This is a genomic window from bacterium (assembly GCA_016703265.1).
GTDB lineage: Bacteria > Krumholzibacteriota > Krumholzibacteriia > LZORAL124-64-63 > LZORAL124-64-63 > CAINDZ01.
The window spans coordinates 748528-806198 of record JADJCK010000001.1 but is presented as its reverse complement, the minus strand read 5'-3'; the positions used below and the strand labels follow the sequence as shown (position 1 = coordinate 806198).

The 57671-nt window shown below is 66.3% G+C and carries 41 protein-coding genes and 3 pseudogenes (2 of these 44 only partly in view); 29 read left to right on the top strand and 15 right to left on the bottom strand.

Going from position 1 to position 57671, the window contains the following annotated elements; translation table 11 throughout:
* From IPG61_03640 to IPG61_03620, 5 genes are all read left to right on the top strand, one after another.
* On the top strand, nucleotides 1-982 hold the 3' portion of the coding sequence (locus IPG61_03640; protein ID MBK6733171.1) for a response regulator. The gene continues 791 nt to the left of window position 1, outside the view; the window shows 982 of its 1773 coding nt (coding positions 792-1773); its start codon lies off the left edge, out of view; its stop codon occupies nucleotides 980-982.
* A gap of 53 nt (nucleotides 983-1035) precedes the next feature.
* Entirely contained in the window at nucleotides 1036-1599 is a 564-nt protein-coding gene (locus IPG61_03635) for a hypothetical protein (protein MBK6733170.1), read from the top strand.
* Between the two features lie 108 nt (nucleotides 1600-1707).
* Complete coding sequence (locus IPG61_03630; GenBank protein MBK6733169.1) at nucleotides 1708-2166, top strand: Rrf2 family transcriptional regulator; 459 nt, start codon at nucleotides 1708-1710, stop codon at nucleotides 2164-2166.
* Nucleotides 2167-2175: 9 nt separating this feature from the next.
* Entirely contained in the window at nucleotides 2176-2460 is a 285-nt protein-coding gene (locus IPG61_03625) for an STAS domain-containing protein (protein MBK6733168.1), read from the top strand.
* 21 nt (nucleotides 2461-2481) lie between these two features.
* Nucleotides 2482-3528, top strand: coding sequence for a PrsW family intramembrane metalloprotease (locus tag IPG61_03620; GenBank protein ID MBK6733167.1), 1047 nt, complete (start codon nucleotides 2482-2484; stop codon nucleotides 3526-3528).
* On the opposite strand, the gene IPG61_03615 is transcribed toward IPG61_03620, so the two are convergent.
* From IPG61_03615 to IPG61_03605, 3 genes are read right to left on the bottom strand one after another with little or no spacing between them, the layout of a single operon-like run.
* Nucleotides 3525-8159 carry an AMP-binding protein gene (locus IPG61_03615; GenBank protein ID MBK6733166.1) on the bottom strand — a complete coding sequence of 1545 codons (4635 nt, stop codon included), beginning with the start codon at nucleotides 8157-8159 and terminating at the stop codon, nucleotides 3525-3527. The two genes, IPG61_03620 and IPG61_03615, sit on opposite strands and share 4 nt — an antisense overlap.
* The gene (locus IPG61_03610; protein ID MBK6733165.1) at nucleotides 8159-8875 is read right to left on the bottom strand and encodes a response regulator transcription factor; all 717 of its coding nucleotides are present in this window, start codon (nucleotides 8873-8875) and stop codon (nucleotides 8159-8161) included. Before IPG61_03610 ends, IPG61_03615 begins: the two co-directional genes overlap by 1 nt.
* 11 nt (nucleotides 8876-8886) lie before the next feature.
* Nucleotides 8887-9969: a HAMP domain-containing histidine kinase gene (locus IPG61_03605; GenBank protein ID MBK6733164.1), complete on the bottom strand. Its 1083-nt coding sequence runs from the start codon at nucleotides 9967-9969 to the stop codon at nucleotides 8887-8889.
* An 823-nt stretch (nucleotides 9970-10792) separates the two neighbouring features.
* On the opposite strand from IPG61_03605, the gene IPG61_03600 reads away from it, so the two are divergent.
* Both IPG61_03600 and IPG61_03595 read left to right on the top strand, forming a co-directional pair.
* Nucleotides 10793-11494, top strand: coding sequence for a hypothetical protein (locus tag IPG61_03600; protein ID MBK6733163.1), 702 nt, complete (start codon nucleotides 10793-10795; stop codon nucleotides 11492-11494).
* 179 nt (nucleotides 11495-11673) lie between these two features.
* On the top strand, nucleotides 11674-13941 hold the full coding sequence (locus IPG61_03595) for a hypothetical protein (GenBank protein ID MBK6733162.1): 2268 nt from the start codon (nucleotides 11674-11676) through the stop codon (nucleotides 13939-13941).
* Between the two features lie 54 nt (nucleotides 13942-13995).
* Here IPG61_03595 and IPG61_03590 read toward each other — a convergent pair whose 3' ends face one another.
* From IPG61_03590 to IPG61_03565, 6 genes are all read right to left on the bottom strand, one after another.
* Entirely contained in the window at nucleotides 13996-16314 is a 2319-nt protein-coding gene (locus IPG61_03590; GenBank protein ID MBK6733161.1) for a T9SS type A sorting domain-containing protein, read from the bottom strand.
* 24 nt (nucleotides 16315-16338) lie between these two features.
* The gene (locus tag IPG61_03585; GenBank protein MBK6733160.1) at nucleotides 16339-16704 is read right to left on the bottom strand and encodes a T9SS type A sorting domain-containing protein; all 366 of its coding nucleotides are present in this window, start codon (nucleotides 16702-16704) and stop codon (nucleotides 16339-16341) included.
* Nucleotides 16705-17233: 529 nt separating this feature from the next.
* On the bottom strand, nucleotides 17234-17644 hold the full coding sequence (locus tag IPG61_03580) for a hypothetical protein (protein ID MBK6733159.1): 411 nt from the start codon (nucleotides 17642-17644) through the stop codon (nucleotides 17234-17236).
* 610 nt (nucleotides 17645-18254) lie between these two features.
* Nucleotides 18255-20018 carry a tetratricopeptide repeat protein gene (locus tag IPG61_03575; GenBank protein MBK6733158.1) on the bottom strand — a complete coding sequence of 588 codons (1764 nt, stop codon included), beginning with the start codon at nucleotides 20016-20018 and terminating at the stop codon, nucleotides 18255-18257.
* A gap of 114 nt (nucleotides 20019-20132) precedes the next feature.
* Entirely contained in the window at nucleotides 20133-21056 is a 924-nt protein-coding gene (locus IPG61_03570; GenBank protein MBK6733157.1) for a protein kinase, read from the bottom strand.
* Nucleotides 21053-21646: a sigma-70 family RNA polymerase sigma factor gene (locus IPG61_03565; GenBank protein ID MBK6733156.1), complete on the bottom strand. Its 594-nt coding sequence runs from the start codon at nucleotides 21644-21646 to the stop codon at nucleotides 21053-21055. Before IPG61_03565 ends, IPG61_03570 begins: the two co-directional genes overlap by 4 nt.
* Nucleotides 21647-21828: 182 nt before the next feature.
* Here IPG61_03565 and IPG61_03560 point away from each other — a divergent pair, with 182 nt between their 5' ends.
* The 4 genes from IPG61_03560 to IPG61_03545 are packed head-to-tail and all read left to right on the top strand — an operon-like array spanning nucleotide 21829 to nucleotide 27357.
* Complete coding sequence (locus IPG61_03560; protein ID MBK6733155.1) at nucleotides 21829-22332, top strand: hypothetical protein; 504 nt, start codon at nucleotides 21829-21831, stop codon at nucleotides 22330-22332.
* On the top strand, nucleotides 22329-26792 hold the full coding sequence (locus IPG61_03555; protein ID MBK6733154.1) for a hypothetical protein: 4464 nt from the start codon (nucleotides 22329-22331) through the stop codon (nucleotides 26790-26792). The genes IPG61_03560 and IPG61_03555 overlap by 4 nt, the downstream gene beginning before the upstream one ends.
* 52 nt (nucleotides 26793-26844) lie before the next feature.
* Nucleotides 26845-26997 (top strand): hypothetical protein, encoded by a 153-nt coding sequence (locus IPG61_03550; GenBank protein MBK6733153.1) that lies wholly within the window; start codon nucleotides 26845-26847, stop codon nucleotides 26995-26997.
* Between the two features lie 18 nt (nucleotides 26998-27015).
* A complete protein-coding gene (locus IPG61_03545) occupies nucleotides 27016-27357 on the top strand; it encodes a transposase family protein (GenBank protein ID MBK6733152.1) in 342 nt (113 codons plus the stop codon).
* On the opposite strand, the gene IPG61_03540 is transcribed toward IPG61_03545, so the two are convergent.
* The 3 genes and pseudogenes from IPG61_03540 to ric all read right to left on the bottom strand — a co-directional run bounded on the left by IPG61_03540 (nucleotide 27262) and on the right by ric (nucleotide 30902).
* Complete coding sequence (locus tag IPG61_03540; GenBank protein ID MBK6733151.1) at nucleotides 27262-27780, bottom strand: DUF438 domain-containing protein; 519 nt, start codon at nucleotides 27778-27780, stop codon at nucleotides 27262-27264. The genes IPG61_03545 and IPG61_03540 overlap by 96 nt on opposite strands.
* An 82-nt stretch (nucleotides 27781-27862) precedes the next feature.
* A pseudogene (locus IPG61_03535) lies at nucleotides 27863-30138 on the bottom strand (nitric-oxide reductase large subunit).
* Complete coding sequence (gene ric, locus IPG61_03530) at nucleotides 30114-30902, bottom strand: iron-sulfur cluster repair di-iron protein (GenBank protein ID MBK6733150.1); 789 nt, start codon at nucleotides 30900-30902, stop codon at nucleotides 30114-30116. Before ric ends, IPG61_03535 begins: the two are co-directional and overlap by 25 nt.
* 141 nt (nucleotides 30903-31043) lie before the next feature.
* Between ric and IPG61_03525 the strand changes: the two genes are divergently transcribed.
* The 5 genes from IPG61_03525 to IPG61_03505 all read left to right on the top strand — a co-directional run bounded on the left by IPG61_03525 (nucleotide 31044) and on the right by IPG61_03505 (nucleotide 38824).
* Entirely contained in the window at nucleotides 31044-31466 is a 423-nt protein-coding gene (locus IPG61_03525; protein ID MBK6733149.1) for an Rrf2 family transcriptional regulator, read from the top strand.
* Nucleotides 31467-31998: 532 nt separating this feature from the next.
* Complete coding sequence (locus IPG61_03520; protein MBK6733148.1) at nucleotides 31999-32619, top strand: hypothetical protein; 621 nt, start codon at nucleotides 31999-32001, stop codon at nucleotides 32617-32619.
* A 62-nt stretch (nucleotides 32620-32681) separates the two neighbouring features.
* On the top strand, nucleotides 32682-33650 hold the full coding sequence (locus IPG61_03515; GenBank protein ID MBK6733147.1) for a hypothetical protein: 969 nt from the start codon (nucleotides 32682-32684) through the stop codon (nucleotides 33648-33650).
* 150 nt (nucleotides 33651-33800) lie between these two features.
* A complete protein-coding gene (locus IPG61_03510; protein MBK6733146.1) occupies nucleotides 33801-34280 on the top strand; it encodes a hypothetical protein in 480 nt (159 codons plus the stop codon).
* The gene (locus IPG61_03505; protein ID MBK6733145.1) at nucleotides 34277-38824 is read left to right on the top strand and encodes a hypothetical protein; all 4548 of its coding nucleotides are present in this window, start codon (nucleotides 34277-34279) and stop codon (nucleotides 38822-38824) included. The genes IPG61_03510 and IPG61_03505 overlap by 4 nt, the downstream gene beginning before the upstream one ends.
* Nucleotides 38825-39348: 524 nt before the next feature.
* On the opposite strand, the pseudogene IPG61_03500 reads toward IPG61_03505, so the two are convergent.
* A pseudogene (locus tag IPG61_03500) lies at nucleotides 39349-40168 on the bottom strand (nucleotidyl transferase AbiEii/AbiGii toxin family protein).
* Nucleotides 40165-40938 carry a type IV toxin-antitoxin system AbiEi family antitoxin gene (locus tag IPG61_03495; protein ID MBK6733144.1) on the bottom strand — a complete coding sequence of 258 codons (774 nt, stop codon included), beginning with the start codon at nucleotides 40936-40938 and terminating at the stop codon, nucleotides 40165-40167. The pseudogene IPG61_03500 and the gene IPG61_03495 overlap by 4 nt, the downstream one beginning before the upstream one ends.
* Nucleotides 40939-41193: 255 nt before the next feature.
* Here IPG61_03495 and IPG61_03490 point away from each other — a divergent pair, with 255 nt between their 5' ends.
* The 12 genes and pseudogenes from IPG61_03490 (at nucleotide 41194) to IPG61_03435 (ending at nucleotide 56363) form a co-directional block, all read left to right on the top strand.
* Entirely contained in the window at nucleotides 41194-41820 is a 627-nt protein-coding gene (locus IPG61_03490; protein ID MBK6733143.1) for a type IV toxin-antitoxin system AbiEi family antitoxin domain-containing protein, read from the top strand.
* Between the two features lie 371 nt (nucleotides 41821-42191).
* Nucleotides 42192-43037 (top strand): hypothetical protein, encoded by an 846-nt coding sequence (locus tag IPG61_03485; protein ID MBK6733142.1) that lies wholly within the window; start codon nucleotides 42192-42194, stop codon nucleotides 43035-43037.
* 283 nt (nucleotides 43038-43320) lie between these two features.
* Nucleotides 43321-44124 carry a transcriptional regulator gene (locus IPG61_03480; GenBank protein ID MBK6733141.1) on the top strand — a complete coding sequence of 268 codons (804 nt, stop codon included), beginning with the start codon at nucleotides 43321-43323 and terminating at the stop codon, nucleotides 44122-44124.
* Nucleotides 44125-44222: 98 nt separating this feature from the next.
* A complete protein-coding gene (locus IPG61_03475) occupies nucleotides 44223-44477 on the top strand; it encodes a helix-turn-helix domain-containing protein (protein ID MBK6733140.1) in 255 nt (84 codons plus the stop codon).
* A gap of 66 nt (nucleotides 44478-44543) precedes the next feature.
* Nucleotides 44544-46844: an SAM-dependent DNA methyltransferase gene (locus IPG61_03470; GenBank protein ID MBK6733139.1), complete on the top strand. Its 2301-nt coding sequence runs from the start codon at nucleotides 44544-44546 to the stop codon at nucleotides 46842-46844.
* On the top strand, nucleotides 46841-47641 hold the full coding sequence (locus IPG61_03465) for a hypothetical protein (protein ID MBK6733138.1): 801 nt from the start codon (nucleotides 46841-46843) through the stop codon (nucleotides 47639-47641). The genes IPG61_03470 and IPG61_03465 overlap by 4 nt, the downstream gene beginning before the upstream one ends.
* Nucleotides 47638-50826: a DEAD/DEAH box helicase gene (locus IPG61_03460; GenBank protein MBK6733137.1), complete on the top strand. Its 3189-nt coding sequence runs from the start codon at nucleotides 47638-47640 to the stop codon at nucleotides 50824-50826. The genes IPG61_03465 and IPG61_03460 overlap by 4 nt, the downstream gene beginning before the upstream one ends.
* Nucleotides 50823-51353 (top strand): hypothetical protein, encoded by a 531-nt coding sequence (locus IPG61_03455; protein MBK6733136.1) that lies wholly within the window; start codon nucleotides 50823-50825, stop codon nucleotides 51351-51353. The genes IPG61_03460 and IPG61_03455 overlap by 4 nt, the downstream gene beginning before the upstream one ends.
* Nucleotides 51341-52003 (top strand): hypothetical protein, encoded by a 663-nt coding sequence (locus tag IPG61_03450; protein ID MBK6733135.1) that lies wholly within the window; start codon nucleotides 51341-51343, stop codon nucleotides 52001-52003. Before IPG61_03455 ends, IPG61_03450 begins: the two co-directional genes overlap by 13 nt.
* Nucleotides 52003-52227, top strand: a complete 225-nt coding sequence (locus IPG61_03445) for a hypothetical protein (GenBank protein MBK6733134.1) — start codon at nucleotides 52003-52005, stop codon at nucleotides 52225-52227. The genes IPG61_03450 and IPG61_03445 overlap by 1 nt, the downstream gene beginning before the upstream one ends.
* Nucleotides 52224-55238 carry a type I restriction endonuclease subunit R gene (locus tag IPG61_03440; protein ID MBK6733133.1) on the top strand — a complete coding sequence of 1005 codons (3015 nt, stop codon included), beginning with the start codon at nucleotides 52224-52226 and terminating at the stop codon, nucleotides 55236-55238. The genes IPG61_03445 and IPG61_03440 overlap by 4 nt, the downstream gene beginning before the upstream one ends.
* A 166-nt stretch (nucleotides 55239-55404) precedes the next feature.
* Nucleotides 55405-56363: pseudogene (locus tag IPG61_03435) on the top strand (HNH endonuclease).
* Between the two features lie 39 nt (nucleotides 56364-56402).
* On the opposite strand, the gene IPG61_03430 reads toward IPG61_03435, so the two are convergent.
* Nucleotides 56403-57326, bottom strand: coding sequence for a hypothetical protein (locus IPG61_03430; protein MBK6733132.1), 924 nt, complete (start codon nucleotides 57324-57326; stop codon nucleotides 56403-56405).
* Between the two features lie 91 nt (nucleotides 57327-57417).
* Between IPG61_03430 and IPG61_03425 the strand changes: the two genes are divergently transcribed.
* Nucleotides 57418-57671, top strand: partial view of a GIY-YIG nuclease family protein gene (locus IPG61_03425; protein ID MBK6733131.1) — the 5' end (the start) only. Its footprint extends 589 nt past the window's final position; the window shows 254 of its 843 coding nt (coding positions 1-254); it begins with the start codon at nucleotides 57418-57420; the stop codon falls past the right edge of the window.

Here is a 57671-nt window from a genome sequence, read left to right as displayed (position 1 = left end):
CCTGGCGCTGGTGAACGACCTGCTCGACTTCTCGCGCATCGAGGCCGGCAAGCTCGAACTGGATCCGCAGGATACCGACGTGCGCAACCTGGTCGGGCGCGCGGTCGATGCGCTCGTGGTGGGGAACGCCGGCGTTCACGTGCCGGTCACCTGGAAGGTCGACGAGTCGGTGCCGGCCCATTGCCGGCTCGATCCGCATCGCCTGCGGCAGGTCTTCACCAACCTGATCGGCAACGCCATCAAGTTCACGCGCACGGGCAGCATCGACGTCCGCGTACGGGCGGAGGCGCGCGACGACGGCGGCTGCTGGCTGGTGGGCGAGGTCGAGGACACGGGGATCGGCATCGCGGCCGACAAGATTGAGGCCATCTTCGGCAAGTTCGCGCAGGCCGACAGCTCGTTCGCACGCGAATTCGGCGGCGCGGGACTCGGGCTGGCCATCACGCGCCAGCTGGTCGAGTTGATGGGCGGCAGCATCTCGGTGCGCAGCACGCCGGGCAGCGGCAGCACCTTCAGTTTCCGCGTGGCGGCAGGTGCGGCGCGCCGGCAGGCAGAGGACGCGCCGGAGGCGGCGGCAGCCGCAGCGGCCAACGGTTTCGACATTCTCGTCGTCGAGGACAACGTGGTCAACAGCCGCTTCGTCGAGAAGCTGCTCGAACGGCGCGGTCACCGCGTGCAGGTGGCGGCCAACGGCCGCTTGGGCGTCGAGGCGAGTGCGGCCGCGAACTTCGACCTGATCCTCATGGATGTCCAGATGCCCGAGATGGACGGCCTGGCGGCTACCCGCGCGATCCGCGAGAGGGAATGCCGGACCGGCGTCCACGCGCCCATTGTCGCGTTGACGGCGCATGCATCGAGCGAGGACCGCGAGCGTTGCATGGCCGCAGGCATGGACGACTACCTCACCAAGCCCCTGCGTGTGCCCCTGCTCGACGCGATCCTCGAGCAGCTGACCGAGCTGCGCGACGGTGTCGCCGTCTAGTTGGGCTTCCCGGCTGCCGGGAACCGTGTCGGCCCGCCGGCGTATCCATCTGAATGTCCCCCGACCGTGATCGCTTCCGTTGGCCCCTGTCCGCGCTGGTCGCCGGCGCGCTTCTGGCGTTGCTGTTGTCGGCCACCGAGCGGTGGCTGTGGCGTGGCCAGGGTCCGCCGCCGATCCAGCGGCGCAGCCCCGAGACGGGCTGGCTGACGGTGCTGCCGCCGCCGTGGGAGAGCGAACCCGACGATGCCCCGGTGCCGACCCGCCCGGAGAGGCCGCGCACCTCATCGGTGCCCGAGGCGCCCTGGTGGCAACTGGCGTGGCAGGAGCGTACCGAGGGCCTGGCGGCGGCGACGGTCACGGCGCCTGCGGGGCCGGATTCCACGGCCCTGCTCCTGGGGCGACTCGGACTGGCGCCCGACCTCGCGGCCCGGGCGCGCCCGGACAGCGTGCTGGCCGCCCGGCTGATCTGGCTTTCGCGGCGGGAAGGCTACCTGCCCCAGGAGGTCCGTCCATGGCTGCAGGCGCTCGGGCGCGCCGAGGCCTACCGTGCCCTGGTTTCCCGCGCGGCGGAAATGTACGACGAGTTCCTCGCCCAGGAGATCATCACCACCGACTGACCCGGCAGGCGCCGGTTGCGCATTGGCCCTCCTCCTGTTTTAATCTGACTGAGACAATGGCATTTTGGTCCCCGGTTCCCCGGACCCGGCAGCGAGAGGGCGACAGCGATGTTCCGCGTGACGAGGGCCGAAGAGCAGGCCGTCCGCCTGGTCATGCGCATGGCGCATATGGGAGGGCAGGTCACGCTCGGTGACCTGGCCGACGCCGAGAACCTGCCGGAGCCCACCGTCGCCAAGCTGCTCGGCATGCTGCGACGCGGCGGCGTGGTCGACGCCCTGCGCGGCCGCTACGGCGGTTACGTGCTGGCCGGCAAGCCCGAGTCCATCTCCGCCGCGCAGATCATCTACTCGGTCAGCGGTGACCCGGTGGCCGGGTTCCCCTGCGGCGAGAGCGCGGACTCGCCCGACTGCCCGCGCAACAACAACTGCGGCCTGCGCCCGGTGTGGCAGCATCTCGAGGGCCGCCTGACCGAAGTCCTGAACCAGACGACGGTGGCCGATCTCCTGAAGAAGGAAGACGTGGCCACGAAGGACCTCAATCGACTGTGGCCGCTGACCGGGGAGTGAGGCGGGGGGATGTTCGCCATCGGCTGGCACGACAACGGCTCGGTGCGCCTTGAAGGGCGTCTCGACGCGGCCAGCGCGCCGCAGGCCCGCGAGTTCCTCGCCGACGTCCAGGGGCGCTGCCGCCTGGACTTCACCCGGCTCGACTACATCGCCAGTGCGGGCCTGGGCATCCTGGTGGCCGTCCAGCGCCGGTTGCGCGACGGCGGCGGTGGCCTGGTGCTGGCCGGGCTCAGCCCGCACCTGCGGGAAGTGCTGGGGCTGGCCGGCTTCGAGGGCATCTTTGAATTCGAATAGGGCATTGGATTCGAGTGCAGCATGCCGCCGCTGACGATTGCCGCGCGCGCCGTTGTCGCCTGCCTTCCCGTCCTGCTCTTCCTGACGACACTCGTCCTGCTCGACACGTTCCGCCTGGTGCGCCGCCGCCGCGTGGCCGTCGCACTGGCCGCAGGCGGCGTCACGGCACTGGCCACGTACTTCGTGAACACCTGGCTCCTGGACCTGACCGACCTGCCGTCCTGGCGCTTCGCCGTGCTGGTGGCGCCGCTGGTCGAGGAGACGGCCAAGGGCGCCTATGTGGCCTGGCTCATCGCCACGCGCCGCGCCGGTTTCCTGGTCGACACGGCGATCCTGGGCTTCGCCGTCGGCGCCGGTTTCGCGATCGTCGAGAACGTGTACTACCTGAGTCAACTGCCCGACGCGCCACTGCTGGTCTGGGCCGTGCGCGGCCTCGGCACCGCGATCATGCACGGCGGCGTCACGGCGCTGCTGGGGCTGATGGTGCAGGCCTTCGGGGAACGGCGCGGGGCCGGCTCGGGCCGTCCCTGGCTGGGGGCACTGCTTGTCGCGGCGCTGCTCCACGCGATGTTCAACCGCTTCATGGTCCAGCCCCTCGTTGCCACGGCCCTGACGCTGGCGATCCTGCCGGTCGCGATGACCGCCGCCTGGCGCTTCGGCGAGCGGCGCCTGCGGCGCTGGCTCGGGCGCGGCTTCGATCTCGACAGCGAGTTGCTCGCGCTCATCCGCGACGGGCAGGTTTCCGGCACGCCGGTCGGCCTCTATCTGCAGTCGCTGCGTGACGGCTTCCGCGCGGACACCGTGGCGGACATGCTGTGTCTGCTGCGCCTGCAGTGCGAACTGAGCCTGCGGGCCAAGGGCACGCTGCTGCTGCGCGAGCAGGGTTTCGAGCCGGCGCACGATCCCGAACTGGCGGCCCGGCTGGCCGAACTGCGCTGGCTGGAGAAGTCGGTCGGACGCGCCGGCCTCCTGGCGCTGCGCCCGCTGGCCCGCTGGCGCGGCACCGATGCCTGGCAGCGCCACCTGCTCGAGGAGCAGGCCTCGCCGGCGCCCGCTCGCGCCAGCTAGAGGAACCGCACCAGCCCGCCCCGGCGCTCATCCAGCCGGAATCCGTGCTTCTCGAAGAACGTCCGCAGGAAGAAGTGCGTCTTGATGGTGCCGAAGCCCAGAGCCTTCACGCGGGTGCACAGGTCGGCCAGGATGGCGCCGTCTAGGCCGCGCTCGGCAAGGGCTGCACTGACGACGATGCCGTCAAGGAACAGCGATTGCGGGTCCGATTCGCGGTACACGGCGCCGCCGACGATCTGCTCCGTCTCGTCGGCGACGACAAGGTAGCGATCGGCGCTGCTGATGTTCTTGGGGTAGCCGGCCCTGAGGAACAGGCGGTAAAGCTGCCCCACCTCCGACGGCCCGGACGGCTCGCCGACCACGTAGGCGCGCCCGTAGCGGTCCTGGATCGCCGAACGCACGATCACGCGGTCCTGGCCGGGCTGGCCGACGGCACGCACCTCGACCGCGTCGGTGCGCGGACGGTGGGGGAATGCCATGCGGCCGAAGGCGGCCAGGTCTTCCGGGTCGACCAGGGTCGCCTGCAGGTCGGACAGCTCGACCATCTGCGTGGCGCGCAGCTGCGGCTGCCGGAACATCCGCTCGAGCAGCCGGTCGAACACCTGCAGCGTACGCGCCTCGGCCTCGGCGAAGTACGTGTGTCGGAACAACGTGAATCGCGACAGGTCCGGCAGCCGGTCCACGCGGTAGAGGCGCGAGAGCTCCTCGACGATCTCGAGCCTGGCCCTTGCCGGCGCCTGCCGGTTGACCACCTGCCAGTCCGCGAAGCGGCTGATCGCGCCCTTCAGGTCCAACGGCTGGTAGTAGTGCGCGCGCAACGACTCGACGAAGCTCTCGAGCGCCGTCCCGAACCCCAGGCCCAGCTGCTCGGCGTCGGTCGCCGTCATCTCGCCCTGCAATTCGGCGAACCAGGCCATCGCATCGTCGATGCCGAGCGCCTCGACGAACGCCTCGAAGATCCACTCGCGTTCGAGGTACTCGCTCGTCCACGGATAGTGGCTGATCGTGTGCTGGTAGATGTTGCGCCACAGCGGTCGCACCAGGCTGAGCGGCCCTTCGTACGGGCGCCATCCCGACAGGCTGTTCTGCAGCGCGCCCTGCCGGAAATCGGGCTCCGGCACCACGATATTGTAGGGCGAAACGAGCCCGGGGATGATGCGCCGCCCGCTGTTGCGCCAGCCGCCGACCACCACCGCCATCGCCCGCACGAGCAGCTGGTGCCAGCGCATGCGCGAAGGCGGCGTGGTGCCGGGTCCGCGCACGCTGCTGAACTCGCGGATCTTCTCCCAGACGGTCAGGTCGCTGACGTAGGCCATGGAGATCGCGCCCAGTTCCGGGCGGCAACAGCCGAGCGTCGGCAGCATGGCGAGCGCGAACGGGTAGCCGCGCAGGGCGATGTACCACTTCACGGTTTGCAGCTGCTCCGTCTGCTCGAAATCGTCGCGGATGATCAGCTGCAGGTCGAAGTGGCGTCCCCGGCTCGTGTTGATGCTGACGCGATAGCGGGAATCGCGGAATCGCGAAGTGATGCGCGAGACCCAGATGCCGCCGGCCGGAACGTCGGCCAGACGCAGGTCCTCGCCCTCGAAGGCGACCTTCAGCGAGTGGCGCAGGAACGTCGTGCCTACCAGCACCTGCCGCAGGCGCTCGGTCTCCTCGACGCTGAGGCCTTCCTGGAAGACCAGCCGGTCACGCCAGGCTTCGGGGTCGAGCGAATCGCAATCCAGCAGCAACTGCTCGTCGAACCACGCGGCCAGCCGGGTGAACTCGCGGTTGGCCACGTCGGCCAGCGCCGGGTCGGCGTCGTGCAGGCTCCAGGTCACGAGCTCCTCGCGGATGGGGCTGTAGAATTCGGGATGATGGATCCCGAAATCGGCCAGCAACCGCATCAGGTCCTCGAACACGCGCCTCGTGCGTGCCGGCGCCGGCCAAGAGAGCTGTGTCCGGTAGGCGTACAGGCGCTGCCGCAGTGCCTGCAGCCGCCGCGGCTCGATTCCCTTGCGGCTGATCTCGCGGATGCTCTCGTCGTCGAGGAACGGCCGCGCCGACTCGATGAACGCCGGCAGGTAGGTGTGGTAGTCGGGCACCGGCTGGTCGAGCACGAGGACCTGGTAGGCCCGGCACCGCACGCCGTGGTCCGGGTGGCGCGCCAGCGCCTCGAGGCGGCGCCGGATGACCATGCCGCGCCGTTGCCCGACCCGGCCCAGTTCGCCGTTCAGCTCCGCCACCGCGGCGAGGGCCTCGTGCCGCGCCCCGAACAGCGCCTGGCGGCTCAGCCGGTCCAGGTCGCGCAGCAGGGGGTCGACGCGCCCGGGATCCGACAGCGGCCCGAAGGGCGGACGGATGCCGGCCGGGAGCGTGATGTGCTCCGAGAACGGGCCAAGGTCGTGGTCGAAGCTGGGGCGACAGGGGCCGAACTCGATGAGCTGCGCGTTGGCGACCCACAGCAGCGGCTGGCTGACCAGCACGCCGAGGTCGATCTCGCGGCCGCTCAGGCTATACTCGAGGTCGCCGATCCGCACCCGGCCCTCCGGCGCGGGACGCACTGCGAGGCGCTGCCCGGTGTGCCGGTTGACCAGCGCATTCTCCTCGGCGTGGATCGCGTCGTCGAGAAGGCCCAGGTCGCGGAAGAACCAGCGCGGCAGGCGCACGGCACAATCGCCGACCTGCAGCGTGCGCGCGTTGACGCGGTACAGCCCCGCGATGACCGCGCTGAAGTTCCGCTCGATCACCTTCCGCCGCAGCGAACCCTTCGGGGTCAGTTCCTCGTTCTCGAGCGTGAAGTCGCGGTCAAGCAGTGCGAAGTCGACTACACGCTCCGGCGGCGCCAGCCCGCTGTTGGCGGTCGTCACGATGCGCTCGAAGTACTCTCGTCGCGCCTCCGGTTGCACCAGTGACCGCAGCACGTCGTCGGACTCGTCCGGCACGATCAGCAGGGTGTTGTAGGCACGGCCGTCGCCGACGAGGAACGTGCGGGCGATACCGGGCACCGCTTCGAAGAGCGACTCGACGCCGCGCGGTGCAATGGTCTGGCCGCGGTTGTTCTTGTAGATGTCCTTGATGCGGTCGACGATCTCCAGGTGGCCGCCCGTCGTGTGGCGGAACAGGTCGCCGGTCGCCAGCCAGTAGTCGTCCGATTCCGGCTCTTCCACGCGCAGGCAGCCGGCGGGGGCGTCCTCGGTCAGGTAGCGCGCGATGTACGGCCCGGCAATCTGCAGTTCGTCCTGCTCGCCGAAGCGGGTTCGTACTCCCGGCAGCGGCACGCCGACCGAGTTCTCCACGTAGTCGTCGGGCGGCGTCATCGTCAGGCCGCCGGTTCCCTCGGTCATGCCGAACCCGCTGCACAGCGAGATGCCGGCGCGCTGGAAGAAGCGGAACACCTGCGGTTCCAGGTAGCCCGCGGCCGACAGTCCCCAGCGCAGGCGGTCACCGACCACCTCGCGCACGAGTTCCGGCGGCGCCGCCTCGACCTGCGGGTCGTCGGCCAGTTCGCGCACGCGATCCCTGATCTGGACCCAGCGCAAGGGCACGCTGATCAGTCCGGTCGGGCGCACCTCGCGCATCCTGTTCAGGAGCGTGGCGGCCGATGGATTGCCGGCGAACACGTAGGTGCCGCCCCAGAACAGCATGCCCAGCATCTCGAGGAAACGACCGAAGGTATGGAAAAGGGGGAGGTAGCACAGGAGCACTTCGCCGTCGCCCACGCGCGGCAGCGCCGCTGCGCGGGCAAAGCGCTTGGTCACCAGCGCGTACTGGCTGAAAGCCACGCCCTTGGGGTTGCCGGTGCTGCCCGAGGTGAACATTACCGTGGCCACGTCGCGCGGCGCCCGTCGCGGGCGATCCGCGACCAGGCGCTCGACATGGTGCGGCTCGAGGCGCGCGCGCTCCTCGTCAAGGTCGACGACGTCCGGGGGCATCGCGTCCATCGACACGGACAACGTGCAGATCAGGAACGGCCGGCGTGTGCGGGCCCGCACCGCGAGCAGCGTCTCAAGCCGGTCGGGGTGGTCGCAGATCGCCACGGAAACAGCGAGCCGGTCGAACGCCCAGGCGATCTCGGCCGTGGACATCTGCACGCTCAGCGGCGTGACGAAGATGTCGTGTGTCAGGCAGGCCAGGTCGCAGCAGGCAGCCGCAACGCCGTTGGCGCAGAGCAGGGCCACCCGCGGCCCCGGGACCGCCGGTCCGGCGGCGGGATCAGGTTCGGCCGCCGGCGCCGCGGACAGCAGCCAGGCGGCCGTGGCGCGCACCTCACGAGCCACCTGGGCATAGGTCCAGCCGCCGCCGCCCGCTTCGGAGGTCTCCTGGAACAGCAGCCGGTCCGGGTGCTCGGCCACGCGCTGCGCCAGCAGGTCGCCCAGCGAGAATCCGGTCGCCCTGATAACCCTGAATGCGGTCTCGGCCCAGCGCGTGCGGGTGTCGGCGTCGGGCAGCGCCGTCAGGAATCGCGGGTGGCGCGTGGCGCCGAGCCATGACTCCCAGGCGGCGCGTCCGGGTTCCCCGGCTGCGGGCGACTCCAGCGCCGACTCCGCGGCCGCCAGCAGCGCCAGGGCCAGGGTCGCGGCATCCTCGTCAGCCGGAAGCGCGCGCCAGCCGTCCAGCGCCAGGCCGAGCTGTGCGCTGCCGCTCATCAGGCGCCCCGCGGCTCTGCCGAGGCGTCACAGACCAGCCGATATCCGACGCCGTGCACCGTCACGATGTGGCGGGGATGCGCCGGGTCCTCCTCGACGATCTTGCGCAGCGAGAGGATGAAGTTGTCGACCGTGCGCATGGTGGGGTAGGCGTCGAAGCCCCACACGCGGTCGAGGATCGTCTGGCGGTCGACCGGTTCGCCCTGCTGCTCGAACAGCAGGCGCAGGATCATCGCCTCCTTCTCCTTGAGCTCGACCGTGCCATCGGGAGTGGTGGCCTCGTAGGTCCGCAGGTTCACGGCAGCACGGCCGATGGTCAGGGTGGCAGGCGCCTCCTGCCCGCGCAGCCAGTCCTGCCGGCGGAAGATCGACTTGATGCGCGCCAGCAGTTCCTGGAGGTCGAACGGCTTGGTGATGTAGTCGTCGCCACCCTCGTCGAGCCCGCGGATGCGGTCCTGGCCGGCGCCGCGCGCCGTGAGGAACAGGATCGGCACGCGATCGCCTGCGTGCCGCACGTGCGCGCAGAAGGCAAAGCCGTCCATGCCCGGCAGCATCACGTCGAGCAGGATCAGGTCCACGCCGCCACGCTTCCAGGCAGCCAGGCCGTCCTCGGCGCTGGCCGCCAGCAGCGGCTCGTAGCCTTCCAGTTCGAGGTTGATGGCCAGGCCGTCGGCGAGGTGGGCATCGTCCTCGACTACCAGGATGCGCCGCTTCATGGGGATTCCTTTCAGGCTTCGTCCGGAGCGGCCGGCAGGGCGAGGGTGAACGTGCAGCCCTGGCCTTCTTCGCTCTGCAGCGTAACCTTGCCGCCGATACTCTCGATATTACGCCGCACAAGGTACAGGCCCAGCCCGGTGCAGCCCTGGCGCTTGTTGCCGGTCGTACTATAGAAGCACTCGAACACCTTGGTCTGCAATCGCCGGGGGATGCCGGGGCCGTTGTCGGCGACGACCACGCTGTGCTGCCGGCTGCCGCGCTCGATCCGTACCGTGACCGCGACGGGACCAGGGCTGTGCTTGACCGCGTTGACCAGCAGGTTGCGCAGGGCCAGCGCGAAATAGAGCCGCTGGCCCATCACGGCCGCGCCGGGGTCGCCGACCAGTTCGAACCTGGCGCCGTGGTCGGCACTCAGTGGACCCAGACCGTCCAGCACGGCCTGCGATTCCTGCCACAGGTCGAGGCGCACGCGCGGGCCCACGGCGAAGGTGTCGTCAGCGCTCATCGCGAGCATGTCGTCGACCAGGTTCTCCAGCCGTACCACGTCCTCGACCATGCGCTTCTGGATGCGTCCGCGCGCCTCGTCGGGCAGTCCTTCACGGGCCAGCGTCTCAGTGTAGAGGCGGAGGCTGGCCAGGGGTGTCTTGAATTCGTGCGTTGCCCCGGCCAGGAACAGTTCGCGCGCCTGCTTGAAGCGTTCGGCATGCCGCCAGGAAACAGCCAGGATGGTGGAGCCCGCGAACAGGAGCAGCAGGAAGAAGCCGCCCTCGTAGAGGAACATGTTGCGGCGGCGGCGGCCCTCCGCCTCGACCTCGGCCACGACCCGCGGGTCGATCTCGGTCTGGATTCCGTGCGGTGTGCGCCTGAACACGAGGTTGGGGAACGAGGGGCCCAGCCAGCGCTCGGGGTCGGCGCGCACGTCAGGGTCGGTGCGGATCAGGAAGGCGGCGTGCAGGCGGTCGTTGGCCATTTTCGCGAGGCTGTGCTCGACGTAGAGGCGGCCTTCGACCGTGAGGTAGTAGATCCACCACACGCCCAGCGCGCAGATCATGACGACCAGGAGCGCGTAGATGAAACCCATGCGGCTGCGCAACGCAGGACTCCTTCGCCCGTTCCGCGGCAGGAGCGTCAATTCCATCCGGCGGTCGGTGGTGCTCCCATCCGGCACGAAGATAAGCGAAAGGCCCGGCCGAAGCCGGGCCTTTTTATGTGGTAGCGGGGACCCACTGCGAAGTCCAACAGAGAAATCGCCCGCTCGAAATCGAGGTCATTCCGTTGGCCTTTACGGGCCAGGGGACGACTATGGTGCTCGCGGGGGTGGCCAGGGGGGCCGGTGCGTCCATCATCGATCCGGCCCTTTCTGCGGTTCCCCGGGCAGCTTCGGGATCAATTCGTCGTGAACCAGTTCCGCCGCGGCGGGGTCGTGGGGGACGTCGGCCCGAGCGATTGGCGGTATCCACGGGAAAGATGGCCTGAGCCCCCTGGAATGTCGATCTCCAACTCCGCAATGGGTCGGGTTCGCCAACGATCATCAATTTCGATCATCGCCGGTCGTGCCCCCCAATCATTCGATCCGACAAAGGATCGTACCGACCGGATAGACAGTCCGCCACCCGGCTTCTAGTTCTTGGCGCAGGGCGGGGTTTTCGAGGTCCGCCGCCTTGAGCCGATTGCGGTGGCGAGCACCGGGAAGGTGGTTTTGAACACCCGGCGCTGCCACGTGCGCCTCACGGTAACCGCAACGGGCACAAGGCGGACGGAGATTTTGAGGGCACAGGACAAAAAAGGCCGTCATTTCGATTGATATCGGCTGACCAAAAATCATATGATTGTCATGGGAGATGGAAACGATGAACGCGGCCGGTCCGGCCATCCCGGCGGACCGGACACGACTTTTCATGCGGGGGGAGACCACGATGCAACGCCGCTCATGCTCCGCCGTGACCGGACTCATGCTCAGCCTGACCTTGGCGACGTCCGGGCTGGCCCTGGCCAGCACGGTGACGTTCCAGGACGGCACCTTCACGAACGCCCAGTGGACGACCACCGTCGAAGTGCTCAATGGAGGCGGAAGCGTCAATGCCTTCCAGGTCGCCTCCGGCGGCAACCCGACGGAGTTCCGCCGCATCGAGAACACGCTCAACTCGGCGATCGGGACGGGCGTTTCCAACACGGTCTACGGTTTCCACCGCTTCGCCGGTGGCGTCTACGACCCGGCGACGGGCGGCCCGATCCTGGCGATCAATTACGGGGAGGACTCGCAACGCATCGCGGGCGGCGTGCAGGCCTGCGGCCCGGCGGTCCGCCAGGCCGGCGTCATCTACTACGGGCCGGCCTTCCTCACGCCAACGGCGTTCGGCACCTGGGCCACGACGACACAGACCGGACTGGTGGCCGGCCAGTTCGACGCGCTGGCGCCGGGCGTCCAGAACCCCGACTTCTCGGTGGCCGGGGCACCGCTCGAGTTCGGGTTCTTCCGCGCCAATTCCACCAGTGTTGGCGGGGGCGGCGGCACCACCCACGGAGGCATCGACAACTGGACCGTCGCGCTCACGGTCGACGGCGCCGTGGCCACCACGGCCTCGTCCTGGGGCGGGGTCAAGGCGCTGTTTCGGTGATAGGGCCTGTCCGAGACGACCCATCATGGGTGCTGTTCCGGGTCGGGCGGGCCGGGCCCGCCCATTCGCCACTCGGCGCCCAGAAGGACAATCCGTGACGCCGAAGCGTCCGGGCTGATCCGGAAAGTCCACGCGGCCGATTGGGCCCACGCGCGTTTGACGGCATGGAGGAACCGACCATGATACGATCGCGAGCGCTTCTGGCCTTTCGTTATGCGATGGCAACGGTTGTCGCCTTCGTGCTCTTCGGAGCGCTGAGTTGCAGCGAGAACACCTCGGCGCCCGAGCCGGAGCCGGCCAACGTGGCGGTCGAAACCGCCAATAGCGTGCAGAAGATCGTGGGCCCCGAGGGCGGCACGTTGACCACGACCTCCGGGGCCGGCATCGCGTACACGCTCGATATCCCTGCCGGCGCGCTTCTGGACGAATTCGAGATCGCCATGACGCCCGTCACTTCGATCAAGGGACTGCCGTATTCGGGCGGGATGGAGGGCGCGGTGCAACTCGAACCGTCCGGGTTGAACCTGCTGGTGCCCGCGACTCTCACCCTCGGCGCCACCGCGGCGTCGGGCGGGGAGCAGCGCCTGATCGGCTTCCTCTATGAGGGTGACGCCGCCTCGTTCGCCGTCTCGGTCGGCGGCCAGGCAGGCGGCGAGATACGCGTGATGGTGTCGCACTTCAGCGGGGCGGGTGCCGCTTTGGCGAATCCCGGCGACATCGGCGACTGCGAGGCGTTGGGCGCGGGCGAGCCGCTCTCGATCGTGATCACGATGTGTGTGGAGGCCGGCGACCGCACCGCGTTCCTCGATGTGATGCAGCGTTACTTCGACGACCTAATCGAACCCGCGGTCCAGGATGGGGGCGGCGATGCGCTCCAGGATGGGATCCGGGATTACCTGGCATGGCGGGGCATTGTCGAGGGCGGGCTCTCCGAAGTCTACAGCGCGGGCGATGCCGAGACGGTGTTCGCGGACCGCATTCTCTCTCTCGAGACCACCATCGACACGAAGATTCGCGACGGCATCACGGCGGCGAAGGCGGATTGCACGCCAGGCGAACTGCAGTGGCTGATCGAGGTGTTCGAGTACCGCGCGTTGGCCATCGCCGTCTTCGAGGGGCTCCCGTCCGGCCTCGACGACCTGATCTATGCCGACCTTTGCGCCTCCGCGATCGTCGAGTCGACCGACCTCGCCGACCCGTTGCCGCAGAACCAGGACCGGAGCCTCGACATCGACTTCGCGCTCGACATCAATGGAACCCCCACCGACGCCGTGTTCTCCGTCACGGTGGCCGACCCGGACAACCTCGTCAGGACCCCGAGCGGCCGCACGGACGCGCAGGGTCGCTACACCACGGTGGTGCGGCGGCTGATCGAGGAGGGCGCCAACTTCGATGTCGGCGCAACGCTCATCCTGCCGCTGTTCGGCGTGTCCGGGCTCGCGCTGGCGGAGGTGCCGATCACCGTCGAGGACCAGGTGTTCCGCGGCGGGAACGCGCGCATCACCACCGACCTTCCCGCCACCGTGGCCCCGCTCGACGCCTTCTTCCTGAGAATTCAAATCGAACGCCTCACGAGCGAGGGCTACGTGGTGGTGCCGAACGCGGACGTGTCGCTCTCCGTCCAGGGCGGATCCGCCTTCCCCGACCACCTCACCACCGACGGCACGGGCTCGGCCGCGACCGAGCTGATCGCAAGCGACGGTGCCGTGGACCTGATTGTCGACATCGCCGTGTCGCTGGACGGCGCAAGCCTCGGGAGCAAGCGCGTCGAGGCGGCGATCGTGGCGGGCGGTATCGTGCTGCGGGAGAACACCCACAGCTTCCTGGACACGTTTGCCTTCGCCAACTTCGGCGCGTGCACGGGCTCGGGTGAAGAGCCGCAGTACGACGACGACGGGCAGGCGTCGCTCTCCGCGCAGGTCGATGAACACTGCGAAAACCCGCTGCAGATCACGACCACCCGGAGTGCCTTCGCCAGCCTGATCACGAACCCGGGTCTGGCGCCGGACAATCGCTCCATGGCAGCGACCCTGCAGTCGTCGGGCTATCTGTATGCAAACGTCGATGCCTGTGTGAACCCCGACTTCTGCGACGACATCTCGAGCAGCGCAACGGTCATCTTTCATGTGGAATTCGACGTGGTCGGCGCGGACATGAACTTCGAATTTGACGCCGGCCACACGTGGGATGCCGCGGGCATCTCATCCTCGACGATCACGCTGACCCGGCAGTCGGGGCCCAATCCGTACATCATCAACTGGAATGGCAACCAGTCCGGGCAGTTGCTGGTCGGTAACCTGACGCCGGGTTACTACGTGTTCAATTACGTAGCGAATCTCTACGCGACCGCCTCGCCGGGGGGCGAGGCGCAGACGGCGATGTGGAACACGGAGGCGACGCTCACGATCGCGCCCACGCCGAACTCGACAGAGGGAAACGGCAGGTAGCGGTTCCACGTCTTGGCTGCGCGTCGGGGCCACTCCTCCAGCGGGGGCTCCCGATCACTTCAACAGGACCATTCTCTTCGAACGCGTGCCGCTCGTGTGCTCGACGCGCGCGAAGTACACCCCCGAGGCAGCGGCCACGCCGCGCTGGTCGCGGCCGTCCCATGCAGCGCGATACGCTCCCGCTGCGCAGTCTTCGTTGTCGACGAGCGTCGTGATGCGCGCGCCGCGCGCGTCGCAGATCACCACGCTCACCGTGCCGCGAGACGGCACTGTGTAGCTCACCGTCGTGCTCGGGTTGAACGGGTTGGGGTAGTTGGAAACCGAGAGCACATACGACACCGGCGTCCCGCCCGCACCCGAGGGCGCGTTGGTCATCGCCGGCTTGCCTTCGTTGCCGGAGTAGTCCGTCGCGGTGACGAAATAGAACGCATAGGGCGACGCAGTCACGTCCATCGCCGGCGCCACGCTGTAATCCACCACCGTCGCCGACCCGAACGCATCCGTACCGGAGCCGTACACGGTGAAGAAATCGAAGTCCGCAACCGGAGACTCGTCCCAGGAGAGCTGGCCCGACGCGTACACAAAGTTCTGCGGGATGCTCGGCGCGAGATTGTCGAGTGAGTAGCCGCTGTCGGCGGGCGAATCATGAAACGTAACCATGCTCCCGGTTGCGGCGCGGATGAAGAATTGTGATCGATATTGCCCCAGCGTAACCGTCGAGTCGCCGATGGTGGGGACATCGATTCCATAGCCGTTGGTGCCGTGCGCGTGGATCCAGCCCACTTCAGTCCACCCGAGGTCTAGGGGTTCGCGCGTGGGCAGGGTGGTGGAATTCCCCCTGGGGGCGGCGGCCGGGCCCGCGGCGTCACGACGGTAGGCCTCGTACCTTTCAATCGGCTCCCCGGCCTCTGCCTGGTCGTGCCCGGAACGCGCGAACGTGATCTTCACCCGCCGGCCCTGGTCGTTGGGGATGTCCTCGATGGCGGAGATGACGGGTTCCGAGGGAAGCACCGAGTATCGGGCCAGAAATCCGTCGTCGGCGCCGGCGTGCGCGTAGGTGGGACCGCCGAAGCTCGCGCTGCCGGCGAAATATCCGGTCATGAAGAAGCCGCCGGTCGGGTCGAACGCCACCGCCAAACCGTTATCGGTGAGGTCACTTCCGTATGCGCCACTGAACAACGGATTCGCGTCCGCGTCGTAGCGCGCGACGAAGGCGTCGCTCCCCCCGCCACCGACCGGTCCTGTGCCAAGGTCGACGCCACCGTTGATGTACCCCGTCATGGCGATCGTTCCGGCCGGATCCACGGCGACGCTGTTCGCGATGTCGAAATTCGCTCCCCCGAAGCGCTTGCTCCACTGGTGAACTCCGGACGAGTTGTATTTGGCCAGGTAGATGTCCGCGATTCCCGCGCTCACGAGGGCTCCGCCGCCGAAGTCCGAGCTCAGCCGGAAAATGCCGCACGCATACACGTTGCCGGATGCGTCAGTGTCCACGCCATAGCCGTAGTCGTTGCTGGTCCCGCCGGCGCGGAAGCTCCACTGGTGCGTTCCGGAACTGTTGTATTTCGCCAGGAAGATGTCAGCGAGGCCGGCACTCGGCAGTGACGCACCGCCGAAGCCTACCGTCCCCGAGAAGGTTCCAGACACCAGGACGTTCGACGATGCGTCCACGTCGATGGTCCATCCCTGGTCGATGCCGGTGGACCCGTACCGGTTGCTCCACACGTGGGCGCCATCGGCGTATGCGTACTGGGCGACCACGATGTCGCTCGAGCCCGCGCTGACGAGGGGGCTCCCACCGAAGTTGACGGTGCCGGCGAAATAGCCGACGAGGACCACCTGGAGGGAAGGAGAGATGGCCACGTCACAGCCGACATCCGCGGAGGTGGAACCAAAGGCGCGGCTCCAGTAATGAACGCCGGAATTGTAGATGTAGCAGGCGAGAAAGGCATCAGTCGACCCCGCGCTCACGAGGTTCGAACCGCCGAAGCTGACGGTGCCGGCGAACTGGCCGGTGACAACGACGTAGGAGCCCTGGACTGAGATCCCGGCGCCGCGATCGTCGCCGGTGCTCCCGAACCGCTGGCTCCAGCGGTGGAGGCCGGCCGCGGTGTAGCTAGCCACGAAGATGTCGTTGCCGCCGGCGCTGGCCAGATTGCTGCCACCCAGGTTGATCGTGTTGCTGAAGTAGCCCGTGATGTACACGTTGCCAGATGGGTCGACGGCTACGGCCTGGCCCGCTTCTGCGCCGACCGAGCCGAAGGGCTTTCCCCACAAGTGGGCGGGCGACAGGGCGCGGGCGGTCCCCGGCGAGAGGCAGGGGAATAGAACGAAGGCGGTCAGGATGAACGCGACGGGGGAGTTGGGTCTCATGGTTGGGTCCTTTCCGAGCGGGCTTCAATCCACGATCATCACCGGTCGCACAACACACTGATGGTCCGCTTCGAGCCGGATGAAGTAGATTCCGGAGGGCAAGCGTGCACCACCATCCCGATCCAGACTCCAGAAGATGGTGCTTTCGCCCTGGGCGGTCGTTTCGCTGAACCGCCGCACCCTCCTGCCTCCGAGATCGAAAACGGAGATCGCCGCCGGGCGGCCGCCGGCGACGTGGAAACGGATCGCCAGCTCCGAGGCGACCGGATTGGGCGAGGGTGGCACGAGCGCCAGGTCTGCGGCCGACATGATCGCCACGCTGGAGGAGACCAGGCCAAGCGGCCCGAGGAAGCCGTGCCACAAGGTGCGGGCACCGCCCTCGCTGACCAACGCGACGGGATCGCCGACGATGATGACGCCGCTGATGGTCCGATCGCCGACCCGGCCGGGCGCCGATGAACGCGGAGCGCCGCAGCTCTATCGCCAGCGCACTTTTCGCGGCGACGAGGCTGCCGAGCACCGCAAGGGCGGCCAGTATGCGCATTCTGGTTCCCATAATCGCCCGGCACCCACATCGCCTGCATCGTCGCGGCATGAACCGTCGGCATGGGGGACAGCGTGATGCCCGGAGCATTGACATAGACCCAGCACGTGTACGTGTGCGGCCCCGCCGGTGCAGGCACGACCGTTGTGTGCGCGTAGGGCCATGAGCGGTACTCCAAGATCCCGGTCTGGACCTGTTCCTGGAAGTACGGCGGCGGCGTGCCTTCGCCAAGCGAGAACTGGACGGAGACCGCGTCGGGATGCGTGAAATCGCCCTCCTGCCACCAGCCGGCGGTACTCAGCCAGACGAACCCCGCAGCCGGGGCGTTCAGGGTGACGGTGCTCACGGGGACCCACGTGAGTTCGGCTGGTATGGTTACCCCGGGAAATCCGTGGCGAAGGCGATGCCCGGCGGTGGCGTCGCGTTCGCCGACAGAGCGCGGACTGCGTAAGGCACGGCGCCGACGTGGACGCGAGGTTCGAGTTCCAGAGCACCGTCCACGGCCACACCGACCCACATGGCGTCGTGCGCCTGGAAGAGATTCTCTTCAACATTCAGTTCCAGGTGGAAGACGCCTTGTTCGACGAGGACCGATTCGGACTGATTGTGCAGCTGGGAGCCACCGACAGGTGCGTCCCAGAGCGCAACGGATACCTGGTGCCAGCCGGAAAGGGGTGAACTGCCGTCCATCAGCTGCCCGGAGTACGGAACGTTGACGATCGCGGCCGTTGCCGAAATAGCCAGGCAGCTGATCCACAATGCCAGGTTGCACAGCAGGAATCGCATGAGCCGTCCCCCTCTGCTGAAGAAAAGCATTGGTCACTTGCAGTCAGCCTATCGCGCCTGCATCGCCAACTTCCGCCGCTGAGGTTCCCAGAAGCGCAGGTATCGGGTGGCGCGACTTCGCGGTGAACGGCCACGAAATCGACGCTGATCAGCTGCCATCAACGGCTGTGCGCTGCTGCCTCCCGCAGGGACCATCCACCACCTGGGTCACTCGCGATAAACGATGCAGAAACGTTAACCCACTCGGGTGAAGCCAGTTGATGGACTCGAAAGGGTGAAGCGGCGGTCAAGAATTGCGCAAATCATACCGTATTTGGGAGTTGGGAATCAACACAATTTCGATGCTTTTATCCGAATAATGGCCCTACCGACCTCGCAAAGACAGGAACCTGCTTCGCATTCGAGAGGGCCTCATTTCGAGAGTGGTCGGTGAGGGAGCCCCCTGATTGACCGCAGCACGGCGGAATCCGCGAAGGTCCATGGTGCCCCGATCGGGAACCCCAAGCGGTCGCCGCCGGACTTGGGGCGGGGATGCCGGGCAGAACCGCCATGTCTACCGGTTCCAGGGATCGATCCGGCCGCGCCTTCACCGCGTGGCCCGGGCGAGCCGCTACTTCCGCGACAACTCCCTGAGCAGTTCCCGGCTGCGGCGCACCATCTCATGGCCTGGGTCATAGGCGGCCTCGAGCTCCCGCGCGGCCGCGACCAGCAGCGATTCCGCCTCGGCCCGGCGTCCCTGGCGCAGCCGGCAGGCGCCCACGCCGAGGCGCGCCTCGGCCAGCGGCGCGGCCCCGAGGTGGGGGTTGGCCTCCAGCGTCGCCAGCGCCGTGGTCAGCAGGCTGTCGGCGCGGGCGAATTGTCCGCGGTCCAGCAGCAGCCAGCCCAGGCCCTTCGTGCTGAGGGCGATGTCGGGCGCAGCGGCGCCCTGCATGCGGATGCGGTCGGCGATGACCTTCTCGAACTGCGCCTGCGCTTCGGCCAGCCGACCGGCGCGGTGCAGCACGACCGCGATGTTGTTTTCCACGCGCAGAGTGCCGGTGTTGTCAGGCCCGATCGTGGCCGCCAGCACATCGCGGGCCTGGACGAACCAACCGGCGGCCTCATCGTAGTGCCCGCGCGAATAGGCCAGCGTGCCGAGCGCGTTGTAGCAACGGCCCAACTCGAGATGGGGCCCGGCAAGGGCGGTGCGGTTCACCTCCGCCGCCTCGACCAGAAGGGAGCGGGCCTCGTCAAGGCGGCCCTCGTCGCGCAGGAGCGTGCCCAGGCCCGTCAATGTGCCGGCGATATCGATGTGCCCCTGCGGGTAGAGCCCACGCCGGATCGCCAGCGCCCGCCGGTAGTGCGCCTCCGCCGCGGCGGCATTCCCGAGGTCCTCCAGCACCGCTGCGCGGTTGTGGAAGCTGGTGGCCACGTCCGGGTGCGCGTCGCCGTGCAGGCTGCGGCGCAGGACCAGGGCCTGCTCGTGCAGCGTGTCCGCCTCGGCGGATCGTCCGGCGCGGTACAGGCACACGGCCAGGTTGTTCAGGTCGGTGGCCACGGCGGCGTCGGCCGGGCCCAGCAGCGCGCGGTCGATATCCAGGACCTCGCGGTACATGGCCTCGCCCCGCTCGGCTTCGCCGGTCTGGCTGAGCACGCCGGCCAGGTTGGCCAGCGACCCGGCGGTGACGCGGTGCCGCCGGCCGTGCACGCGCTCGTGGATGGCCAGGGCGCGGGCATGCAGGGCGCCGGCGTCCTCGAAGCGGCCGAGTTCGTAGACGACACCGCCCAGCGCGTCGGCCACGCGGCCCACCTCCGGCGAATCGCGGCCATGGGCCTGCTCGGCCTGGCGCAGCGCGGCGCTGAGCACGGTGTCGGCATCGGCCAGAGCGCCGACCTGCCGGAGCAGTTCGCCCACGGTGACCAGCAGCTCGGCGCGCAACTCCGGCTGGGCGGCACGTTCTGTCCGCAACTCGCGGCTGCCGCGCAGCAGCAGCTCGCGGGCGGTGACGTCGCGGCCTCGCGTGGTGGCCGGGTCGGCGGCGGCGAACAGGTCCAGCAGGAAGGTGTGAACCTGCTCGGCGCGGGCGGTTTCACGCGCGGCCCGCCGCGCCTGCCAGGCGGTGGCCAGCAGGCCGGCCAGCAACGCCGCGACCACCAGCCCTGCGCCGGTCACGGCGACCCGGTTGCGCCGGGCGAACTTCGCCAGCAGGTAGCGGCGTGTGGGCGCCCGCGCGCGGATGGGCTCGCCGGCCTCGGCCCGCCGCAGGTCGTCCAGCATCGCGTCGACCGCCGGGTAGCGCCGCGCGGGATCCTTGGCCAGGCAGCAACCGACAATATTCTGCAGGTCGCCGCCGAGCAGGCGGTTCCGGCCCCAGGGTGGCATCACGCCGGTCACGGCGCCGGCACTGCCCCCGCACCGCCTGCACGCGACCTGAGGGCGGCACGCGTCAGCGGTTCGGGGTCGGCCTCGGCCACCGCGCGCATCACCAGATGCTCCGGCGTGGTCGCGTCACCGTGCGGCGAGCGACCGCAGAGCAGCTCGTAGAGGATGGCTCCCAGCGCGTAGACATCGGTCGCGGTCGTAATCGCCGCCCCGGTGACCTGCTCGGGCGCCGCGTAGCGCGGCGTGAACGGGCGCGGTCCGGCCAGCGTCAGGTCGGGCGATTCGGGGCCTTCGCCGAGCAGCTTGGCGATGCCGAAGTCCAGCAGCTTCACGCGCGCCATCGGGCTCGACCAGGATGTTCGACGGCTTCAGGTCGCGGTGCACCACCAGGTGGCGGTGGGCGTGGGCGACAGCGGCGGCGACTTCGCGGATGAGCGCCAGCCGCGTGCGCAGGTCCGCGCCTTGCTCGTGGCACCAGGCCGTCAGCGGCATCCCATCGACGAGCTCCATCGCGAACCAGGGTGTACCGGCCGGCGTGACACCGCCGTCGAGCAGCCGCGCGATGCCCGGATGTGACAGGCGGGCGAGGATCGCGCGCTCCTGCTCGAAGCGCGCCGCGAGCGCGCCGCCGGCGCCCCCGATCGCCAGCACTTTGATCGCCGCGTGCTGCGCGAAGCCGCCGTCGCTTCGCTGCGCGGCGTAGACAACGCCCATGCCTCCGGCTCCCAGGCGCTGGCCCAGCCGCCAGGCGCCCAGGAGCGCGCCCTCACCCGGTTCGTCCACCGCGGCGCCTGCGCCGCCGCCGCCCGGCAGCGCCGCGTCCGCCTCGGTCAGGAGAGGCTGCGCCCAGGCGAACAGCGGTTCGTCGAGGATGGAGCCGGGTTGCCCGTCTGCGGCCAGAAGCGCGCGCAGTTCGGCCGCCAGCGCGGGTGCGATCGGTTCCAGTTCGGCCAGGGCCGCGTCGCGCGCGGGGCCGTCCAGCAGGAGCAGCGCGTCGAGCTGTCGCAGGAGCCGGTCGCGGTGCTCAGGGTCATCCGGCAAGAGGTTCACGGCAGGTCGCCGTCCGGTTCGCGCGCGTTTGTCCGGGTCAGCGCGCGGTTCAGGACGGCACGCGCGCGGCGCCAGTCGCGCTCGATGGTGCGCTCGGACACGCCCAGCAGTTCGGCGACCTCGGTCGCGGTCAACCCGCCGAAGTAGCGCAGCTCGACCACCTCGGCCAGGCGGGGCTCGAGCGATTGCAGGTGATCCAGCGCCTGGTCCAGGGCCAGCAGCAGTTCGATGCGCGACTCTACGGCCGGCTCGTGGCCGGTCAGGCCGGTGTGGTCGGCACCGAGCCCACGGCGCGCGGCCCGGCGGCGCCGTGCACCGTCGCGCAGCAGGTGCCGCATCGCCAGGCTGGCCACCGCGAAGAAGTGCCGGCGATCCTGGAACGTCGCCGGTTGGGCGCCGAAGACCCGGAGGAACGCTTCGTGCACGACCGCGGTGGTGCTGAGGGTGGGGCTGGCCCCTTCGCCGTAGCGGTGGCGCCGCGCGATCAGGCGCAATTCGTCGTAAACCAGGGGCAGGAGCGCCTCCAGCGCCGCCCCGTCGCCCGCACGGGCCTCGTGCAAGAGCCTGGTAATCCCGGGAATCTGGTCCATGACCGCCCTCCGTCGGCATTGCCGCCGGAATCGAGTCTAACGCCGCGGGCGCGGGCGGTACAATCTCCGACTGAAAAACCATGATTTTTGGTGTCGGGTTCGCCCGGTCGCCTGCGTTTACCCCTGCAGAGGGCTCGACCGGACAGCGAGCCGCCCGTGGTTCCAACCGGGAGTAAGTCGACATGAATCGATCCCGCCGCTACCCCGCTGGGTTTGCCGCCCTGACGCTCGTTGCCCTGCTGGCTGGCATCCTGAACCCCGCGCCGTCGACGGCGCAGGGCTCGGCCGCCGTGCCAGATTCTTCGGATCCGGTCCGGGAGGTCGCGATGCCCACCGATGCGATCCCGTCCACGGTCGATCCCGCCCTGGCCGCGTGGCGCGGTCAGGTGCTGCCGGCGATCCGCGACTTCCTGGCGGCCGAACGCACCGAGTTGGCCGCCCTGGCCGCGAACGAAGTCTCGCCGATCGGGGCTGCACAGCAGCGCGCGGCGGCCGCGCGCCTGGAGGAGCGAAAGCTGCGCGGCGAGCATCGCGTCCTGTCGCTGCAGGCGGACTGGGCCCGGCAATGGGGCCGGCAGGAACTCGCCCAGCGGCTGCTGGTCCGGCTGCAGGCGCTCGAGGCCGCCTGCCCGGCTCTGGCAGACGCGGCGAGCGAGGCCGGAGGCACGGCAGAGGTGGCGCGATGACCACGCAAAGATACCACATCCTGACCGCCGCCTTAGTGCTGGCGGCAGCGCTGATTGCTACCGCCCGCGCGGACCTCGGGCCGCCGGTCACCGTGACGCTGGTCGGGCCGTCGCGACCGGCCGAAGCAGGGCAGCGCTTCGACGACACGGCGCGCTTCACGGCGGCGCGCGACCTCGTGCTCAGCGCCGTCGAGATCGGAACAGATCCGGCGTGGTCCGTCGTGTCGCTGGTCGATCCCGGGCCGGTGCCGCTGGCGGCCGGCCAGCACATCGACGTACCGTTCGCGGTCATCGCCAATGACCCGGACGCGGCGCCGCTGACGTTCGCCTTCCGGTTCGACGACCTGCCGGCCACGGCCGACATCAGCCTGTCCCCGCTGGCCTTCGCAGAGGGGACGGTGGCGCACGCGACGGGCGCCGTGGATCCCGACGGCGCGGCCGCGGCGCTGGCAATGCCCGCGGGGGCCGATCTGCCGCGGCCAGGGCCGTCCCCAGGCACGGGAGAGAGCGGGCCGCCGGACGCCGCCGCCGGCACTCCGGACAAGGCGGGACGCTGGATCACCGTCCACGGCCGGTTCTTCTACCAGCGTCCCGACCTGGTGCTCGACGGCGCCGACGGCATGACCGCCGAGGTGTACGCCGACGGCCTCAAACGCGCGGCGGTCGTGACCGCTCCGGACGGCAGCTACAGCGCCACGTTCTTCTGGGTGCCGGCGACGTTCTGGCAGGACCTCAACCCGGACCTGCGGGTGGAGTTCGTCTCCGACAGCGCGAAGGTGCAGACGCGCAATGCCGCCGGATTCGTGCTGCGCTGGTTCACGCCGACCTGGCCGAACTTCGCCGGTAGCGACCTGGACGTGGGGTGGCAGAAGCCTAAAGACGCGGCCCAGCATGTCTACATCCACGGCCACACCACCTTGACGCGCACCTGGCGCTGGGTCCTGCTGGAGACCGGCGTCGACTGGCTGAAGGTCAACCTGTGGCGCGCTGCGAATAATGGTGATGCCTACTACTCGCCCGGGAAGAACATCTTCATGGGCACCGATCGCATGTGGCAGGAGATCACGGTTGTCCACGAGGCCGGCCACCACTTCCTGGAGTGGCATGCCGACGGCGTCATGGGGCCGAACCAGTACTGCAACGACGTGTGCGACGGCACCAAGAACTGCGGCCACTGCACGTGGTGCGTGGAAGACGCCGAGGACGCCTGGAACGAGGGCTTCCCAACCTGGATGGGCACCATGGTCGGGCGTATCCTGCCCGCCATGTACGGCGTGCAGCCGTATTCGATGCTGAGCTTCGAGTACCTGCAGCTGTGCGGCGACAACTCGCCGGCCACCTTCGACGATCCCTGGCGCAACGAGGGGCCGTTCGTCTCGCTGTTGTGGGACATCATCGACGCCAACAACGAGGACGACACGCTCACACCCGCGACCACCGGCTGGAGCGACCGGCTGACCCTGGACACAAGCGCGATCTGGGACGTGGTCTGGGGTGACGCGCCGCTGACGCCGCAGGACTTCATCACCGGCTTCCTGGGCAACAACGGCTCGTTGCGCGAGGACTTCTGGGAAACCGCGCGCAACAACGGCTACGAGATCGACACGCAGGAGCCGCCGGTGCCGTTCCTGCTGTCGTCGACCAGCCATGTGCACAACGTGCCTTCGACCGACGGCACGGTCGACCTGTACTGGCTGGGCGCGCCGGACGATGCGTCGGGCATCGCCGGGTACGGGCTGCGCATGACCCAGGGCGCACCCGCGCCGCCGCCGTATTACACGACCTGTGGTGACGTCAACACGTTGACGACGGCCAATCTCGCTCCGGGCGCCTGGTGGTTCACGCTGCGGGCCCTGGACCGCGCCGGCCACTGGAGCGGCGGCTACGCGACCTACGGCCCCATCGTTGTCGCCGAGCCAGCGACGGTCGAGGTCGCCACCTTCGCGCCGCCCGGCTGGCCGCTACAACTGGTGCCCGGGCCGGTGCCCTATGGCGGCCTCCCCGTTCCGCCCCCGGCGGCGCTCCTGGGCGGCGCCGACACCTGGTGGAACCTCGGCATCATCAACCGCGGCAGCGATTCGACCACCGGCGACGTGCAACTGGACTTGCGGGTCGACGGCAGCACGGTCGATTCGGCGCTGATCACGGCCGCAGCCCCGCTGCGTGCCGGCGCCACCGCGTCCTTCACCGACCTCGGGCCTCTCGTCGTAAAGGGCGGCCGCCACACGTTCGGCACTTGGCTCGACGCCGGCGAAACCATGGCGGAGCCCGACGAGACCGACAACCACTGGGCGTGGCAGTGGTTGTGGACGCCGGCCGAACTGGTGGTCGCTCCGACCGCGGACCAGGGCGTGCCACCGCCGGTCACCGGCGGCTGGGAGAACCTGGCCGGCGGTGCCGCCGGTTTCAACGTCGACGCCTTCCGGCTGCGCGTGCCCGCCGGCTCCTTCCATGCCCTGAGCCTGTTCGCGGCGGACGCCGCCGCCGACTTCGACCTGCAACTGCATGCGCCTTCGGACGACCCGCAATCCGGGCTCGATACCTGGCTGGCCGCATCGGGACGCCTGGCCGGCCAGCTTGACGCCGTGCTCGTGCGGTCCGGCGCATCCGAGATGGTCGCTGACGCCGCGGTGCTCAACTACAGCGGCCACGAAGCGCCCGCCCGGTTGTCCCACGTAGCGGCCGGGCCGTACCTCGTCGGTGACGACGTCGCGGTGTCCTTCGCCGCCGACGAGATGCTCAAGCTCGGCGTCCTGACGGTGGCTCCCGGCCAGGAAGGGCCGCTGACGCTGCGGCTGTCCGGTGATCCCGCCGACGGTGCGCTCAGTCTGGCCTGGTTTGGCGCCGCCGCGACATACACCAACCTGGACGGCTGGGCTGCCTATGCGCGGACGGGCGACGGCGGTTCCGCGCGCCTTGATGTCCTGGCGGAGATACCCGGAGAATACTGCTTCGCGCTCTACCGGCACCCGGTCGCCGGTCGGCAGCCGCGCGCCGCCGCGTTCCGCGCGGCGCCGGCGCTGCCGGACCCGGCGCCGCTGGCGGGTGCCGGCTGGTTCGCGCCGGTCGTGCCGCGCGCGCAGCCGGACGGCCTGCCGGGCGACGTCCCGCCGCCGGCAGAGCTCTTCGCCGCCCCGGCGCCCACCTGGTTCAACGCCGCGTCCGTCAATAACGGTGCCGTGGCCTATCCGCCGAACCCGTGTTCGCTGCGCGTCGACGGCGCCGAAGTGCTGTCGCTGACCATGCCGGCTCTTGCTCCCGGCGAGGCGGCGCTGCTCAATGCAACAACGCCGGTGCCGGTGGCCGGTGGCAGGCACACGGCGGGAATGCTCATCGACCCGACCGGCGTTGTGGCCGAAGAGGATGACGGTAACAACGGCTGGGCCAGTCAGTGGGTGTGGTCGCCGGAACCGCTCGCAGCGGGCGGTGCCGCGGTTGTCACCTACCCGCCGAACCCTTGCGGCGGCTGGGAGGCGATAGGCGAGCCCGGTGCGGCCGGCCTGGCCTTCAACTGCGCCGGCTTCCGCTTCGGCGGCCCACCCGACGGTCCCACGCGCGCCGGCCAGTGGGCCGGCCTGGCGGCGATGCCGGCGGCGGGTGACGACTGCGATGTGGCGCTGCACGAGGCGTCCACGGGTGCGCTGGACGGATTCCTGGGCACGCACGTGCTGTCGGCCCTTTCTGCCGACGAATGCGATTTCGTGTTGGTCAACTACGACCGGACCGCGCCGCGCGCTTTCGATGCCGGCGTCCGCCGCTACGACGGCACCGCCCCGGCGCTGGTCGTCTCGGCCGCCTCGACGTTCCTGGGCAATGACCCCGTCGGACCTTCTACGGCCTTCAGCCTGCCCGCCGTGCAGGGCCTGGCGCTGCACGAAGTGTGGCTGTCGTCCGGTGTCTGGGGCCTTCGGCTGGAAAACCTCGACGGCCAGGTGGACTACGGCCTGTCCGTGCACCCCGGCGATCTGCCATTCGGATCGCGGTCGCATGTCCTTGACGGCGGATCGGCGTGGACGGCCGGTCCCGGACAGGACGAAGACCTCGTGGTCACCGTCGAGGAAGCGCGCCACCTGTGCGTGGCGGTCTGGAAGCGCACGCAGGCCGACTGGGCGATGGGCGGCAGCTACCGCCTGGTGCTGACGGCCGGCGTGACGCCTACCGCAGGCGACGCGGCACCGGTGGTCACACGCGTGGATAACGCGCGTCCGAATCCCTTCAACCCGCGGGTGACGGTCGACTTCACGGTGGGCAGTGCCGGTCGCGTGGAATTCGCGGTCTTCGATGTGCTGGGCCGTCGCGTGCGACGGCTGGTCGCGGCCGATCTGGGCGCCGGTTCCCATCAGGTGGTGTGGGACGGGCTGGACGACGTGGGCCGACCCGTGGCCAGCGGGACTTACCTGCTGAGGCTGGACGGACCGGACGGCGTCAGCGCACGGCGACGCGTGACGATGCTGAAATGACACGGGCGCGGCACCGTCGATACGCAAGAAGCGCCATCGGCGGCGGGCCGCGATGGCACGCGGCGGCAGCCTGGTCGCGGCCCGTTCGACCGAGCGCTGTGCGATGGAATTCATGCGCGACATGCTGTTCGACGGCCGGACGCTGCGGGTGCTGACGGTGATCGATGTGTTCACGCGGGAGTGCCTGGCGCTCGACGCGAGCTAGAGCTTCAGCGGCGGTGATGTGGCCGAAGTGCTGGATCATCTGATCGCCAGCCACGGCAAGCCTGAGTCGATCCAATGCGACCAGGGAACAGAGTTCACGTCGATGGCCATGGACCTGTGGGCATACGCAGACAATATCGGTCTGCAGTTCAGTCGGCCGGGAACCCCGGGCGACAACGCCCGCAACGAGGCATTCAAAGGCTTGGTTCGGCGTGAGTGCTTAACGCACCATTACTTTTTGAATCTCGCGGAAGCTGCGGCAGTGCTACACTCGTGGAGGGAGGACTACAACAACGTGCGCCCCACGGCAGCTTGGGGAAGATCCCGCCGGCCCAATACCGGGCCAGCTGGAAACAACTGAACGACCCGGCAAGGGCTCGAAAATGTTAGCTGATCTGGTCCAAGGTTGGGGGCAAGCGCCATCCTTGCGCAGGTAGTGCTTCTCGACGTCCATCAGCGCGTTGAACCGCACGCGAATGTCGTGGAGCAGGGGCTGGGGGTCCGCGCCCTCGGGAAGCGCCTGCAACTCCTCGAAGAACCCCTCCAGCTGGGAAACCGCCCAGGCCAAAGCCTTGTTCTCCTTCTGGAACACGTCGACGGGGTGGCCGGCGGGGACGTCCTTGTCCCCGCCATCGTCGATCGCGCCCCGCAGGGCCTGGGTGTGGATGTCGCAGAGCTTCAGCACCTCTTCGGCGGGAAGGCCCTCGTTGATGAGCTCCTGCTCGACCTCGACGACCTCGTCGTACGGGACCCTTCCCAGCAGGCGCACGAGCTGGGGACGCACGGCGTCCGGCGCATCGCCCTCGTGCAGCTAAAGGATCATGTGCTTCAGCAGGTCCTTCCGTTTTCTCTGGTCATAAAGCGTTTCACTCATGGCTCGTCCTTTCCGGCAGATCATGGCCCAGCTTCAGGGACCACCCCGTCTTCAGCCCGGCTACGAAGTACGCGAGGGCCAGCACGCCCACGGCGAAGATCGTGTCGCCGATCACCCGCAGCCAGCGCAGGGTCTGCATGTAGTCCTGCTGCATGAACTCGGCCGAGCGGGCGTACCAGAGGCCGTGCTTGACGCTGGCCAGGGTCTGGGCCAGGCCTACCGGCAACACGCTGATCAGCACCATCAGCAGCAGGCCGATGTTGATGGCCCAGAAAGCGAAGCGGATCACGCCGTCCTTCCAGATCCGGCGCGCCGCCAGGCCCTTCAGCACGAAAAGCATCAGCCCGATGCCGAGCATGCCGTACACGCCGAACAGCGCCGTGTGGCCGTGCACCGGCGTGGTGTTCAGCCCCTGCATGTAGTACAGCGCGATGGGCGGGTTGATGAGGAATCCGAAGATGCCCGCGCCGACCAGGTTCCAGAACGCCACCGCGACGAAGCAGTAGATGGGCCACTTGTAGGCCCTGAGGCACTCGGTGGCCTTGCTGATCTTCAGGTTGTGATAGGCCTCGAAGCCCAGCAGCACCAGCGGGACCACTTCCAGCGCGGAGAACGTCGCGCCCAGGGCGAGGACCGCCGTCGGCGTTCCGGTGAAGTACAGGTGGTGGAAGGTGCCGATAATGCCGCCGGCCAGGAACACGTTGGTGGAGAACAGGGCGGCGGCGGTGGCCAGCCGTACGCGCAGCAGGCCCAGGCGCACGAAGAGGAAAGCGATGACCACGGTGGCGAAGACCTCGAAGAAGCCCTCGACCCACAGGTGCACCACCCACCAGCGCCAGTACTCGGCCATGGCCAGGTTGGTCTGGCGGCCCCACATCAGGCCGGCACCGTAGAATCCGGCGATGGCCACGCACGAGATGACGAGCATGGTCAGCAGGGAGCGGTTCTCGTCGTTCCTGCGCAGGGCGGGCAGCAGGGCGCGCACCATCAGCACCAGCCACAGCAGCAGTCCCACCAGTAGCAGGATCTGCCACAGGCGGCCGAGGTCGACGTACTCGTAGCCCTGGTGGCCGAACCAGAAGTTCTCCACCAGGCCCAGCTTCTGCATCACGCCCAGCCACTGGCCGGTCAGCGAGCCGCCGACCACGACGATCAGCGCGCCGAAGAGCACGTTCACGCCCAGGCGCTGGAAACGCGGCTCGTGTCCGGAGACGGCCGGGCCGATGAACAGGCCGGTCGCGAGCCACGAGGTGGCGATCCAGAAGATGCCCAGCTGCACGTGCCAGGTGCGGGCCACGCTGTAGGGCAGGATGTTGTCCAGGCTCAGGCCGTAGAAGCCCGCGCCCTCGACGCCGAAGTGGGCGGTGACCACGCCGGCGATGATCTGCACGACGAACAGGGCGCAGACGATCCAGAAGTACTTGAGGGTGGCCTGCATGGAGGGAGTGGGCTGGAGGGCCGTCAAGGGATCCGAGCCCGGCAGGGTGGTCGGGTCGAGTTCGTCCTCGCGGTTGGCAGCGTAGTACCAGCCGAGGGCGGCGATGCCGGCCAGCAGCAGGATCACCGAGAAGCCCGTCCACAGGATCAGGGCGCCGGTGGGGCGGTTGCCCACCGTGGCGTCGGGCGGCCAGTTGTTGGAGTAGGTCACTTCCGACCCGGGGCGCTCGGTGACGCAGGCCCAGGCAGCCCAGAAGAAGAACGCCGTCAGGTCGTCCAGCCGGCCGGCTCCTTCGACGGTGGGCGTACGCATGGCGTACGACTCGCGCAGATCCGCCCGCGCCGCGTCGTCGCCGAACAGCCCGCGGTAATGGTCGGCCACGGCGGCCATGGCCGCCGCCCGTTCGGCCGAGACGACCAGGTCGCGGTCTGCGGATCGTAGGTGTTACTCCGCAGCAGCCCCTGCAGCCGGGCCTCGAGGGCTGCCTGCTCTTCGGGACCGAGCGCAGCGAATTCGCGGCTGAAGTCCTCGCGCGCCCACTGGTCGCGGATATGCACGGCCTCGCGGTGCAGCCAGTCCGCCGACCAGTCCGGCGCCACGTAGGCGCCATGGCCCCAGACTGAGCCGAGTTCCTGGCCGCCGGTGGACTGCCAGACGTTCTGCCCGTCGCGGATATCGTCGCCGGTGAACAGCACGCGGCCATCGGTGGTGACGATCCTGTCGGGTACGGGTGGCGCCTGCCGGTAGATCTCGCGACCAAACCAGCCCAGCACCGCGAACGAAACGACCACCACGATGGCGAAGGTCAACCAGAGCTTGCGGTATGCCATGACGTCGTCCCTTTCCTTTCGGTATTACGCCCAGCCCTGGGCGGCAGCGAGAGATCGGCCTCGAGCCTGGCGGCGCGGGGGTGGAGGATGTTGTTCTCCTTGTGGATGTGTTCGTGCAGGTCGCGTTCGATGGTAGCGAGCCCGTCGAGCAGGGCCGCGAAGGTGGCGCAGCCGTCCTGGGGCACGGTGTAGTCGTCGGTCAACTGGCGCATCAGGCCCAGCGCGACGCCGGCGCTGTCGTGCTCACGCTCCATGACACCGATGGGGTTACCCACCGAGCCGCAATGGGCGGTGCCGGCCCGCCGGGTCGCTTCCATCTCTTGGATCAGGGGGAAAAGCACCTGCTCCTCCTTCGCGAGATGCGCCTCGAGTTCGGCACGCAGGGCGCCGTAGACCTGGGCCAGGTCCGCAAGCTCGGGGTGATTCTCCCCGTGGGCGTTCCTGACCTTGGCCAGGAGGTCCGCGATCCGCGGGAGTTCGCGCTTCATGAACGCGTGGTGGGTCTGCACGATATGCGTGGTGAGCTTTGTCAGGCTGGCCGCCCGCCAATCGGTCGTCTCCGGACCGCTTCCGGCGGCGTTCCGGTCGGCCGCAACGAGGGCGGCCACCACCTCATCAGCTGTGCAGCCTGCTATTCGGCATGCTTCCGCCAGGGGCGTCTTGCCTCCGCAACAGTAGTCGATGCCGTAGGTCTCAAAGACCCTGGTCCGGTGGATCGCTTCCGCAGCGAGATCGCCTACGGTGCGTTCGATCGAGATCTCCATGCCTTGCCCTCCTGTCGGGTTGCCGCCTTCGGCATACCGGAATTAAACCGGGACATACGTGTACAAGATAAAATACTTACATAAACCTGGACGTCAAGGTATAAATAAACTACATTGGACGGCGAGAGGTGAAGAGTCATGATGATCTCCCAGACGACGGAATACGCCCTGCGCGCAGTGGTTTGGCTTGCTCGCCAGCCCGATGAGTTGCAAGGCACGAAGAAGATTTCGGAGGCCATCCAGGTGCCGAGCGGCTACCTGTCCAAGGTACTCCAGAAACTCACCCGCGCCGGTCTGGTGATTTCGAGTCCGGGACGAGGCGGGGGATTTCGCCTGGCACGGAAATCCGAGGATATCCGTGTCCTCGACGTGGTCAACGCGGTGGACCCTCTGCAGAGGATCCAATCGTGTCCGTTGGGTCTGGCAAGTCACGGTTCGAACCTGTGCGCGCTGCACCGGAAGCTGGATGACGATTTGGCCCGCACCGAGAAGGCGTTCGCGTCCACGACCATCTCGGACCTGCTCGATAACAAGGGCGGTACGCAACCGCTCTGCGAATCTTGAGACGTGGCTGTTGGCCACGGCCGGCGGTATGGCATGAAGAGAACGGCAGCGTGAACCAAGAAATGGAAACTGTGGAGCAGATCATTGCGGCGGATAGGTTTCTTGCTGACGGGAATTCTGGTGACATTCGCCGGCGGTGCCTTCGCGCACTGCGACTCGATGACCTGTGCCTACCAATAATTCAATTCGAAAGGGCGGGTTGCCGGTCAGCAGCGGGCACCGGGGCCGGTAGATTTCCTACCAGACGGCCACGGCGGAGCCGCGCAGAGCGGCCTGTGGAACCCCGAAAAGGCGGACCACCATCGGCCCAACTCGTTGCCCCACAATGCGCAAGCGGATGGCTGGGGGACTTCCCAGGGCACGACGCGAGTCGGGGCCGAAACGGACCACCGGGCACACAGGAAGGCCCCCGGGGCCCCCCCAAGGCTCCAATTGATATCAGGCATGCGATTGGGGATTGAATCCCTCCGATGATGAATGCTAGAATTCATAGTGCATCGATCGGGATTACGACTGCAACCGGGAGGCCCCCATGCGCCGCATGCTGCTGTCTTTTGCACTCGCTGTTCTGTGTGCCGCACCTGTTTCCGCCCAAATCCTCAACGGCGACTTCACGACTTCGCTGGCGTCCTGGACCACGTCCTCCACGGGGCCGACGGTGTCCCATCATCCCTCCAACGGCAACCCCGGGGGCGCGGCGTACATCTTTTACAACTGGGGCGGCGGCGGCGCCTCCCTCGAACAGGCATTTACCTGCGGATCCTCGCACGGCACGAGTTCCTGCGCCGTCACGCTGGACTATCAATACTACGTGTTGGGCGGTGCCGCGGTTCAGGTCACCATCGAGATCGACAACACAGTTGCCTACTCTGCAACCCATGCCGCGGAGAACCCAGTCTGGCAGACCATTCCGCTGGCGGTGCCCTGCGGCAACCACGTTCTGGAGGCTGAGTGCGAACACCATCACCCTTGGCAGCTTCGGCAGTTGGAGCGTGTTCGTCGACAACGTGGCCGCCGAATGCACCGATGTCGTGGGCGAGGAGACTCAGACCTGGGGCGCGATCAAGGGGCTCTACAGGTGAGTTGTGCCGATCTGCCTCGGAATCGGTCGCCAATCAACGCCCGTTCTGGGAGCCGGTCAACTCCCGCTTGATGCCGGCTCGGGCCCCGGACGGCCGCCGTGCCGGTCAGCATCGTCTTCAGAGGAGGCCAACCATGCGTCGTCTCGAAACTGCGTGTATCATCCTCGTGCTGGGAGTGACACTTCCGGCAACCTCGCCAGCCCAGATCACGATTGTCGACGCTTTCTCCGCGATACCCAATGCGGTCTTCAACAACATCGTGCATGCGTCTCCGTGCGGCGCCCACTACCATGCCCCCTTCGTCATCGACACCGGCGGCGGCCACCTGGTCACGGTGTCCTATTACAGCGAAGTGGTTGAGGACAACTACCAGGTCGGTTGCATCAGCTTGGCTTCGTCGTCCTGGGACCACTATCGGTTGCCCAACGATTGGGCCGTCGATCCCGGGGATTACATCGGGGAATACATCTCCGAAGGGCTTCCCGACGGTGACCTGATCCTGAATTTCAGCGAACCGCTGACGGGATTCGGCAGCACGTCGATCATCGGGCCCTTCGCAACCAGTTTGCGCCCCAACGACGCGGATCGGTTTCTCGTGTACGACGGGCCGAACGGAACGGGAAACGTGCTCGCGGACGTGACGACGGCGGACATCATCCACTTAAGCCTGTTCGTCGACTTCAAGGGTGTGGTCTCGCCGACGCCGATCATCCGTTCCGTGCGCTACGTCAACGTCTTTGCCGGCGTCTCGGTCGATGGCTGGGCGATCGCCGCGGCTGCCCAGCCATCGGGCGTTACTGACCTGCAACCGGGCGTGACGGGGGCGCTGCTCACGCTTTCCCCGCCAACGCCCAGCCCATTCGGGAATTCGACACGCCTGGCGCTGGACCTGACTGCCGCCGGACACGTGCGGGTCGAAGTCTTCCAACTCGACGGGCGGCGGGTGCGCACGCTCATGGACGGCGAGGCGTCGGCGGGCGCGAACATGGTGGTCTGGGACGGGCGCGACGACCGGGGGCGGCGCGTATCGTCGGGGGTGTACCTCATCAACGTCTCGAGAGGCAGTGAGACCGCCTCTCGGAGGGTGACGTTCGTCCGCTGAGGCCATGGCTTCAGCCTGGAACCGTTAGCGGGGACCGGGGCCCGGCCTGCCGCATGGCACAAAACGGCCCCGAATCCGCGTCGACAGCTTAACGAAGCGTCGTGGTGCGTCCGCCGCCAACGAACCGATTCTCTGTCAAGGAGATCCGACATGAAGCGATCGTTCCCGAATCGTCCGGCGGCGCCCGCGCTGGCCGCCGCCTGCCTGGCCCTTCTGTTCCCGGTGGTCGCGCTGGCCGACGGGACCGGTGACCCCGTGGAGGGTCTCGTGCCGGGACCGCGGCCGCCGGAGATCGTCGCCACCGGCCAGCCCGACGCTTCGGCGCTCGCGTGGCGGGCCGAACTGAACGCGCGTCTGGCGGAGCTGTTCGCGGCCGAGCAAGGGCAGGTCGTGGCCTTGCGCGAGCGCCTGGCCCGCTCCCGCGACCATGCGGAGGCCCTTGCGCTGCAGGCCGCGATCGCCGCTGCGAAGGAACAGGCCGAGGGCGATTGCCTGCGGATCCAACTCGACGTCGCGCGCCGCGCCGGCTGGTCCGAGGCCGTCGCGGCGCTGGAAGCCGACCTTGAGGCCATGGCGACCATCGCCCCCGACGAGGCGCCCACGATGCCTGCGGCCGGTGAAAAGCCGTGAAGGCCCTTTGCGCCACACTGCTGTCGGCGCTGGTCCTGCTGGCCTGCGGACCACGCGAGGCCGGTGCGACGCTGTCGCGGCTCCCGGTGCGGTTCGAGCTGCGGCCCGATGCGAGCGGCGCCCTGGCCGGCCAGCCGTTCACGGCGGTGGTCGAGATCGAGTCCGCCGCACCGGTCGTGGTCGACGGCCTGCGCATCGTCGGCGACGGCTGGACGATCGTGAGCTTCGCGGCCCCGGCCACGTTCGCGCTGGTGCCGGGACGGCCTCTGCGCCTGTCGCTGACGGCCACGCCGGACGATCCCGGCCAGCCGCTGACGCTCCTGTGCGAAGTCGAGGGTCGCCGTGCGCGGCAGACGTGGCGCGTTTCGGCCGCCGCGATCGCCGCCGCAGAGCAGGCCAACCCGTTACGCGCCCATGACGGGCCGCTGCCTGCGGCCGGCGAAGGCGACCTGTCGCGTCCCGGCCCGGCCCCGCGGCCGGACGCCGTGGCCGTGGACTCCGGAAAAGCCGGCGCCGGCAAGGAGACGCCCGACAAGGCTGGCCGCACGATCACCGTGCGCGGCCGCTTCGTCTACGAGCGCCTGGACGCGCAGACGGTCGGCGCCTTCGGCGTCACCGCACACGTCTTCGACGACGACGGCCTGTTCGACCAGGAGTTGGCCACGACCACCACGGGAGCGGACGGCTCCTTCGAGGTCGACTTCTACTGGCAATCGCAGATTGGCGACGACCAGCCCGACCTGCGCGTCGAGTTCTGGTCGGAGAACGACCGCGTCAAGGTGCGCGACGACTGGCTGGGCGGGGCGACGCCGCCCAGCAAGTGGACCAGTACGATACGCAACGACTACGCGGGGACTCTGCTCGACCTGGGCACGACGCGGCCGTCCAACGACGACGACATGCCGGTGCTCCACATCCTGACCAACCTGACCCGCACCTGGAGCTACATCGACACTTACGCCGGGCGTGATGTGCCGCTCGTCACCGCGATCTATCCGACCGAACAGTGGCCGGCCTACAATCCGTTCTTTCACGACCTCTACATTCCCAGGGACTACGACCAGGATCCCGATCCGGACGCGGAGTTGCTCGTCGATTTCCAATGGCGCGACGCGACACATGTGCACGAATACGGGCACCACGTCATCAATACGCTTGGCCAGACCGTGACGCCGGACTACTGCAACGGCAACTGCGACGAGGAACTGGAAGGCTGGCCGTGGGAAATCGACTGCGGCCACTGCCTGACCTGCTCGGAGACCGATCACGACGCCTGGTCCGAAGGCTGGCCGAACTGGCTCGCCGACCTGTTGACGAGGCGCTTCGAAACGCTGTACGGGCTGCCCTCGCTGAATGCGAGGCCGCAGGAGGATCCGTTCGATTGCCTGGATTCCGCCGGTGACGCCTGCGACTGCAACGTGTTCACCACCGAAGGCTTCGTCGGCCTCCTGCTGCGCGATATCGAAGACGCCGACCAGGACGATCACGACCCGGCCGACGGCGTCGAGGATGTCATGATCGAGAGTCTCGACGAGATCTTCACCATCGCGCTGGTCGACGACGTGACGACGGTGCAGCAGTTCCTCGACCGCTTCCGGGCGCGGTGGCCCGAACGCACGACGCTCCTGTGGGAAACGGCCCGCAACGTCGGCTACGAGATCGACGTGGCGGCGCCCGGCGCGGTCGCCTCGCTGGCGTCGGTTTCGCACCCGCTGGTCGGCGACTCGCCGGACGCGACGCCCAAATTCACCTGGACGCCGGCCGTGGACGACGCGTCCGGGATCGCGGGCTACGCCATCTCCGTGGACCGCGACGCGCCGCGCGCTCCCGGGCTCTCGCTCGAAATCCCGGCGCTGCCCGCCTCCTACACGCACGGCACGCTGGCGCCGGGCACCTGGTACTTCACGATCCGCGCCATCGACCGCGCCGGGCGCCCCAGCACGCAGTTCGCCACCTACGGGCCCTTCGTCATCCGCGCCGCGGCGCCGGCCGACCTCCAGCCGACGACCACTCCCGGCTGGGCCGGACCCGTGGTGCCCAGGTCCGCTCCCGACGCGAACAACCTGAACGTGCCGGCGGCCACGGCGCTGACGGGCAATGCGCTGGCCACCTGGGTGAACCTGGCCGGGGTCAACGCGGGCGAGGCCGTCACGCCGGTGGGGTTCAGCACGCACGTGCTGGTCGACGGCGCGGTCGTGTTGTCGCCGCCGGCGATCCTGCCGATCGAGGGCGGGTCAACCTATTTCGGCTTGAACATGGGCCCCGTCACCGTCCGCGGCGGGCGGCACACGATGGGGGCCTTCCACGACGCCAACGAACTGGTCAACGAGACCGACGAGACAGACAACAGCTGGGCCGGACAGTGGGTCTGGTCCCCGTCCACCCTGGCGACGAACACCCTGGTCGCACGGCAGGCGCCGCCCGACCGCGACGGCGGCTGGGACGATCTGCCGCTCGGCGTGACGCGCATCTACAACTGCGACGGGCTGCGCTTCCTGAGCGACGGCTCCTTCACGGCCGTGTCGGCCTGGCCGCTGGTGATGACCGCCGACTACGACGTGCGCATCCACACACTGGCGGGAGGCACGACGGACGGCTTCCGCACCACGAACCTTCGCGCCTCCAGCCTGCGCCCGGCCGGCGCGCTGGATGCGGTCATCGTCAACCTCGCACAGGAGGGTTCGACGACGTGGGACGTCGGCGTCCTGAACGCCGGAACCGGCACATCCACCTACTCCGCCGTCAAGGTGACCAGCGGCGCGGTCGCGTTCGCGGCGCCCAGCGCGCTGACCATGGCGGCCGATCGTCTCCTCATGCTGCGCCACGTCGACCTGCTGACCGCCAACCTCGGGCAGGTCGCGATCAGCCTGGACATCGACCCCGCCCATGGCCGGCTGCAGGTGGCCTGGCTGACCCCGTCATCGCGCGTGGTCGGGCTCGACGACTTCGGGGCGACGGCCGTCACCGACGCCCTCGGTGACGCGCGCCTGCTGGTCAACGCCACGGCGACCGGCCGCTACGCCGTTGTCGTCTGGCGTGACCCCGGGGACCTGCCGGCCGGGCTCCCCGCCGCAGCGGCGCCGTTCACGCTGCGCATCGAAAGCACGCCGCCGGACCTCGCGGCAGCCACTCCGGTCGGCTGGCACGCGCCCTTGGTGCCACGACCCGGGCCCGACGGCACGCCGGCGGCAGTGCCCGCGCCGACCGCGCTCACCGGAGGCAACAGCACGTGGCTGCACGCCGGCGCGACGAACATCTCTCCGGCCGGCGCCCCTGCCTCCACCGTGGCGTTCCTGGTCGATGGCGCCACGGCCGCCACGACCTCGACCGGCACCCTGGCCGCCGGCGCAGCGGCCACGTGGACCGGGAGCGCCGCTCCGGCGGTCACGGTGCCGGGTGGCCGCCACACGCTGACGCTGCGTGCGGACGCAACCGGCGTCCTGGCCGAACTGACGGAGACGAACAACGTTTACGGCGAGCAATGGTCCTGGCGCGCGTCCACGCTGTCCTTCTCCACGCCCGTTTCCCTGGCCGTACCTCCGGTCCGCACGGCCGGATGGAGCGAGGTCACCACGGGCGAGGCCCTGTACTTCAACTGCCTCGGGCTGCGAGTGCCGGCGCCGGCAATCGTGGGGGAGAACGGCTGGTGGACGGGCATCGCGGTGATGCCGGAAACCGAGGGCGATATCGACGTCCGCCTGCACGAAATCCTCGATTCCACGAAGCAGGACTTCCGCGCGAATCTCGTCACGTCGCTGGCCGGCGGCGGCGGCGAGATCGATTTCGTGCTCGTCAACTACCGCCGCACGACGCCGCGCGCGCTCAACGCCGGAGTGCTGCGTGACGAGGCGGGCGGCGCGCAACCGTGCGCGATCCAGGCCGTCGCCTCGCAGCACGCGGGAACCGACCCGCGGCACATCACGGCCAGCCTCGCCGCAGGCCGGTTCCTGGCTCTCCACGAAATGACGTTGTCGTCCGGTCATTGGCAATTCGCGCTGCAGGCCGGCACGGCGCCGGTGGACTGGGGCTTCAGCCTGCACGACGGCGCCGGGACCTACGCCGACCGCGCGAAGGTCGTGGACAGCGCCGCGGCCTGGCTCAATCCCGAGGGAGGGGATGAGGCGTTCGATGTACACGTCACGCAGCCCGGCACGTACGTGCTGGCCGTCTGGCGCGCATCCTCCCGAAACCAGGACCGCGACGCGAGCTACCGGGTGACGACCACGTGGGCGGCCAGTGCGACGGGGCCGGACCTGCCGACGCCGGTGGCGACCACGGTGACTTCGGTGCGGCCCAACCCGTTCAATCCCAAAACGACGATCGCCTATGATCTGGCCGAACCGGGGCCGATCCGACTGGCGGTGTACAGTGCGCGGGGCGAACTGGTTCGGATCCTGGTCGACGGGCAGAGTACGGCGGGAAGCCATGCCGCGAGCTGGGATGGCCGCGACGAGGCCGGTCGACGCTGCGCCAGCGGCGTCTACTACGCCCGGCTCAAAGCGGGCGGCATCCATTCGACGCGCAAGATGTCGCTGGTGCAGTAGTGTCGCCGGTGCAGGATTTGGGTTCGAGCCGGCGCAATATCCAGATTGCGATTGACTCGGATAACGCGGAGATCTGCAAGTGACTGGCGTTCCCCGCCCTGCTCAACGTTGCGGAAGGGCGGGAGATCATTTGACGAGCACGGATTCGAAGCAAGACGATTTGGTGATCACTTTGCCGGAAATAGTGAGCGACAACGGCTTTCGCCGACAATCCCTGTGTGCCAAGTCATGAGGGAGTCGCTGTTGCCCCGATGTCCCGCCAGAGCCGAGAGGTCTGCTCGACCATGTAGAGCGGCAATGACAACAGCGTGGGCTTTCGGGATCTGGTGCCGATCCGCATGTAAAAATGGACATTCTGCAGCCGGTTTTGTGCACATACAGCATGGCATACTAGGAAGTCGCGACCCACTGCGAAGTCCAACAGAGAAATCGCCCGCGCGAAATCGAGGTCATTCCTTTGGCGTTCACGGGCCAGGGGGCGACTATGGTGCTCGCCGGGGCGGCCAGGGGGGTCGGTGCGTGCATCATCGATCCAGCCCCTTCCACGGTTCCCCGGGCAGCTTCGAGATCAATTCGTCGCGAACCAGTTCCGCCGCGGCCGCCGGGTCGTAGGTGATGTCGGCCGAGACGAGGGGCCGGACGTCCTCCCGGAAGGCGGCAGTCCCGAGCTTTGCTGCCAGGTTCGCCTCGAACTCGGCGCGCGAAACCGCCAGGCCGTCGTGCTCCATATAGCGCTGGAAGCACTCGACGATACGGGCGCTCGTGGCGTCTCCGGCCCGCAGGGCGACCCAGAGGTCGAACAGGTCGCGCCCCTTCCTGCGTTGGTAGAGCGCGCGCATCTTCGTCCCCAGCAGTTCGTCGAGGTGGTACACCGGGAGTACGGCGGTCCCGCTGAACCAAGGATTGTCCACCACGAACGGGTATTGCGCAACGGGCAGAACGGCGAAGTGCTCCCGGGTGTTGATTTCAATCTTCAACCGCATGGTCGAGACCGGCGGAAAGGTCGTCTCGAAGCGGTAGAACAGGGTTGAAACGCCCTTGGCCCTGTTTCCATTTCGGAATTCCCAGCCACGGGTCGAGAGCGCCGCGAATCGAGCCGATCAGCTCACCGATCGGGCCCGCGTCACGCTGGACAAGGTCGATATCCTCAGAATAGCGCCTTCCCGCGCCGAGGAACAGCTTGTGCAAGGCCGTGCCCCCGCGAAAGATGGCCTGGGCCGCCACGGTCTCCGCCGTGAACATGGCGACCAGCGCGCGGGAGAGAATCAGGTCCTGCTCCACCTGCTCATTGGCGGGCCAAGGCGCGAGGGAGCGCCACGCGGTGATGTTCGCGCGCGGGATCAATGCTCGATCTCCAAGTCGGCATTGGGTCGGACGCGCCAGCGCTCATCGATCTCGGCTTGTACCGGCTCGGATGGGAGCAGGGGGACCACCCGTGGATTCCGGGCCTTGAGCCAGTCTGCGAGCGGGGCGGCGAGGTCGTCCGCGCCGACGGCATCGAGCAGGTACCCGAGGCGCTGAACGTCCGAGAGTTTCACGAGGTGCGCGATCCCAGCCAGGGCTTGGCCGTCGATGCGCTCTGCCAGTTCGCCAAGGACGGTTGCGATGTTGCTCAGGTGTCCGGCCGCCGCCTGGTAGCGTACCAAGTCAAACGCGGTGGTCTCGGGCGTGGCCACCTGCATCGTACCGGTTTCGGTCTGGATTCCGGTCGTCGGCATCTGTTCGACCTTGCCATTCATCGAGAACTGGATGGTGACCTTGCCGGCGCGCATCTCGCGCGTGGGCTTGCCGGTCACCACTTGGAATACCATGGGCTGCTGATGGGATGCCCCGTGGATCGCCGCGGCGCTGAGCACTCCCACGTAGTAGGGCTGATCGAGGTGGCGCATGAGTTCGTCGATGAACCAGCTCGCGGGAGGTGAACCCGTCGCCCGATATTCGGGAGGGACGACGACGTAGAAACCGCGTCTGGGGGAGACGATCTTCCCTTGTTCCTTCAGCCTGCGCAGGGCGGCCTGGACGGCGACGGACGAGCGCTCGGTCTCGGAATCGGCTCTGGAGCGGGTAAAGGTGAAGCGGCCGAGTGATTGGAGCTGTTCCACCCAATCCGACATGGCGGGTCTCTTAGGCATGCCGGCTGCCCCCTTTCGCACTCGATATTCGTGCAAACCACTCGCAGAAACTAACGTTTTTCGTTAACTTTTGCAAGTGAAATGCAGACGCTCGAGGATATAGAATCTGCATGCCAATGGCAAGAACGCACATAGAATGCTCGCATTGAGTAAAGCTGCATTTGTCCAGGCGTGACAGGCCTGGGAGCTATGGATAGAATTACCAGCGTATTTTACTAACTGCTGGGGGATCTATCCATGACGGTCAAACTCGAGTCGAGGCGAGAAAGCGCTCTTGCCAAGGCGGCGGCCATCTTCCGGGGCCACGGTGGGATGCTGCGGACCATGGAGGCGCTCGAACTGGGGGTGCACCCGCGTACCCTCTACGCCATGCGCGATGCGGGGATGCTGGAGCAGCTCGGGCGCGGGCTCTTCCGGCTCTCAGACCTCCCGCCGCTCGGGAATCCCGACCTGGTCTCGGTCGCCCTCCACGTACCCAAAGGCGTTATTTGCCTGCTCTCGGCTCTGGCGGTCCACGAGATCACGACCCAAATCCCTCACGAAGTCCACATCGCGCTCCGGCGTGGCGCCGAAACCCCACGGCTGGAATACCCGCCGGTCCGGGCGTTCTGGTTCACAGGGAGAGCCTTCGACGAGGGGATCGAGACCCGCGAGCTGGACGGCGTCGGCATTCGCGTATATGGAGCGGCCAAGACCGTGGCCGACTGCCTCAAGTACCGGAACAAGCTGGGGCTCGATGTCGCCCTCGAGGCGCTGAAGCTCTATCTGCAGCGGCGGACCGGGTCCATCGACGAACTGGTGCGTTACGCCCGCGTTTGCCGGGTGGAAAGAGTAATCCGTCCTTACGTGGAGGCCCTGCTTTGAAGCGCCGGAAATCTGCAAGCCAATTGCAAAAACAAGCACAGAATGCTCGCTATGAGCAAAGCCGCGTTCAGATTTCTTCCGGTTTCTTGCCCATATTCGGCCTGTTTGTGTCGGAATAGCGAAAGTTCGACTCGTTCATTCGCTATATCGACACAAATTCAAGAAGCCAAGCCTGGCCGCCGCGGGCTGGATAAAATACGGGCATATTGTGGCCATGTCGGGGCTGTTATGTGTGTATGTTTTGTCGAGTCCGCGTGATTATTGTTGCTGTTAGATCCAGAAAATGATAAAAATCTTATCGCTTTACGCGCGCAACAAGAACGACGCTGTTTCAGTTGTTGTTGTCGGGAAAGGAAACCGATAAAAAATCTATGAGAAAGCACGTTGAACAGCAACACGACGCCCAGCGATCCACCGACTTCATGGAGCTGAACCGGATCTTCACGGTCGAGGAGTTCGCTATGCACCTCGGGGGACAGAAGAGCCTCGCCGAGTACCGCGTGCGCTACTACCTCGGGCAGGGGCGACTGAAGCGCCTGGCCAACGGCGTCTACGCCTCCGTCCCAGTCGGCGCGGCCCCCGAGAGCTACGAACCGGATGTCTTCCTGGCCGCTGCGGCCATCCGGCCCGATGCGGTCTTCGCCTATCACTCAGCCCTCGATCTCCTCGGGCAGGGGCATTCCGTCTGGTGGACATGCACCGTCTGCACGGCACGCCGGCGTTCGCCCGTCGTCCTCGGGCGAACCGTGATGAAATTCCTCTCGCACCCGCGGGCGGCACGGCCCCGAACCGGGGCGATGTCGTCGCCAGGGGAAGCAAGCGCCCCTTGGACGACCGAGGTTTCTCGCGGGGGCAGGACCCTGCGGGTCACGACGCCCGAGCGGACCCTCGTGGACGGGCTTAGGGAACTGAGTCTGGTGGGCGGCCTCGACGAGCTGGTGGAGTCGATGGACGGATTCGCCTCGCTGAATCCGGACGCGCTCCAGGAGATCCTGGGTGCCTATGACAATCGGCGCCTCTGGGCGGCCGTCGGGTGGTACCTGCAGCGGCGGCTCAAGGACATCTTCCTGGACGCGTCCATACTGGGTGACTTCCAGAAGCACCGGCCTCGGACCCGGGTTTACCTGGTCCCCGGCCGGCGAGGAGGGGTGTTGGCCAGGGACTGGAACCTCATCGTTCCCGCGCATCTGCAAAATGGCCCACCCCGCGACGGCTAACAGCCAAAAAGGGGTGGCCGTTGATTGGTCTCGTCGCCTGTCAATGTAACTCGTTGTAAAAAATGTGAGTTATATCTGACATTATTGTGATTTTGGCCGAAAGATGCCGCCTAGTGGCCGATAGACAAGCGTCGGCAACTCGGATGTGCCAAGTCACCACCGACTGGCCGTCAGGGCCCTATAGGGACGCGAAATTGCCTATATGAGCGCATGACGGCAATTTTAGTTGCCAGGATGGATTTATGTGGGCAGAATAATTGCCACTATGAGCACAAATCAGCAAATGAAGCCCACCGACTACTTCGCCCACCACCCGGTGTTCCGCTTCGACGATTTCGCGGCGGCCCACGCCGGGGATGGCCGCCGGAGCCGGCAGACCACCGCCTCGGTGCTGAAGCAGCACGTGGCCGCCGGCCGATTGCTGCACCTGCGGCGCGGCCTGTACGCGTCTGTGCCCCGTGGAGGCGATCCCGGGCGCCACCCCGTCGATCCCTACCTGCTGGCCACACACCTCGCCCCTGACGGCGTGGTGGCCTACCACGCGGCGCTCCAGTTCCACGGCAAGGCCTACTCCCTGTGGAGTCGTTTCCACTACCTGACCCGGGGGCGGCAGTGCCGGTTCACTTTCCGCGACCAGGAGTTCGTGCCGGTCCAGGCGCCCGCCGCGCTCAGGGACCTTCCCGACCTGGGCGGCGGGGTGGTAGAGTGCCTGCATGGCGGCGGTGTCGTCCGGGTGACGACCCTCGAGCGCAGCCTCGTCGACGTTCTGGACGCCCCGGAGCGCAACGGCGGCTGGGAGGAGGTCTGGCGCTCCCTGGAGATGGTCGAGTTCTTCGATCTCGACGCGGTGCTCGCCTACACGCGGGTGCTGGGATCGGCGCTGACAGCCGCCCGGGTCGGGTTCTTCCTCGAACAGCACCGCGACGCGCTCATAGTCGAGGCACATCACCTCGACCCGTTCCGCAGCCTATCCCCGGCGCAGCCGCGGTACCTGGACGCCCGGCGCGAATCCGGCAAACTCGTGAAGGAGTGGAATCTGGTTGTGCCCGAGTACGTACTGAACCGATCCTGGGCCGAGGTTATCTGATGTGGGTACGATGCCCACTTGACAGGAACTGACAGTAACTGATAAAAAGAGGCTGCGGAACTACTGGGGGAAAATATCTGAATCCGGAGCCCGCTGCGATGGCTGAACCTTTGGGCGAAGTCCTCACGATCGAGGACCTCGCGGACTATCTCAAAATTTCCAAGTCCACCCTCTACAAGCTGGTTAGAGAAGGATCCATACCGTGCCAGAAGGTGGGGAAGCATTGGCGATTCCACAAGGACGCCATCGATTCGTGGCTCAAGCAAAAGCCGTACGGAAAAGCAGTTCAAAAAGGAATTGAGCGAGGTAATGATCAGTACAGCGACTTGCAACAACGACCTGGTCAACGCTGATATCCTATGGATTGCAGCCGACACTCTGCGTGGCCAGGTCACGCGCGGAAGGAGAGTCGCCTGAACATGGATCAATCGACCCACAACAAGATCGTCTCCTTCATCTGGGGCATCGCCGACGACGTCCTGCGCGACCTCTTCAAGCGCGGCAAGTACCCCGACGTCATCCTGCCGATGTGCGTCATTCGGCGCATGGATGCGGTGCTCGAGCCGACCAAGAAGGAGGTGCTCGAGACCAAGAAGATGCTCGACGAGGCGCGCATCACCGAGCAGCGCGCCGCCCTGTGCGACGCCGCGGGCCAGGCGTTCTACAACACCTCGAAGTTCACGCTGCGCGACCTCAAGTCCCGCGGCAGCCAGCAGCAGCTGCTGGCCGACTTCGAGGACTACCTGAACGGCTTCTCGCCCAACGTCCAGGACATCCTCGAGAACTTCAAGTTTCGCAATCAGCTCCCGACGCTCTCGCGCTCCGACTCGCTCGGCACGCTGATCAACAAGTTCCTCGACCCGGACATCGATCTTTCGCCGGCGGGCATCGATAACCACTCGATGGGCACAGTCTTCGAGGAGTTGGTCCGCAAGTTTAACGAGGAAAACAACGAAGAGGCGGGTGAACACTGGACTCCGCGCGACGCAGTGCGCCTGATGGCAAACCTCGTGTTCCTGCCGATCGAGGAACAACTCAAGTCCGGTACCTACCTGCTCTACGACTGCGCCTGTGGCACGGGGGGAATGCTGACGGTTGCGGAGGAGACACTCGCCACAATCGCCGACAAGCGCGACCAACAGGTCAAGTGCCTGCTCTACGGCCAGGAGATCAATCCCGAGACCTACGCCGTCTGCAAGGCCGACATGCTGCTGAAGGGCGAAGGCGAGAGCGCCGAACATATCGTCGGCGGCGCGGAATGGTCCACGCTCTCCCACGACGCTTTCCCCGCCCAGGAATTCGACTTCATGCTCGCCAACCCCCCCTACGGCAAGAGCTGGAAGAAAGACCTGGAAGCGATGGGTGGCAAGGACGGCATGCGGGACCCGCGTTTCAAAGTCATGCACAACGGAGAGGATCTGTCGCTGGTCACCCGCTCGAGCGACGGGCAGATGCTCTTCCTCGCCAACATGGCCTCGAAAATGAACGAGAAGTCGGCGCCAGGCAGCCGAATCGCCGAGGTTCACAACGGCTCATCGCTATTCACTGGCGATGCGGGCCAGGGGGAGAGCAATGTACGGCGCTGGCTAATCGAGAACGACTGGCTCGAGGCTATCGTCGCCCTGCCGCTCAACCTCTTCTACAACACCGGCATCGCCACGTACGTCTGGGTGCTGTCCAACCGTAAGCCCGCACACCGCAAGGGCCAGGTGCAGCTCATCGACGCCAGCCAGTGGTTCAAGCCGCTGCGTAAGAACCTAGGCAAGAAGAACTGCGAGCTCGCGCCCGAGGACATCGAGCGCATCAGTCGCACCTTCTTGGATTTCAAGGAAACCCCTGAATCGAAGATCTTTCTCAACGCCGCCTTCGGCTACTGGAAGGTCACGGTCGAGCGCCCGCTACGCATGCACAGCCAGCTGACGCATAAGGCCATCGAGGTGCTGCGCTTCACCTCGGGTGACGAGGACATCCGCGCGGCGCTTTATGATGAGTTCGGCGACGACCTCTTCACCCGCTTCCCCAAGGTTTCCGCCGCGCTTGAAAAGCGCCTGGCCGACTGGGGCAACGACGAGGACGAGGGCGACGACGAGGAGGGCAGCGCGAAGAAGGGCCTGCCCGAGAAGAAGCGCAAGAAGCTGCTCGATCCCAAGACTTGGGAGCGTGACGGCCGCCTGGTCGAGGTCGCCACCAGGCTTCGCGCGACGCTGGGTGAGACACTGTTCGAGGACCACAATCAGTTCCGCGACCGCGTTGGCGAGGCACTCAAGCAGACCGGAATCAAGATCGGCGCCGCCGACCGGATGCAGATCCTCAAAACCGCGAGCTGGCGCGTCGAGACCGCGCCGCCGGTCATCGCCAAGGTGCACAAGGCCGGCAAAGCCAAGGCCGACCCGCTGCGTGGGTTGTTCGAGGCGACCGTGGATAACAAGACCGCCATCGTCGAATACGAACCGGACTCCGATCTGCGCGACACCGAGCAGGTGCCATTGCTGGAAGACGGCGGCATTGAGGCCTTCATCCGTCGCGAGGTGCTGCCTTACACACCCGATGCTTGGATCAAAGAAGCTGCCACCAAGATCGGCTACGAGGTCAGCTTCACGCGTCACTTCTACAAGCCGCAGCCGTTGCGCACGTTGGAGGAGATCAGGGCCGACATCCTCGCAATCGAGAAGGAAAGCGAGGGCCTCCTTGAGGAGATCATCGGAGGGGGGCGGAGATGACCGCCGCTTCACTCATCTCACAAATTGACTATTCCGGCGCACACAAGAACGCGTCGTGGTGTGGTCGTGTTGTCGTAGATGAGGATCGTTTCAAGCGTTACGTAGCCGGTCGAGTGAGAGCGAGGGTTGAGGACGACGAGTCTCGAGATCCGTTTGCTGCAGAGCTGAGAGGGATGGCTACGACGGGCATGCAGACCGGTTTCGTCGAGCGTCTTCTTAGGGCGGTCCCCAATGAGAAGTCATGGGCAGTCGGAGAAGCCTTGGCCGAATGTGTTCTGGCCGATGATGACACCCGGGAGATCTGTTGGCCGTGGAATCTCGTGCGCGACCGCCGTACGCCAAGAGCAAGCTTGCCTGGTGCCGATCTGGTCGGCTTCTGCAAGGAAGGCGAGTCCGTGCTGCTACTTTTTGGCGAGGTGAAGACATCCTCGGACGCGCGTACGCCACCGAATGTGATGAACGGCAGTGGCGGGATGGCCTGGCAGCTTGAGGAGGAGGCAACCCGACTAGACATTCAGCATGCGTTGCTCAAGTGGCTGCGAACCAGGTGTGAAGCGCCGGAACATCGGGAACTCTACCGCGCTGCTGTAGGGAGATATGTTCAGTCCGTCGGCAAGGAAATCCTACTGGTCGGAATTTTGCTCCGCGACACCGAACCGAACGAGATGGATCTTGCCGCCCGCGCAAAGGCGCTAGCGGCGAAGCTTGGCATCCCTACGCGGATTGAGATTACCGCGTGGTACTTGCCTGTTCCGATCAAGGACTGGCCGGCTCTGCTTTATCGGAGGGAATCATGACGGCAGCCAGCTGGCTTCGAACCTCAATCGGGGAGGATCGCCTACGAAAAACGTCGACGGAGGCAAGTCGGCGCCGGCTCGCAGCTGCGTTGACCCTCGTATCTCAAGAGCCAGATGATCGGGAGCTTCAATTCGTTACAAATGCGCTCGAACTGGAGCTTTTCGATGCGCTTGATGACGAGCAGCGGGCATTGGAGGTTCGGGCCATTTCCGCTGAGGCGTTCCAGATCGCCAGAACTCTCGCATGGCCGGAAGAACCTGTAGCAGCCGCGCAGTGGCTTGTGCGATTGGGTTGTCTTGCGGTCATCGGAGATCGCTCGGCGGATTTCCGTCGCATCGTTATGGAGGCGCAGCTTCCTGTAATTCCTCTCGACTCGGCGGATTGGGGCCTTCGGGTCTGGTCGTCGGTCTTGGACGTCTGGTTGCGTCTTTTTCGAAAGCAGGGATGGGACGATCTCGACGCCGTCCAAGAGCGAGTCGTCGCTCTCCGACAAGCCCAACGCACAGTCGAACCAGCGTTCCTGCGGGCAGCCGAAGAGCGCCAGGACGTACGGCCCGCTTGGGAACTCATGGCGCAATACCACTTGGCGAAGTCCGCAGAGTTGCTGGGCATATACCTCGGACAGGGTTCCGTCGACGGGCATTTTGACATTCGTGAACAGCTCGAAGCGCAGTTCGACCGGGCGATCGGCGCCGCGGCTCGCGGCCAGCTTATTGAGCTTGAGACAATGTCTCGACTGCTTGCTCGAGCTTCCCGCGCTATGGTCGACAACAGTATCTGGACTGTTACCCGCGCAGTGAACAGCAGGGTAACCCGATTTGTCGAGTCATTGACGGCCCGTGATCGAGTTCGCCCAATCTTCGAAATGTTGCCGCCGCAGAGGCGAACCTTACGTGAAGAGGGTCTCTTGGGCTCCGGTCATCGCTCCGTGGTTGTGAGCTTGCCGACATCGAGCGGAAAGACGTTCATCGCGGAGTTTCGAATTCTTCAAGCGCTCAATCAGTTTGACCAGGAGAACGGCTGGGTCGCGTACTTGGCACCCACTCGCGCGCTGGTGAATCAGCTGGCGACGCGACTGCGCAGTGATTTTTTTCACCTTGGCACCGTTGTGGAAAAGGTTAGCCCTGCGCTCGAGGTCGATGGTCTCGAAGGCGGAATGCTGACCGAGGCTGACAGCGCTCATCAATTCAGGATCCTGGTAACTACACCGGAGAAGCTGGACCTCATGCTACGTGGTGGGTGGGAGGAGAAGATTGGCCGCCCCCTCACACTTGTCGTTGTGGACGAGGCACACGGTTTGGCCTCCGACAATCGAGGGATCAAGCTCGAACTCCTTCTCGCGACCATCAACCGCGAGTGTCGGTACGCTCAGTTTCTCTTGCTTACACCTTTCATCGTTAATGGCGCGGAGATCGCCCGCTGGCTGTCGCCCGACAGCAACAAGAGCATCGACCTCGGGATCGATTGGACACCGAACGATCGCGTTGTGGCAATCGCGCGCGCAGAACGTGGTGAGAGCAGGGGCGAGTTTAGTGTATCGCTTCGCTCACGGCACACGTCTCGCAGTACTCTCGATATCCCGGAGCAGATTGTTTTTCGGGAGAGTCGTCCACTGGGCTTGGCCTGGTCCAAAGTGGCCAACTCGCCGGGGAGGATCGCAGCAGCAACTGCACAAATCCTGCAAAGGCGCGGCACGGTCATTGTGCTTGCCGACACGCCGGCGGCGACATGGGGCATCGCTAGGGCTTTCCAGGTTGATGAAAATAGGAGAACGCTTGACGATGACGACCTGCGACACGTGCAGCGGTTTCTCATCGATGAGATGGGGCAGGACTTTCCCCTTGCCGGCCTACTCGAATATGGCATTGGCGTTCATCATGCGGGTATGTCCGAAGACACGCGCACGCTTGTGGAGTGGCTCACGGAGAACGGTCGGCTTGGTGTTCTCGTCGCCACGACCACAATTGCTCAAGGCGTGAATTTCCCCGTCTCCGGCATCGTGTTTGCGAGTCATCAGTACCGGTCTCGGAGGTTCCCTCACCACGTCGATATGCCGCCCCAGGACTTCTGGAACATTGCCGGTCGCGCCGGTCGCGTCGACCAAGGGGATCTTGGAGTCGTCGCTCTTGCCGCGCAAAATGACGACAAGCAACTAGCGCTGGAGCAGTTCATCGACTCTTCCGTCGCCGAGCTCAACTCGACGCTCATCGAGATGGTGCAAACCGCAGCTAACGCAGGTTCTCTCCTCCGCCTGGAGTCTTTGTCGCACCAGCCAGGTTGGTCCGCGTTCGTCCAATATCTGGCGCACACTTACCGGCAGATCGGGAACCATGAGCAGTTCGCGGCGCAGGTCGAGCAGGTTCTGCGCGGCACGCTTGGGTTCCAGGCGCTTCGTAAAAGCCACAAGGGATGGGCAGACACCCTTGTGCAGGGGGTGTACGCCTACGCCGAAAGGCTCAAAGGCAAACCCCTCGGCCTGGTAGATGCCACTGGATTCTCCTGGGAATCCGTCAGCAATACCTTGGTGAGGATAGGGCAAGAGCAGCTGCCCGAAGATGTTTGGTCCCCCGAGCTATTTGCGGGGCGAAGAGACGACCTCCGGCGCATGATGGGCTTGCTGCTGCAGGTGCCAGAACTTCGCGAGCCGCTGGAAGAGGTTACCGGAGGCGCGAGTCCCAACGGAGACAAGCTTTCCCGAATCATCTGCGATTGGGTACAAGGGCGTCCACTGACCGAGATGGCGAACGACTATTTTGGACAGCCTGACCAAGAGGAGGCCAACGACGCCAAGGCGGATGCCGTCAAGGCAATGACCAAGTGCTGTCAAAGTGTATTCGGGAGACTTACGCAAACCGCGTCTTGGGGGCTGTCCGCATTGCAGTCGCTCACGCTCGGGGACGCGCTCGATGAGATGTCGGCCTTGGAGCAGCGCAGTCTGCGCAACCTCCCTGCTCGTGTGTACTACGGCGTCAACACCGACGAGGCAGTCGCTTTAAGGCTCCTCGGAGTGCCACGAACCGCTGCCCCGGCGCTCGCGAGACACCTTGGTGTCACAGCCGTCGAGCCGCTTCATCGTGTACGCGGGCGGTTGCGAGCGGCCGACGTAGGCGAGTGGACGAAAGCAATGGGTGCGCGGGGGGCTAGCTATCATCGAGTTTGGTCAATCATGGAGGGCGCAGGGTGATCGGCGACCTCATACCCTACGAGAAATACAAGGATTCTGGCATGCCATGGCTCGGGCAGGTACCGGGGCATTGGGATGTTTCACCGCTCGCGCGGCTTGCTCGCCTGAAGTCGGTCGTAAACCATTCAGAGCGTCAGCTTCTATCCGTCTACTTGCAACGCGGAGTCGTCAGGTTTGCCGATGTCGCTGAGAAGAGGACGAACGCCACTAGTGAAGACTTACGCAAGTATCAAGCAGTCGATCCTGGCGATTTTGTGCTGAACAACCAGCAAGCCTGGCGTGGCTCGGTTGGTGTCTCCGAATACTCAGGAATCGTGAGTCCTGCGTACCTTGTGCTTGCGCTGTCCAAACGGTTTTCGGCGCCGTACGCGAATTTGCTTTTTCGAGATGGGAGCATGGTCTCACAGTATCTTGTCTGTTCGAAGGGCGTTGGGACAATTCAGCGCAATTTGTACTGGCCCCATCTCAAGCGTGTGGGCGTTGTTGTTCCCCGCACGATGAGCAGGCGGGGATTGTGCGGTTTCTGAACTGGGCGGACGGGCGGCTGGTGCAGGCGATCCGGGCGAAGCGGAAGGTGATCGCGCTGCTCAAAGAGCAGAAGCAGGCCATCATCCACCGCGCCGTCACCCGCGGCCTCGACGCCTCCGTCCCCGTCAAACCCTCCGGCATCTCCTGGCTCGGCGACATTCCGCAGCATTGGGAAGTGCGGAGGTTGAGACACTTGATCAAGGGACGGTTGACCTATGGGGCCAATGCGGCGGCTGAGTTTACGAACCCGGACTGGCCGCGCTACATCCGGATCACTGATTTTCGGACAGACGGGACGCTGAAATCCGACACGTTTCGCTCGTTGCCTCCGTGTGTTGCTTCCGACTATATGGTCAGTTCTGGTGACATCCTGTTCGCCAGGAGCGGCGCAACTGTCGGCAAGGCGTTTCTTGTGCTGACGCTCACCGGAGCTGCGTGCCACGCGGGCTACCTCATTCGGGCCCGGCCAGATCGCCGTCTTGTACATCCTGAATATCTCTTCGCGTTCACCCAGAGCAGGGCGTTCTCCGCCTGGAAGGATTTGACATTTAACACTGCAACTATCCAGAACATCGGAGCGGACAAGTACGCGAATCTGCCCGTTCCGCTGCCTTCCTGCTTGAGCAGCAGGCGATACTTGAGTTATTGATGACAGAGCAGAGGCCGCTTCTGGCAACCATCTCCCGCCTCCAGCGCGAAATCGATCTCCTCCGCGAATACCGTACCCGCCTCATCGCCGACGTGGTGACCGGCAAGCTCGACGTGCGCGAGGCGGCGGCGCAACTGCCCGACGAAGCGCCGCTCGGCGCCGTCGAGGATGATGCCGATTTGGGGGACGAGATCGAAGCTGCCGACGAGGAGGCCGCGGTATGACCACCGACACCAGCGAGAAGGGCCTCGAAACACTCATCATGCGACACATGACCGGCAATGACGGTCTCGCCGTCGTCCCGAAAAGGGTCGCCGAGCGGCCGCCGCCCTACGGCGGCACCGGGTACACCGCCGGCAGTGCGCAGGATTTCGACCGCGCCCACGCGTTCGACGTTCCGCAGCTCTTTGCCTTCCTGCGCGCCACGCAGCCAGAGGCGTTCAAGAAGCTGGCGCTGGCCGACGCGGGCGACGCCAAGGACATCAACCGCTTGAAGTTCCTCGCCCGCCTCTCCGGCGAGATCGGCAAACGCGGCGTCATCGACGTGCTGCGCAAGGGCGTGGAGCACGGGTCGGTGCATTTCGACCTGTTCTATGGCACGCCGTCTCGGGGCAACATCAAGGCCGAAAAGCTGCACGCCGAGAACCGCTTTGCGATCACCCGCCAGCTCGCATACAGCATGGACGAAACTCGCCGTGCACTCGACTTGTGCCTGTTCATCAACGGCCTGCCCATCGCCACCTTCGAGCTGAAGAACAGCCTCACCAAGCAGACCGTCGAGGACGCCGTCCAGCAGTACAAGCGCGACCGCGACCCTCGGGAGCGGTTGTTCGGGTTCGGCCGCTGCGTGGTGCACTTCGCGGTGGACGATAGCGAGGTGCGAATGTGCACCGAGTTGCGCGGCAAGGCTTCGTGGTTCCTGCCCTTCAACAAGGGCTACAACGACGGCGCGGGCAATCCGGCCAATCCGAACGGCCTCAAGACCGATTACCTGTGGAAAGAGGTGCTCACGCCGGCGGGTCTGACGAACATCCTCGAGAACTACGCGCAGATTGTCGGGGAGAAGGACCGCCGCACCGGCAAGAAAAAACGCAAGCAGGTGTGGCCGCGATACCACCAGTTGGGCGTGGTGCGGCAGGCTTTGGCCGAAGTGTGCGCCCAAGGCGCGGGCAGGCGCTACCTGATCCAGCACTCGGCGGGCAGCGGCAAGTCGAACTCCATTGCCTGGCTCGCCCACCAGCTAATCGGCCTGAAGCGAGATGACAAGGAGGTCTTCGACTCGGTCATCGTGGTGACCGACCGGCGCATCCTCGACAGCCAGCTCCAGGTGACCATCAAGCAGTTCATGCAGGTCGGCGCGACCGTGGGCCACGCCGAGCGCTCCGGCGACTTGCGCCGGTTCATCGAGGAAGGCAAGAAGATCATCGTTTCGACGGTGCAGAAGTTCCCGTTCATCCTCGACGAGATCGCCACCGAGGGCGGAAAGACCTTTGCCATCGTCATCGACGAGGCACACTCGAGCCAGGGCGGCAAGACCTCGGCGGCGATGAGTCAGGCGCTCACTGCCCCCGCGGAGGACGAGGACGCCGGGCCGGACCCCGAGGACACGGTGAACGCCGCCCTCGAGAAGCGCATGGCGGCGCGCAAGATGCTGACCAACGCCAGCTACTTCGCCTTCACCGCCACGCCCAAGAACAAGACGCTGGAGATGTTCGGCGAGCCGCTGCCACCCGACGCCGAGGGCAAGGTCAGGCACCGTCCCTTCCACAGCTACACCATGAAGCAGGCGGTGGAGGAAGGCTTCATCCTCGACGTGCTCAAGACCTACACCCCGGTGGCCAGCTACTACAAGTTGATCAAGAAGACCGAGGACGATCCGGAGTTCGACTCCAAGAAGGCGCGCAAGAAGCTACGCCGCTACGTCGAGAGCCACGACCACGCGATCCGACTCAAGGCCGAGATCATGGTGGACCACTTCCATGAGCAGGTTATGGCGGCCGGGAAGATCGGCGGCCAGGCCCGCGCGATGGTAATTGCCAGCGGCATCGAACGGGCGATCCAGTACTTCCACGCCTTCCAGGCGTACCTGGTAGAGCGCAAAAGCCCGTACCAGGCGATCGTTGCCTTCTCGGGCGAGCACGAATTCAACGGCGCCAGGGTTAGCGAGACATCGATCAACAGGTTTTCGAGCGGGGACATCGCTGGGAAGATCCGGACCGATCCTTACCGCTTCCTGATCTGCGCCGACAAATTTCAGACCGGCTATGACGAGCCACTCTTGCACACCATGTACGTCGACAAGCCGCTCTCGGGCATCAAGGCGGTGCAGACTCTGTCGCGGCTCAACCGCGCGCACCCGCAGAAGCACGACTGCTTCGTGCTCGATTTCCAGAACAACAGCGAGGCGATCGCCTTTGCCTTCCAGGACTACTACCGCACCACGTTGCTCGCCGACGAGACCGACCCCAACAAGCTGCACGATCTGAAGGCGGCGCTGGATGCCGCGCAGGTGTATTCGCCCGAGCAGGTGGGGCAGTTGGTGGCCTTGTTCCTCGGCGGCGCGGACCGCGACCGGCTCGACCCGATTCTCGATGCCTGCGTGGCAGTCTATGTCGAGCGGCTCGACGAGGACGGCCAGGTGGACTTCAAGGGCAAGGCCAAGGTGTTCTGCCGCACCTACGCCTTCCTCTCGTCGGTGATCCCGTACAGCAACGCCGAATGGGAGAAGCTCTCGATCTTCCTCGACCTGCTCACGCCAAAGCTGCCGGCGCCGAAGGAGGAAGACCTCGCCAAGGGCATCCTCGAGGCCATCGACATGGACAGCTACCGCGTCGAGAAGAAGGCGGCGATGAGGATCGCGTTGGAAGATGATGACGCAGAGATCGAACCGGTGCCTACCGACGCGGGCGGGAGGATGAGCGAGCCCGAGCTGGATCGCTTGAGCAACATCCTGAAATCATTCAACGAGCAGTTCGGCACGCTGTTCACCGATACCGATCGGGTGGCGAAACGCATCCGCGACGACATCGCGCCCAAGGTGGCGGCCGACGCGGCCTACCAGAATGCCAAGGAGAACACCCCGCACACCGCGCGCATGGCGCACGACCAGGCGCTGGCCAAGGTGATGCAGCACCTCCTGAAGGACGACACGCAGGTCTACAAGCAGTTCGTGGAGAATGAATCGTTCAAGCGGTTCGTTGGGGACATGGTGTTTGCGATCACGAGTCAGTTATGAGCAATGGAAGACATGCCAGATTCTACGGCGGTTGCGATGATGTGAACCGCCAGCGAAAACGTGTTTGCCGGGGCACGGGGCGACCCAAACCCGGGACTCTCGGCGCGGTTCAGCATCGTCGTCATCGCCTGCGAAGCGCACCGCAGCCACTATGGCTTTAGCAACCATGCGTGGTTTCATAGCAACAACGGACCAGGACTGGTTCGACTTGCTCTCTTCTCGACCAGACCTGGACGAGGTCAACTTCTGGGCGCCCTCGGGTAAGGCCACACTCAACACGATATCGCCCGGAGCTCCGTTCCTGTTCAAGCTGAAGAGCCCGCATCACGCCATCGGCGGATTCGGATTCCTCGGTCCGATCTCGACGGTGCCGATGTCTCTTGCCTGGGAGGCGTTCGGTGAGAAGAATGGCGCTCCCGATCTGCCCACGATGGCTCGGCGGATCCGCAAGTACCGAGGCCGATTCGATTCCAAGCCCGCCGGTCCGGGGTTTGACCCCCCGGTCGGTTGCCGGATGATCCTGCAGCCGACGTTTTTCCCACAGGATGACTGGATTCCCGCACCTCGCGATTGGTCCAAGAATATCGTCCAGGGGAGTACCTACGATCTGTCGGAGGGCGAAGGGCAGCGGATTTGGGACGCCTGCGTGGAGCGCCTTCAGGCGTACCGGCGGCAGTTGCCCGAGGCCGCCGTGCTGGATGAACCTCCGCGCTATAGCGCAAGGAGCAGATCTATCGCCCGCGGCTAGGTCAGGGCTCCTTCCGGATCGCGGTTACTGACGCGTACGGCCGGGCCTGTGCTGTGACCGGAGAGCACAGCCTGCCGGTCCTGGACTCCGCCCACATCCAGCCGTACGCGGATGGCGGCCCACATGAGGTGAGCAACGGCGTGCTGCTGCGGGCCGATTTGCACCGGCTGTACGACAAGGGATACGTGACGGTTACGCCGGATTACGAGTTTCGCGTGAGCCCGGCCCTGCGCGAGGATTTCGACAACGGTCTCGTGTACTATGATCTGGAGTCAAAGGTACGGGAGCGAGGCGCGATCTATCTGCCTTCCGCCATAGGTCAACGACCCGATCGCGAACGGCTGGCCTGGCACCGGGAAGTCGTGTACCGGGGCTGACGAGGACCTGACGGATGGCACCGATTCAAAGAGACGGTTCTAGAACCCGAAAGTGTGCCTTGTCCCGCGCTTGGGAATCCTGAAGCTGTTCGTATCGATCCCCTGGCAGAATAGCCCCATGACCAGCGGAGCGATCCGGTCATATAGGTCGCCAGTCTGGGTGCGAATCCATTCCTGCGTCGCGTCGCCGACCAGCAGGACCGGCAAGTCGGCCACGGTGTAGCCCTTCAAACTGGGGTGCTTCGTGTATCCCGTCAGGAGGCCGAGCCTCTTCTTGATCTGATAGACCTTCTCGTAGTGGGCCTTGATCGCGTCTCGGTTCTTCGTATCCCCGAGAAACCGGCCGTACTCGGCGAGTTGTTCTTCGATGGCCCCGGAGCCCCCGGCGTTCTGGGGCTGAATCCGGGCGTCGTTGCGGGTCTTCAACTCGACTAGGACGATCTGCCTCGAGTCGCGATCCAGCCACACGAGATCGATGCGACCGATTCGCCATTTCCCGTTCTTCTGACGGACGGAATACTCGAACTCGGTGTCGATGAAGAAGCCATCGCGGCGCTTCGAATTCAGCTGGTCGGTGACGTATCGGCCCTGGATGGCTTTCTCCGAGTTGCGGGGAAAGTGGTTGCGGATCCGCTTCTTGATGCGGGCCAGGGCGCCGGGACCGAAAGCCTGAAGGTCGATGATCCCCGGGTCGTCGATGAAAGCCGTAGGACCGTTCAATTGGACGGGAAGATATTCGCCCTCGCCCTTGAGCGGCACGTACTCGGGGTGGATGAAAGCGCGGTAGCCCTGCTGGTAGGTCAGCCGCAGGATCGATCCGCCGTTGTAGTAGATGTTGATCGCGTTGTCCTTGCGGATGTCGCAGTAGGTTTCCTTGTCCTTCTTGAGGTTGTGCCACCACGCGGGGTCGTCGGATTCCAGCGCCCGAAAAAGCGGATGGTCTTCCCGTAGCTGGTACTTCATCAGGGCCTCCCTCAATTGCTCCTAATACCGGTGCCGGAATATCCGATAAATCTTTCGAAGCCATTATTCACCAACAGGATGGGTTTGTCACATGCTCTCCCTCGTCGACCTCCTCGAGCTCAAGGGCCTCGACTGCTCGCGACCCAAGTCGATTAAGCTGGTCCGCCACAAGGACAAGCGGGTCGACGTGGAGGCGCTCCTGCGCGGGGGCCACATCGAGACCTACCAGCGCATCCAGGGTTCACCTATCTTCAACTGCGACTATGTGGTGTCGTTCATGGGGATAGACGGGACACAAGCCCGGCTGCTGGGGGTCTACCGGGTGGGCGGACACCGGCAGGTGCA

Bases quoted from the DNA above. Each gene is read 5' to 3' on its own strand.
- IPG61_03635 (MBK6733170.1), top strand. From the start codon at position 1,036: ATGTCCCCCGACCGTGATCGCTTCCGTTGGCCCCTGTCCGCGCTGGTC.
- IPG61_03630 (MBK6733169.1), top strand. From the start codon at position 1,708: ATGTTCCGCGTGACGAGGGCCGAAGAGCAGGCCGTCCGCCTGGTCATG.
- IPG61_03625 (MBK6733168.1), top strand. From the start codon at position 2,176: ATGTTCGCCATCGGCTGGCACGACAACGGCTCGGTGCGCCTTGAAGGG.
- IPG61_03620 (MBK6733167.1), top strand. From the start codon at position 2,482: ATGCCGCCGCTGACGATTGCCGCGCGCGCCGTTGTCGCCTGCCTTCCC.
- IPG61_03615 (MBK6733166.1), bottom strand. From the start codon at position 8,159: ATGAGCGGCAGCGCACAGCTCGGCCTGGCGCTGGACGGCTGGCGCGCG.
- IPG61_03610 (MBK6733165.1), bottom strand. From the start codon at position 8,875: ATGAAGCGGCGCATCCTGGTAGTCGAGGACGATGCCCACCTCGCCGAC.
- IPG61_03600 (MBK6733163.1), top strand. From the start codon at position 10,793: ATGCAACGCCGCTCATGCTCCGCCGTGACCGGACTCATGCTCAGCCTG.
- IPG61_03595 (MBK6733162.1), top strand. From the start codon at position 11,674: ATGATACGATCGCGAGCGCTTCTGGCCTTTCGTTATGCGATGGCAACG.
- IPG61_03590 (MBK6733161.1), bottom strand. From the start codon at position 16,314: ATGAGACCCAACTCCCCCGTCGCGTTCATCCTGACCGCCTTCGTTCTA.
- IPG61_03580 (MBK6733159.1), bottom strand. From the start codon at position 17,644: ATGCGATTCCTGCTGTGCAACCTGGCATTGTGGATCAGCTGCCTGGCT.
- IPG61_03565 (MBK6733156.1), bottom strand. From the start codon at position 21,646: ATGGACCAGATTCCCGGGATTACCAGGCTCTTGCACGAGGCCCGTGCG.
- IPG61_03560 (MBK6733155.1), top strand. From the start codon at position 21,829: ATGAATCGATCCCGCCGCTACCCCGCTGGGTTTGCCGCCCTGACGCTC.
- IPG61_03555 (MBK6733154.1), top strand. From the start codon at position 22,329: ATGACCACGCAAAGATACCACATCCTGACCGCCGCCTTAGTGCTGGCG.
- IPG61_03550 (MBK6733153.1), top strand. From the start codon at position 26,845: ATGGCACGCGGCGGCAGCCTGGTCGCGGCCCGTTCGACCGAGCGCTGT.
- ric (MBK6733150.1), bottom strand. From the start codon at position 30,902: ATGGAGATCTCGATCGAACGCACCGTAGGCGATCTCGCTGCGGAAGCG.
- IPG61_03525 (MBK6733149.1), top strand. From the start codon at position 31,044: ATGATCTCCCAGACGACGGAATACGCCCTGCGCGCAGTGGTTTGGCTT.
- IPG61_03520 (MBK6733148.1), top strand. From the start codon at position 31,999: ATGCGCCGCATGCTGCTGTCTTTTGCACTCGCTGTTCTGTGTGCCGCA.
- IPG61_03515 (MBK6733147.1), top strand. From the start codon at position 32,682: ATGCGTCGTCTCGAAACTGCGTGTATCATCCTCGTGCTGGGAGTGACA.
- IPG61_03510 (MBK6733146.1), top strand. From the start codon at position 33,801: ATGAAGCGATCGTTCCCGAATCGTCCGGCGGCGCCCGCGCTGGCCGCC.
- IPG61_03495 (MBK6733144.1), bottom strand. From the start codon at position 40,938: ATGTCGGATTGGGTGGAACAGCTCCAATCACTCGGCCGCTTCACCTTT.
- IPG61_03490 (MBK6733143.1), top strand. From the start codon at position 41,194: ATGACGGTCAAACTCGAGTCGAGGCGAGAAAGCGCTCTTGCCAAGGCG.
- IPG61_03485 (MBK6733142.1), top strand. From the start codon at position 42,192: ATGAGAAAGCACGTTGAACAGCAACACGACGCCCAGCGATCCACCGAC.
- IPG61_03480 (MBK6733141.1), top strand. From the start codon at position 43,321: ATGAAGCCCACCGACTACTTCGCCCACCACCCGGTGTTCCGCTTCGAC.
- IPG61_03475 (MBK6733140.1), top strand. From the start codon at position 44,223: ATGGCTGAACCTTTGGGCGAAGTCCTCACGATCGAGGACCTCGCGGAC.
- IPG61_03470 (MBK6733139.1), top strand. From the start codon at position 44,544: ATGGATCAATCGACCCACAACAAGATCGTCTCCTTCATCTGGGGCATC.
- IPG61_03465 (MBK6733138.1), top strand. From the start codon at position 46,841: ATGACCGCCGCTTCACTCATCTCACAAATTGACTATTCCGGCGCACAC.
- IPG61_03460 (MBK6733137.1), top strand. From the start codon at position 47,638: ATGACGGCAGCCAGCTGGCTTCGAACCTCAATCGGGGAGGATCGCCTA.
- IPG61_03445 (MBK6733134.1), top strand. From the start codon at position 52,003: ATGACAGAGCAGAGGCCGCTTCTGGCAACCATCTCCCGCCTCCAGCGC.
- IPG61_03440 (MBK6733133.1), top strand. From the start codon at position 52,224: ATGACCACCGACACCAGCGAGAAGGGCCTCGAAACACTCATCATGCGA.
- IPG61_03430 (MBK6733132.1), bottom strand. From the start codon at position 57,326: ATGAAGTACCAGCTACGGGAAGACCATCCGCTTTTTCGGGCGCTGGAA.